56 protein-coding genes and 2 tRNA genes (1 of these 58 only partly in view) are annotated in these 55,170 nt (G+C 64.2%); 33 read left to right on the forward strand and 25 right to left on the reverse strand.

Annotated features, from left to right (window positions below):
• From ACZ2GY_RS00585 to dhaM, 8 genes are all read left to right on the forward strand, one after another.
• Positions 1–55: the final stretch of a histone-like nucleoid-structuring protein Lsr2 gene (locus ACZ2GY_RS00585; protein WP_056545775.1), read on the forward strand. Its footprint begins 269 nt before the window's first position; the window shows 55 of its 324 coding nt (coding positions 270–324); its start codon lies off the left edge, out of view; its stop codon occupies positions 53–55.
• Between the two features lie 107 nt (positions 56–162).
• The gene (locus tag ACZ2GY_RS00590; protein WP_471672665.1) at positions 163–2,670 is read left to right on the forward strand and encodes an ATP-dependent Clp protease ATP-binding subunit; all 2,508 of its coding nucleotides are present in this window, start codon (positions 163–165) and stop codon (positions 2,668–2,670) included.
• 120 nt (positions 2,671–2,790) lie between these two features.
• Positions 2,791–4,887, forward strand: coding sequence for a S9 family peptidase (locus ACZ2GY_RS00595; protein WP_471672666.1), 2,097 nt, complete (start codon positions 2,791–2,793; stop codon positions 4,885–4,887).
• 29 nt (positions 4,888–4,916) lie between these two features.
• A complete protein-coding gene (locus ACZ2GY_RS00600) occupies positions 4,917–5,426 on the forward strand; it encodes an amino-acid N-acetyltransferase (protein ID WP_471672667.1) in 510 nt (169 codons plus the stop codon).
• A 63-nt stretch (positions 5,427–5,489) separates the two neighbouring features.
• Positions 5,490–5,711: a CsbD family protein gene (locus ACZ2GY_RS00605; RefSeq protein ID WP_471672668.1), complete on the forward strand. Its 222-nt coding sequence runs from the start codon at positions 5,490–5,492 to the stop codon at positions 5,709–5,711.
• A gap of 177 nt (positions 5,712–5,888) precedes the next feature.
• Positions 5,889–6,890 (forward strand): dihydroxyacetone kinase subunit DhaK, encoded by a 1,002-nt coding sequence (gene dhaK / locus ACZ2GY_RS00610; RefSeq protein WP_471672669.1) that lies wholly within the window; start codon positions 5,889–5,891, stop codon positions 6,888–6,890.
• Positions 6,891–7,529 carry a dihydroxyacetone kinase subunit DhaL gene (dhaL, locus tag ACZ2GY_RS00615; RefSeq protein WP_471672670.1) on the forward strand — a complete coding sequence of 213 codons (639 nt, stop codon included), beginning with the start codon at positions 6,891–6,893 and terminating at the stop codon, positions 7,527–7,529.
• Positions 7,526–8,254 (forward strand): dihydroxyacetone kinase phosphoryl donor subunit DhaM, encoded by a 729-nt coding sequence (gene dhaM / locus ACZ2GY_RS00620; RefSeq protein ID WP_277359649.1) that lies wholly within the window; start codon positions 7,526–7,528, stop codon positions 8,252–8,254. Before dhaL ends, dhaM begins: the two co-directional genes overlap by 4 nt.
• Positions 8,255–8,353: 99 nt before the next feature.
• Here dhaM and ACZ2GY_RS00625 read toward each other — a convergent pair whose 3' ends face one another.
• Positions 8,354–9,277 carry an HhH-GPD family protein gene (locus ACZ2GY_RS00625; protein ID WP_471672671.1) on the reverse strand — a complete coding sequence of 308 codons (924 nt, stop codon included), beginning with the start codon at positions 9,275–9,277 and terminating at the stop codon, positions 8,354–8,356.
• Positions 9,278–9,397: 120 nt separating this feature from the next.
• Between ACZ2GY_RS00625 and ACZ2GY_RS00630 the strand changes: the two genes are divergently transcribed.
• Positions 9,398–10,078, forward strand: a complete 681-nt coding sequence (locus tag ACZ2GY_RS00630) for a hypothetical protein (protein WP_277358800.1) — start codon at positions 9,398–9,400, stop codon at positions 10,076–10,078.
• Positions 10,079–10,102: 24 nt separating this feature from the next.
• Here the strand turns inward: ACZ2GY_RS00630 and disA are convergent, their stop codons facing one another.
• From disA to ACZ2GY_RS00650, 4 genes are all read right to left on the reverse strand, one after another.
• On the reverse strand, positions 10,103–11,179 hold the full coding sequence (gene disA, locus ACZ2GY_RS00635; protein WP_277358799.1) for a DNA integrity scanning diadenylate cyclase DisA: 1,077 nt from the start codon (positions 11,177–11,179) through the stop codon (positions 10,103–10,105).
• A gap of 148 nt (positions 11,180–11,327) precedes the next feature.
• The gene (gene radA / locus ACZ2GY_RS00640) at positions 11,328–12,704 is read right to left on the reverse strand and encodes a DNA repair protein RadA (protein ID WP_277358798.1); all 1,377 of its coding nucleotides are present in this window, start codon (positions 12,702–12,704) and stop codon (positions 11,328–11,330) included.
• Positions 12,705–12,759: 55 nt separating this feature from the next.
• On the reverse strand, positions 12,760–13,887 hold the full coding sequence (locus ACZ2GY_RS00645; RefSeq protein ID WP_277358797.1) for an FUSC family protein: 1,128 nt from the start codon (positions 13,885–13,887) through the stop codon (positions 12,760–12,762).
• A gap of 10 nt (positions 13,888–13,897) precedes the next feature.
• Positions 13,898–14,659, reverse strand: coding sequence for a hypothetical protein (locus ACZ2GY_RS00650; protein WP_346027829.1), 762 nt, complete (start codon positions 14,657–14,659; stop codon positions 13,898–13,900).
• A gap of 246 nt (positions 14,660–14,905) precedes the next feature.
• On the opposite strand from ACZ2GY_RS00650, the gene pstS reads away from it, so the two are divergent.
• From pstS to pstB, 4 genes are all read left to right on the forward strand, one after another.
• Positions 14,906–16,021 (forward strand): phosphate ABC transporter substrate-binding protein PstS, encoded by a 1,116-nt coding sequence (pstS, locus tag ACZ2GY_RS00655; RefSeq protein WP_471672672.1) that lies wholly within the window; start codon positions 14,906–14,908, stop codon positions 16,019–16,021.
• 149 nt (positions 16,022–16,170) lie between these two features.
• The gene (gene pstC / locus ACZ2GY_RS00660) at positions 16,171–17,103 is read left to right on the forward strand and encodes a phosphate ABC transporter permease subunit PstC (protein WP_277358794.1); all 933 of its coding nucleotides are present in this window, start codon (positions 16,171–16,173) and stop codon (positions 17,101–17,103) included.
• A complete protein-coding gene (gene pstA / locus ACZ2GY_RS00665; protein ID WP_471672673.1) occupies positions 17,103–18,206 on the forward strand; it encodes a phosphate ABC transporter permease PstA in 1,104 nt (367 codons plus the stop codon). The genes pstC and pstA overlap by 1 nt, the downstream gene beginning before the upstream one ends.
• A 29-nt stretch (positions 18,207–18,235) precedes the next feature.
• Entirely contained in the window at positions 18,236–19,015 is a 780-nt protein-coding gene (gene pstB / locus ACZ2GY_RS00670; RefSeq protein ID WP_056545807.1) for a phosphate ABC transporter ATP-binding protein PstB, read from the forward strand.
• Between the two features lie 21 nt (positions 19,016–19,036).
• Here the strand turns inward: pstB and ACZ2GY_RS00675 are convergent, their stop codons facing one another.
• From ACZ2GY_RS00675 to ACZ2GY_RS00690, 4 genes are all read right to left on the reverse strand, one after another.
• Positions 19,037–20,047 (reverse strand): inorganic phosphate transporter, encoded by a 1,011-nt coding sequence (locus ACZ2GY_RS00675; protein ID WP_277358792.1) that lies wholly within the window; start codon positions 20,045–20,047, stop codon positions 19,037–19,039.
• Positions 20,048–20,665 carry a DUF47 domain-containing protein gene (locus tag ACZ2GY_RS00680; protein ID WP_204533535.1) on the reverse strand — a complete coding sequence of 206 codons (618 nt, stop codon included), beginning with the start codon at positions 20,663–20,665 and terminating at the stop codon, positions 20,048–20,050. It abuts the gene before it with no gap.
• 230 nt (positions 20,666–20,895) lie between these two features.
• Positions 20,896–21,360, reverse strand: a complete 465-nt coding sequence (locus ACZ2GY_RS00685; RefSeq protein ID WP_277358791.1) for a pyridoxamine 5'-phosphate oxidase family protein — start codon at positions 21,358–21,360, stop codon at positions 20,896–20,898.
• A gap of 64 nt (positions 21,361–21,424) precedes the next feature.
• Positions 21,425–22,072 carry a hypothetical protein gene (locus ACZ2GY_RS00690; RefSeq protein WP_277358790.1) on the reverse strand — a complete coding sequence of 216 codons (648 nt, stop codon included), beginning with the start codon at positions 22,070–22,072 and terminating at the stop codon, positions 21,425–21,427.
• Positions 22,073–22,226: 154 nt separating this feature from the next.
• On the opposite strand from ACZ2GY_RS00690, the gene ACZ2GY_RS00695 reads away from it, so the two are divergent.
• The 3 genes from ACZ2GY_RS00695 (at position 22,227) to ACZ2GY_RS00705 (ending at position 24,396) form a co-directional block, all read left to right on the forward strand.
• A tRNA-Lys gene (locus ACZ2GY_RS00695) sits at positions 22,227–22,299 on the forward strand.
• A gap of 135 nt (positions 22,300–22,434) precedes the next feature.
• Positions 22,435–23,091 carry a hypothetical protein gene (locus ACZ2GY_RS00700; protein WP_471672675.1) on the forward strand — a complete coding sequence of 219 codons (657 nt, stop codon included), beginning with the start codon at positions 22,435–22,437 and terminating at the stop codon, positions 23,089–23,091.
• A gap of 36 nt (positions 23,092–23,127) precedes the next feature.
• Positions 23,128–24,396: an endonuclease/exonuclease/phosphatase family protein gene (locus ACZ2GY_RS00705; RefSeq protein WP_471672676.1), complete on the forward strand. Its 1,269-nt coding sequence runs from the start codon at positions 23,128–23,130 to the stop codon at positions 24,394–24,396.
• A 45-nt stretch (positions 24,397–24,441) separates the two neighbouring features.
• Here the strand turns inward: ACZ2GY_RS00705 and ACZ2GY_RS00710 are convergent, their stop codons facing one another.
• Positions 24,442–24,924 carry a hypothetical protein gene (locus ACZ2GY_RS00710; protein WP_471672677.1) on the reverse strand — a complete coding sequence of 161 codons (483 nt, stop codon included), beginning with the start codon at positions 24,922–24,924 and terminating at the stop codon, positions 24,442–24,444.
• Positions 24,925–25,334: 410 nt separating this feature from the next.
• Between ACZ2GY_RS00710 and ACZ2GY_RS00715 the strand changes: the two genes are divergently transcribed.
• From ACZ2GY_RS00715 to ACZ2GY_RS00725, 3 genes are all read left to right on the forward strand, one after another.
• On the forward strand, positions 25,335–25,547 hold the full coding sequence (locus tag ACZ2GY_RS00715; protein WP_056545819.1) for a hypothetical protein: 213 nt from the start codon (positions 25,335–25,337) through the stop codon (positions 25,545–25,547).
• A gap of 152 nt (positions 25,548–25,699) precedes the next feature.
• Positions 25,700–26,437, forward strand: a complete 738-nt coding sequence (locus ACZ2GY_RS00720; protein WP_471672678.1) for a hypothetical protein — start codon at positions 25,700–25,702, stop codon at positions 26,435–26,437.
• Positions 26,434–27,174, forward strand: coding sequence for a hypothetical protein (locus tag ACZ2GY_RS00725; protein WP_346027832.1), 741 nt, complete (start codon positions 26,434–26,436; stop codon positions 27,172–27,174). The genes ACZ2GY_RS00720 and ACZ2GY_RS00725 overlap by 4 nt, the downstream gene beginning before the upstream one ends.
• Positions 27,175–27,383: 209 nt before the next feature.
• On the opposite strand, the gene ACZ2GY_RS00730 is transcribed toward ACZ2GY_RS00725, so the two are convergent.
• The 6 genes from ACZ2GY_RS00730 to ACZ2GY_RS00755 all read right to left on the reverse strand — a co-directional run bounded on the left by ACZ2GY_RS00730 (position 27,384) and on the right by ACZ2GY_RS00755 (position 33,712).
• Positions 27,384–27,659, reverse strand: a complete 276-nt coding sequence (locus ACZ2GY_RS00730) for an HPr family phosphocarrier protein (RefSeq protein ID WP_056545823.1) — start codon at positions 27,657–27,659, stop codon at positions 27,384–27,386.
• Positions 27,660–27,689: 30 nt separating this feature from the next.
• Positions 27,690–29,408 (reverse strand): phosphoenolpyruvate--protein phosphotransferase, encoded by a 1,719-nt coding sequence (ptsP, locus tag ACZ2GY_RS00735; RefSeq protein WP_471672679.1) that lies wholly within the window; start codon positions 29,406–29,408, stop codon positions 27,690–27,692.
• A 23-nt stretch (positions 29,409–29,431) separates the two neighbouring features.
• Complete coding sequence (locus tag ACZ2GY_RS00740; RefSeq protein ID WP_471672680.1) at positions 29,432–31,477, reverse strand: PTS fructose transporter subunit IIABC; 2,046 nt, start codon at positions 31,475–31,477, stop codon at positions 29,432–29,434.
• Between the two features lie 17 nt (positions 31,478–31,494).
• Complete coding sequence (locus tag ACZ2GY_RS00745) at positions 31,495–32,475, reverse strand: 1-phosphofructokinase family hexose kinase (protein ID WP_471672681.1); 981 nt, start codon at positions 32,473–32,475, stop codon at positions 31,495–31,497.
• The gene (locus tag ACZ2GY_RS00750) at positions 32,472–33,239 is read right to left on the reverse strand and encodes a DeoR/GlpR family DNA-binding transcription regulator (RefSeq protein WP_277358802.1); all 768 of its coding nucleotides are present in this window, start codon (positions 33,237–33,239) and stop codon (positions 32,472–32,474) included. The genes ACZ2GY_RS00745 and ACZ2GY_RS00750 overlap by 4 nt, the downstream gene beginning before the upstream one ends.
• A 215-nt stretch (positions 33,240–33,454) precedes the next feature.
• The gene (locus ACZ2GY_RS00755) at positions 33,455–33,712 is read right to left on the reverse strand and encodes a DUF6458 family protein (RefSeq protein WP_471672682.1); all 258 of its coding nucleotides are present in this window, start codon (positions 33,710–33,712) and stop codon (positions 33,455–33,457) included.
• A 297-nt stretch (positions 33,713–34,009) separates the two neighbouring features.
• Here ACZ2GY_RS00755 and ACZ2GY_RS00760 point away from each other — a divergent pair, with 297 nt between their 5' ends.
• Both ACZ2GY_RS00760 and ACZ2GY_RS00765 read left to right on the forward strand, forming a co-directional pair.
• Positions 34,010–34,276 carry a GlsB/YeaQ/YmgE family stress response membrane protein gene (locus ACZ2GY_RS00760; protein ID WP_277358781.1) on the forward strand — a complete coding sequence of 89 codons (267 nt, stop codon included), beginning with the start codon at positions 34,010–34,012 and terminating at the stop codon, positions 34,274–34,276.
• 104 nt (positions 34,277–34,380) lie between these two features.
• Positions 34,381–35,154, forward strand: a complete 774-nt coding sequence (locus ACZ2GY_RS00765) for a hypothetical protein (RefSeq protein WP_277358780.1) — start codon at positions 34,381–34,383, stop codon at positions 35,152–35,154.
• A gap of 2 nt (positions 35,155–35,156) precedes the next feature.
• On the opposite strand, the gene ACZ2GY_RS00770 is transcribed toward ACZ2GY_RS00765, so the two are convergent.
• Positions 35,157–36,362, reverse strand: coding sequence for a DUF445 domain-containing protein (locus ACZ2GY_RS00770; protein WP_471673614.1), 1,206 nt, complete (start codon positions 36,360–36,362; stop codon positions 35,157–35,159).
• Between the two features lie 132 nt (positions 36,363–36,494).
• Between ACZ2GY_RS00770 and ACZ2GY_RS00775 the strand changes: the two genes are divergently transcribed.
• Together ACZ2GY_RS00775 and ACZ2GY_RS00780 are read left to right on the forward strand one after the other, a co-directional pair.
• Complete coding sequence (locus tag ACZ2GY_RS00775) at positions 36,495–37,385, forward strand: glycerophosphodiester phosphodiesterase family protein (RefSeq protein WP_056545834.1); 891 nt, start codon at positions 36,495–36,497, stop codon at positions 37,383–37,385.
• 12 nt (positions 37,386–37,397) lie between these two features.
• Positions 37,398–39,203, forward strand: a complete 1,806-nt coding sequence (locus ACZ2GY_RS00780) for a glycoside hydrolase family 15 protein (RefSeq protein ID WP_346027835.1) — start codon at positions 37,398–37,400, stop codon at positions 39,201–39,203.
• A 66-nt stretch (positions 39,204–39,269) separates the two neighbouring features.
• On the opposite strand, the gene ACZ2GY_RS00785 is transcribed toward ACZ2GY_RS00780, so the two are convergent.
• Positions 39,270–40,445, reverse strand: a complete 1,176-nt coding sequence (locus tag ACZ2GY_RS00785) for a zinc-dependent alcohol dehydrogenase (RefSeq protein ID WP_471672683.1) — start codon at positions 40,443–40,445, stop codon at positions 39,270–39,272.
• A 102-nt stretch (positions 40,446–40,547) separates the two neighbouring features.
• On the opposite strand from ACZ2GY_RS00785, the gene ACZ2GY_RS00790 reads away from it, so the two are divergent.
• Entirely contained in the window at positions 40,548–41,267 is a 720-nt protein-coding gene (locus ACZ2GY_RS00790) for an AzlC family ABC transporter permease (protein WP_471672684.1), read from the forward strand.
• Complete coding sequence (locus ACZ2GY_RS00795) at positions 41,264–41,575, forward strand: AzlD domain-containing protein (protein WP_056545839.1); 312 nt, start codon at positions 41,264–41,266, stop codon at positions 41,573–41,575. Before ACZ2GY_RS00790 ends, ACZ2GY_RS00795 begins: the two co-directional genes overlap by 4 nt.
• A 50-nt stretch (positions 41,576–41,625) precedes the next feature.
• Here the strand turns inward: ACZ2GY_RS00795 and ACZ2GY_RS00800 are convergent, their stop codons facing one another.
• Positions 41,626–42,753 (reverse strand): acetate/propionate family kinase, encoded by a 1,128-nt coding sequence (locus tag ACZ2GY_RS00800; protein ID WP_277358774.1) that lies wholly within the window; start codon positions 42,751–42,753, stop codon positions 41,626–41,628.
• Positions 42,750–44,843 (reverse strand): phosphate acetyltransferase, encoded by a 2,094-nt coding sequence (pta, locus tag ACZ2GY_RS00805; protein ID WP_471672686.1) that lies wholly within the window; start codon positions 44,841–44,843, stop codon positions 42,750–42,752. The genes ACZ2GY_RS00800 and pta overlap by 4 nt, the downstream gene beginning before the upstream one ends.
• A 135-nt stretch (positions 44,844–44,978) precedes the next feature.
• On the opposite strand from pta, the gene ACZ2GY_RS00810 reads away from it, so the two are divergent.
• The 5 genes from ACZ2GY_RS00810 to ACZ2GY_RS00830 are packed head-to-tail and all read left to right on the forward strand — an operon-like array spanning position 44,979 to position 47,786.
• Positions 44,979–45,332: a thiamine-binding protein gene (locus ACZ2GY_RS00810; protein ID WP_471672687.1), complete on the forward strand. Its 354-nt coding sequence runs from the start codon at positions 44,979–44,981 to the stop codon at positions 45,330–45,332.
• Positions 45,329–45,973, forward strand: a complete 645-nt coding sequence (locus ACZ2GY_RS00815) for an O-methyltransferase (RefSeq protein WP_277358771.1) — start codon at positions 45,329–45,331, stop codon at positions 45,971–45,973. The genes ACZ2GY_RS00810 and ACZ2GY_RS00815 overlap by 4 nt, the downstream gene beginning before the upstream one ends.
• A 59-nt stretch (positions 45,974–46,032) precedes the next feature.
• A complete protein-coding gene (locus tag ACZ2GY_RS00820; RefSeq protein WP_471672688.1) occupies positions 46,033–46,602 on the forward strand; it encodes a GNAT family N-acetyltransferase in 570 nt (189 codons plus the stop codon).
• A gap of 1 nt (position 46,603) precedes the next feature.
• Positions 46,604–46,918: a TM2 domain-containing protein gene (locus ACZ2GY_RS00825; RefSeq protein WP_277358769.1), complete on the forward strand. Its 315-nt coding sequence runs from the start codon at positions 46,604–46,606 to the stop codon at positions 46,916–46,918.
• Positions 46,919–46,949: 31 nt separating this feature from the next.
• The gene (locus ACZ2GY_RS00830) at positions 46,950–47,786 is read left to right on the forward strand and encodes a spermidine synthase (RefSeq protein ID WP_346027840.1); all 837 of its coding nucleotides are present in this window, start codon (positions 46,950–46,952) and stop codon (positions 47,784–47,786) included.
• 11 nt (positions 47,787–47,797) lie between these two features.
• On the opposite strand, the gene ACZ2GY_RS00835 is transcribed toward ACZ2GY_RS00830, so the two are convergent.
• Complete coding sequence (locus ACZ2GY_RS00835) at positions 47,798–49,228, reverse strand: NCS2 family permease (RefSeq protein ID WP_428831025.1); 1,431 nt, start codon at positions 49,226–49,228, stop codon at positions 47,798–47,800.
• A 114-nt stretch (positions 49,229–49,342) separates the two neighbouring features.
• Here ACZ2GY_RS00835 and ACZ2GY_RS00840 point away from each other — a divergent pair, with 114 nt between their 5' ends.
• The gene (locus tag ACZ2GY_RS00840; protein ID WP_471672689.1) at positions 49,343–50,002 is read left to right on the forward strand and encodes a copper resistance CopC family protein; all 660 of its coding nucleotides are present in this window, start codon (positions 49,343–49,345) and stop codon (positions 50,000–50,002) included.
• 8 nt (positions 50,003–50,010) lie between these two features.
• Here ACZ2GY_RS00840 and ACZ2GY_RS00845 read toward each other — a convergent pair whose 3' ends face one another.
• Positions 50,011–50,703, reverse strand: coding sequence for an FAD-dependent monooxygenase (locus ACZ2GY_RS00845; protein WP_277358765.1), 693 nt, complete (start codon positions 50,701–50,703; stop codon positions 50,011–50,013).
• Between the two features lie 263 nt (positions 50,704–50,966).
• Between ACZ2GY_RS00845 and ACZ2GY_RS00850 the strand changes: the two genes are divergently transcribed.
• On the forward strand, positions 50,967–51,983 hold the full coding sequence (locus ACZ2GY_RS00850) for a universal stress protein (protein WP_471672690.1): 1,017 nt from the start codon (positions 50,967–50,969) through the stop codon (positions 51,981–51,983).
• Here ACZ2GY_RS00850 and ACZ2GY_RS00855 read toward each other — a convergent pair.
• From ACZ2GY_RS00855 to ACZ2GY_RS00865, 3 genes are all read right to left on the reverse strand, one after another.
• On the reverse strand, positions 51,980–53,452 hold the full coding sequence (locus ACZ2GY_RS00855; protein ID WP_471672691.1) for a C40 family peptidase: 1,473 nt from the start codon (positions 53,450–53,452) through the stop codon (positions 51,980–51,982). The two genes, ACZ2GY_RS00850 and ACZ2GY_RS00855, sit on opposite strands and share 4 nt — an antisense overlap.
• A gap of 141 nt (positions 53,453–53,593) precedes the next feature.
• Positions 53,594–54,511, reverse strand: coding sequence for a cation diffusion facilitator family transporter (locus ACZ2GY_RS00860; RefSeq protein ID WP_056545857.1), 918 nt, complete (start codon positions 54,509–54,511; stop codon positions 53,594–53,596).
• 37 nt (positions 54,512–54,548) lie between these two features.
• Positions 54,549–54,908, reverse strand: coding sequence for a metallopeptidase family protein (locus ACZ2GY_RS00865; protein ID WP_346028048.1), 360 nt, complete (start codon positions 54,906–54,908; stop codon positions 54,549–54,551).
• Positions 54,909–55,049: 141 nt separating this feature from the next.
• Here ACZ2GY_RS00865 and ACZ2GY_RS00870 point away from each other — a divergent pair.
• Positions 55,050–55,122 (forward strand) — tRNA-Glu (locus tag ACZ2GY_RS00870).
• Positions 55,123–55,170 lie beyond the last annotated feature (48 nt).

Raw genomic sequence — 55,170 nt, forward strand, 5'->3', positions numbered from 1 at the left:
GCGGGGGCGCGTCAATTCCGAGATCATCGAGGCATACCGGGCTGCGCAGCGCTAGCGCCTCCGAGCAGGGCCCGCTGGCCTATCTCGCCTGTGGCGAACACGCTCCACAAGCCATCCATGGGCACGTAGCATCGAACTACGCGTTAGCTAGGAGTGTGTCTCATGTTTGAGAGATTTACGGATCGTGCCCGTCGAGTTGTAGTGCTGGCCCAGGAAGAGGCCCGCATGCTCAACCACAATTACATCGGCACCGAGCACATTCTGCTTGGGCTAATTCATGAGGGTGAGGGTGTCGCCGCAAAGGCGCTTGAGTCGCTCAGCATTTCCCTCGGCGCTGTGCGCGAGCAGGTGCAGGAGATCATCGGGCAGGGCCAGCAGGCTCCTTCCGGTCACATCCCCTTCACGCCGCGTGCCAAGAAGGTGCTGGAGCTGTCTCTCCGCGAGGCACTGCAGCTCGGCCACAACTACATCGGCACTGAGCACATTCTGCTCGGTCTCATTCGTGAGGGTGAGGGCGTTGCCGCGCAGGTTCTGGTCAAGCTCGGCGCTGACCTCAACCGCGTCCGTCAGCAGGTCATTCAACTGCTTTCCGGGTACCAGGGCAAAGAACCTGTGGCATCAGGTGGCCAGCAGCAGGAGGGCACCCCTGCCGGGTCCGTCGTACTGGACCAGTTCGGACGCAATCTCACCCAGGCGGCCCGGGAGGGCAAGCTCGATCCGGTCATCGGCCGTGAGCTCGAGATGGAACGCGTCATGCAGGTCCTCTCCCGCCGCACCAAGAACAACCCCGTGCTCATCGGCGAGCCCGGCGTCGGCAAGACGGCCGTCGTCGAGGGCCTCGCTCAGGCGATTGTCCGCGGAGATGTACCCGAGACCATCCGGGACAAGCAGTTGTACACCCTGGACCTCGGTTCACTGGTTGCCGGATCCCGCTACCGCGGTGACTTCGAGGAACGCCTCAAGAAGGTCCTGAAGGAGATCCGCACACGCGGCGACATCATCCTGTTCATCGATGAGATCCACACGCTCGTTGGTGCCGGCGCGGCAGAGGGCGCTATCGACGCCGCGTCCATCCTGAAGCCCATGCTGGCGCGTGGAGAGCTTCAGACCATCGGCGCCACCACGCTGGATGAATACCGCAAGCACATCGAAAAGGACGCGGCCCTTGAGCGCCGCTTCCAGCCAATCCAGGTTCAGGAGCCTTCGGTGGCACATGCCATTGAAATCCTGAAGGGGCTCCGGGACCGCTATGAGGCACACCACCGTGTCTCCATCACTGATGCCGCACTGGCATCGGCTGCCAACCTTGCCGAGCGGTACATCTCCGATCGGTTCCTGCCGGACAAGGCCATTGACCTCATCGATGAAGCCGGAGCGCGGCTGCGAATCCGCCGCATGACCGCTCCGCCGGAGCTCAAGGAAATCGATGAGCGCATCGCGTCCGTGAAGCGGGAGAAGGAATCCGCTATCGACGCCCAGGACTTCGAGGGTGCAGCCCGCCTGCGAGATCGTGAGCAGAAGCTTCACGACGAGCGCATGGACAAGGAGCGCCGCTGGAAGTCAGGCGGTCTCGATGACATCGCCGAGGTTGACGAGGAGCTGATCGCCGAGGTTCTGGCGAACTCCACCGGTATCCCCGTCTTCAAGCTCACCGAGGAAGAGTCCTCGCGGCTGCTCAAGATGGAAGATGAACTGCACAAGCGGGTCATCGGCCAGGATGACGCCATCAAGGCAATCTCCCAGGCCATCCGCCGGACCCGTGCAGGCCTGAAGGATCCGAAACGTCCGGGCGGTTCGTTCATCTTCGCCGGTCCCACCGGCGTTGGAAAGACCGAGCTCGCCAAGGCGCTTGCTGAGTTCCTCTTCGGAGATGAAGATGCGCTGATCACACTGGACATGTCGGAGTACTCGGAGAAGCACACCGTCTCCCGGCTCTTCGGTGCGCCCCCCGGATACGTGGGCTATGAAGAGGGCGGTCAACTTACCGAAAAGGTCCGTCGCCGTCCGTTCTCCGTTGTCCTGTTCGACGAGGTGGAGAAGGCTCACGCCGATCTCTTCAACTCGCTGCTGCAGATCCTCGAGGATGGCCGCCTGACTGACAGCCAGGGCCGTGTGGTGGACTTCAAGAACACCGTCATCATCATGACCACCAACCTCGGCACCCGGGACATCTCCAAGGGCGTCATGACGGGCTTCCAGTCCGGTACTGACACCGCCACGGGTTACACCCGCATCAAGGCGAAGGTAACGGAGGAGCTGAAGCAGCACTTCCGCCCCGAGTTCCTCAACCGTGTGGATGACACCGTGGTGTTCCCGCAGCTGACCCAGGACGAGATTGTCCAGATCGTGGATCTGTTCCTCGACCGCCTGAGCAAGCGGATGGCAGATAAGGGTATGAGCATCGAACTCACACCTGCGGCCAAGGTGCTGCTCGCGACCCGCGGTTATGATCCGGCAATGGGTGCACGCCCGCTGCGCAGGACCATGCAGCGCGAGATCGAAGACCAGCTTTCCGAAAAGATTCTCTTCGGAGAGATCAAGTCCGGAGAGCTCGTCTCGGTGGACGTCGAGGGCGAGGGTGACGAAGCAAAATTCACCTTCGTCGGGCATGGTGCTCCCAAGGAGATCGAGGATTCGCCGGCGGCAATCGAGGCGGTCGTTCCCGAGTAAACCGGGGACTCTCAAGCACACCTGCCCGTATCGGTCCGCCGATACGGGCAGGTTCTTTTAAGCGCATTCGGAACTACCCTGGGTTGTGAGCTGGAGCACATCGGATGATAAAGATGTTCCATGACACTCGTACCAGATTCGCCCACCCCAGCGAACACCACTGCCTTCCATGACCTGGATCGTTTCGTCGCCCTACCGCGTTTGAGTGGGCTTTCGTTGAGCGCCGACGGCACCCGGCTGGTTACCTCGGTGGCCACCCTCAACTCCAAGGGCACTGCCTACACCTCCGCCCTGTGGGAGCTGGACCCATCCGGCCGCCAACCGGCCCGGCGCATCACCCGCAGCGCGAAGGGAGAATCGGGCGCCGCCTTCCTTAGGAGCGGCGACCTCCTTTTCACGTCCGCCCGCCCGGACCCGGACAACGCGGAGGAGGAACCGATTCCAGCGCTCTGGAAGCTTCCGGCCGCCGGCGGCGAAGCCCGGGTAGTGCACACCCGCCCGGGAGGAGTGCAATCGGTCCTCGCTGCAGCGGAGGCAGACGCCGCCGTCGTCGTTGCTGAGGTGCTGGCCGGATCAACTGATGAATCGGACGACGGAGAACGCCGCAAGGCCCGCAAGGACGCCGGTGTTGCCGCAATTCTGCACACGGGCTACCCGGTTCGTCACTGGGATGCCGATCTTGGCCCCTCCGAGCCACGCTACTTCCTGATTGAGCCCGGTGAGCCCGGTAAGCCCGGTGAAGCCGGCAAGATCACGCTCGACGACGAGCCCTCCGTCACGCTCCGCAATGTGACCGGCGGAATTGGCTCCGCACTCCGGAACGCGAGCCCGCGCCTCAGTCCGGACGGTACGTTCCTGCTCACAGCGCAGACCGTACCCGTGGGAGGCGGGGACCAGCGGTCGGTGCTGGTGCGCGTCGACACTGCCACCGGAGAGCGCTCTGTTCTCCTCGAAAACCCTGATTATGACTATGACGCGGGCCCCATCAGTCCGGACAGCTCAACCGCCGTCGTGGTAGTCCGGCACCGCACCGGCCCCGATACACCGCCGAACGTGGAGCTCGGGCTGCTTCCTGCCGCTGGAGGTTCCCTGACGCCCCTTGCCTCCGGATGGGACCGTTGGCCTGCTCCTGCCGCCTGGCTTCCGGATGGAAGCGCACTGGTGGTCACAGCGGACGACGACGGCGCGGCGCCGGTTTTCGTTATTGACGTCGCCAGCGGCGAGGTGCGGCAGGTGACGATGGATGCTGCTGCCTACACCGACGTCGTTATTTCGCCTGACGGTTTGGCCGCCTACGCGCTGCGCAGTTCCTACGAGTTCCCGCCGGAGGCTGTGCGCATTGAGCTTGCCACGGGCACTGTTGCGCCGCTGCCGGCGCCGAGTGAGCGCCCTCCGCTGCCGGGAACGCTGGAGCGGGTGGAGGCTGTCGGCGCGGACGGGCACGCCGTGAAGTCCTATCTGGTCCTGCCGGAAGGAGCCGGCGCATCTGCGCCCGCGCCGTTGCTGCTCTGGATCCACGGCGGCCCGCTCGGATCCTGGAACGCGTGGACCTGGCGCTGGTCGCCGTGGCTGCTGGCCGCCCAGGGATACGCCGTCCTCCTGCCGGACCCCGCCCTCTCCACGGGTTACGGACAGAAGATGATCGAACGCGGCTGGGGCGCATGGGGAGACGCGCCCTACACGGACCTCATGGCCGCAACGGATGCCGTGGTGGCGCGTGCGGACATCGATGAGAGCCGCACGGCGGCGATGGGCGGTTCGTTCGGCGGGTACATGGCCAACTGGGTGGCCGGGCATACGGACCGGTTCAATGCGATCGTCACGCACGCCAGCCTGTGGGCCCTGGACCAATTCGGGCCCACCACCGATGCCTCTTTCTACTGGGAGAAGGAGATGACGGCCGAGATGGCGCTCGAGAACTCCCCGCACACGCATGTCGGGAAGATCAGCACGCCGATGCTGGTGATCCACGGTGACAAGGATTACCGCGTCCCGATCGGCGAAGGTTTGCGGCTCTGGTACGAGCTCCTGTCCAAGTCGCAGCTGCCTGCCGGGCCGGACGGGGAGACTGAGCACCGCTTCCTGTACTTCCCGGATGAGAACCACTGGATCCTCAAGCCGCAGCACGCGAAGATCTGGTACTCCGTCGTCGAGCACTTCCTGGCCCGTCACCTGCTGGGCGAGAAGGTGGACCTTCCCCCGGAGTTGGGAATCTGAGGTACGTCCGGGTCCCTACACTGGGTTGAATGAGCCAGTCCTTTCATATTCGCCGGGCAACTACCGCTGACGTGCCCATCATCAAGCAGTTGGTGGCCCCGCTCGCGGAAGAGCGCATCCTGATTGCCAAGGAAACGGTCGCCTACTATGAGGGCCTTCAGGAGTTCAAAATCGCCGAAGATGACAACGGCGGTGTGCTGGGGTGCGGAGCCCTCCACGTCATGTGGGAGGATCTCGCGGAGATCCGTACGCTAGCCACCGCCGCAGCGGCGCGGGGCAGGGGCGTGGGCACCGCCGTCGTCAATGCGCTGCTTGAGGAAGCGCGCGCTATCGGTGTGCAGCGGGTTTTCTGCCTCACCTTCGAAGAGGCCTTCTTCCGCCGCCACGGGTTCCGTGTGATGGCGGACCAGTCGGCAGTGGATCCCGTTGTGTATTCGGAACTCCTGCGTTCGCATGACGAAGGCGTAGCGGAATTTCTGGACCTGGCACGCGTGAAGCCCAATACCCTCGGCAATACCAGGATGATCCGTACGCTCTGACGGTGAGCTAGCCAGCGGCGTTCTGCGCCGATAAGCTAAGGATGCTTGGTATGTGAACGCCAGGTGAGTCTCCTGACAGGGGGACGGAACGTCGACGAAAGGCGGAACGCCATGGGTGCAGACGACAAGACACAGAACAACGCCGAGAAATTGGGCGGCAAGGTTCAGGAAGGCCTGGGCAAGGCCACTGGCAACAAGGACATGGAAGCCGAGGGCCAGAAGGACCAGAGCAAGGCCGACCTCAAGAATGCCGGCGAGAACATCAAGGACGCGTTCAAGAAATAGCCGGTAAAAACGTAGGCGGCATCAGGCCGCCAGCTGTGGGAAGGACCGTCCGGGTCCTTCCCACAGTCATATCCGGGTGCTTCAGCATGAAGGGTCTGGGCAACCGTCCCTGCCGCAGAGTACTGTTCAAGGGCGAACCGGTTTTGCAGCAGTCGATCACCGTCCAAGGAGACTCGCATGAAGAAGCTGATCAATGACCCGCAGGCAGTGGTAACTGAATCCGTTGAGGGGTTCGGGGCTGCCCACGCTGATCTGGTTGAGGTGCATCCGGACCCCTTGTTCATCACCCGCAGAGACGCTCCGGTCCAGGGCAAGGTGGGGTTGGTTTCGGGCGGCGGAAGCGGTCATGAACCTTTGCACGCAGGGTTCGTGGGCCGCGGGATGCTTGATGCTGCGGTCCCTGGCGCGGTGTTTACCTCGCCCACTCCCGATCAGATCATTCCCGCCACACTTGCCGTGAACGGCGGCGCAGGAGTGCTCCACATCGTCAAAAACTACACGGGCGACGTCCTCAACTTCGAGACCGCAGCCGAAATGGCGCAGGCTGAGGGCGTGGAGGTCCGGTCGGTCCTGATCAATGACGACGTCGCTGTGGAAGATTCGCTGTACACCGCAGGCCGCCGCGGCGTCGGCGGGACGGTGCTCGTGGAACGAATCGCCGGAGCAGCAGCCGAGCGCGGTGATTCCCTCGACGGCGTCACCGGGATTGCCCAGCGCGTCAATGACAACGTGCGTTCCATGGGCGTTGCGCTCTCTGCCTGCACGGTGCCGCACGCCGGCGTGCCCAGCTTCGATCTGACCGAGGAAGAAATCGAGATCGGCATCGGGATTCACGGTGAACCTGGCCGGCACAAGATCGCCATGGAAAAGGCGGACGGAATAACCGACCGCCTCCTGGAGCCGATCCTCGCCGACCTCAAAGCGACGGACGGTGACCGCGTGCTGCTCTTCGTCAACGGCATGGGCGGCACGCCGGCCAGTGAGCTTTACATTGTGTACCGGCGCGCGCGTCAGGTGCTTGCCGAGCGCGGCATCTCGGTTGAGCGCTCCCTGGTTGGCAACTACATCACGGCGCTGGAGATGCAGGGAGCGTCGATTTCGGTGCTGAAGCTGGACGATGAAATGGTGGAACTCTGGGACACGCCGGTATGGACGCCGGCCCTGCGATGGGGAGTGTAGATGGCGCTGACTGCGCAATGGGCCGAAGCCTGGATCCGGGAGTGCTCACAGGTCCTCACTGAGCACCGTACTACGCTGATCGAGCTGGACCGGGCGATCGGGGACGCGGACCACGGCGAGAACATGCAGCGCGGGTTCGCGGCGGTGGTGGCAAAGCTCGACGCCGGTGGGCAGGAAACACCCGGCGCGGTCTTCAAGCTGACTGCCATGACTTTGATGTCCACCGTTGGCGGTGCGGCCGGTCCGCTGTACGGTACCGCGTTCCTCCGCGCGGCCACAGCTCTGGGTGACGCAGCTGAGATCGATCCCGCCGCCGTCGTTGGCTTCCTAACTGCAGCACGCGACGGCGTGGTGGCGCGCGGCAAGGCCGAGCCGGGGGACAAGACCATGATCGATGCGTGGACTCCCGCCGTCGAGGCCGCGGGCACGGCGCAGTCGGCCGGGGCGTCGGCCGTGGAGGTGCTTGAGGCTGCAGCCAATGCCGCCCAGGCCGGTGCCCTCGCCACAGAGCCGCTGATCGCCAGAAAAGGCAGGGCCAGTTACCTGGGTGAGCGCAGTGCCGGGCATCGTGACCCTGGTGCGCAGTCCTCGGCCCTGATTCTTCAGGCGGCAGCTGACACCGCAGGGCGTCAACAGTGACGGTCGGCCTGGTGATCGTCTCGCACAGCAGCAAAATCGCCGAGGGGGTCATTGAGCTGGCCGCGCAGATGGCCCCCAACGTCCGGATAGCCGCCGCCGGCGGTACGAGTGATTCCCCGTCGCGCATCGGCACCAGTCTTGAGAAGGTTCAGTCGGCGCTTGAGGAAGCCGAGCAGGGCGACGGCGTCGTGGTCCTTACCGACCTCGGTTCTGCAGTCATGACTGCAGAAATGACCCTTGAATTCCTCCCCCCTGATACCCGGTCGAGGATCCGCCTGCCTCAAGCCGCCCTGGTCGAAGGAGCGGTGGCAGCGGCCGTGCAGGCGGAGTCCGGCGGCACGGTGGACGAGGTCGCTTCCGCTGCCGAGCGTGCTGTCGTTTCCATCGACCCTGAGTCACTTGAGCCGTTCGTCTCCCATGGGGCGGCGGCTCCCGGTCCCTCAGCTCCGCTGGAAGCAGCTGCTGAGCCGGCGGTGACGGGCGCCTGGACCCTGCCGAACAAGATGGGCCTGCACGCTCGGCCCGCGGCCGTCATAGCAAGGGCGCTCACGGACCTGGACGCCGAAGTGACCATCAACGGCGTGGACGGCAAGTCGGTGATGCTGCTCATGTCGCTCGCTCTGGGCGAGGGCAAGGAACTCCGCGCTGAGGCCACGGGCCCAGAGGCGCAGAAGGCCATCGAGTACATCGGCGGTGAGGTCAAGGCAGGGTTCGGCGAGCTCTAGCGGAACTTTTGGGCACTTACGGTGACTTCCGGGCGGGCCGACGTCGCCAGAGGTGCGCAAAAGTTCGCCAGGAGGGCCCAGGAAGTTCCGACGGAGGTGTCAGGCAGGGAGCTGCAATCCCCGTGGTGTCTCCTCGGCCAAGCCGTCCGCAAGAAGGCCGTCGAGGGCTCGCTCGAGCTGCTCAAGCGGGGCATGCAACCCATACAGCTTCTCAAATGCCGCGGGGGTGCCGTGCGCCAGGTCCACGGGGCGCTCGCGGATGAGCGGCCGCGGCACGGGGCTGTCCGTATGCCGCAGCACATGCATGATCGCGCCACGTACCTGCCGGTCCGTTCCTGCCCAGGACTGGCCCTTGGGTACGTACGTCGGCGCGGGTTTCCCGGCCGCCACCCAGGCGCACCGATCGAGGACCGGACACTGCTCGCAGGAGGGCGTCCGCGCAGTGCAGACCAGCGCACCGAGCTCCATCACAGCCGCGTTCCAGCGGACCGAGGCGGGACCGTCGTCGGGCAGGAGTGTGGCAGCCCGCTTCATCTCAGCGGCCGTCAGCGCCGGCGCCGGCAGGGCGGCACCGCCCACAAGCCGCGCGTGGACGCGGCGGATGTTCGTGTCGACAACCGTCTCGCGATGACCGAAGGCGAACGCCGCGACGGCGGCAGCTGTGTAGGTGCCCACGCCCGGCAGTGCAAGGAGCTCAGCATAGGAATTGGGCACGTTGCCCCCATGATGAACGACGACGGCAGTCGCCGCCGCGTGGAGGCGCAGCGCCCGCCGTGGGTAACCCAGGCGCCCCCAGTGGCGGAGGGCCTCACCCGCGGGGGCTGCAGCGAGGTCAGCTGGTGCAGGCCAGCGGGACATCCAGTCCTCCCATACGGGCAGGACACGCGAGACGGGAGTCTGCTGAAGCATGAACTCGCTCACCAGAACGCCCCAGGGGGTTCGGGAGGGAAGCCGCCAGGGGAGGTCCCGGGCGGCGTCGTCGAACCAGTCACTCAGGCGAGCATGCAGCACTGCGGCGTCCACGGTGAACTCCAGATGTTCGACAAATCGGCAGGATCCACCCTACCCAAAGCATCGGCGGAACTGGCCGCCGCGCGGCGTGGTGAGCATGCGCGTCGGCGTCACGTCTCTTAGCCTTGAATCATGAGCTCGGCAGGAGGTACAGGCAGCAGCCGGGTGAACGGTCCCCGGCGGACACCCAGCCCCCAGGTCTACAAACGGCGTCGTCAGGTGGTGGCACTGCTCGCCCTCCTGCTTGTCGGAGGTCTTATCTGGGCAGGGATTGCACTTGCCGGGCTTTTCCGCTCGGAGCCGGGTCCGGCGCCGGCCGCCGCGGCTCCTACCAGCGCCGCCGCGAACCCGACTGCGTCCGCAACCCCCTCCTCGTCCCCCTCCCCGACGGAGTCGAGCCCAACGCCAACACCAACACCGACTGAGCCGGTGTGCAATCCGGCGTCCATCGAGGTCACCGGCAGCGTGGACGCCGAAACCTATGCGCCGGACCAGAATCCCGTCCTCTCCCTCACCGTCAGCAATACGGGTGAGGTGCCCTGCCCGGTGAATGTAGGGACATCGCAGATGGAGTTCCTGATCACCAGCGGCGAAGACCGGATCTTCTCGTCCCGGGACTGCCAGGAGGGCGCTGAGGACCTGGAAGTGATCATTGAGCCGGGAAAGTCGGAAACTGCGCGCTTCACCTGGGAACGGATCCGGAGCGCTCCCGAGTGCGCAACAGTTGATGCGGTGCCCGGCGCCGGCCAGTACGCGTTCCGGACCCGCCTGGGTGAACGCACCAGCGACGAAGTTCTTTTCACGCTTGAGTAGAGATGAACTTCAGGTTTACACGGACTACATGAAGCGGTCGAGGAGGCTGGTCTCCGCGATCCGTGAGAGGCCTTCCCGGACAGTCCGTGCCCGCTGTTCGCCAATCCCGTCCACCGCCATGAGGTCATCGATGTTGGCGGCCATGAGGTTCTGCAGTCCATCAAAGTGGTCCACGAGCCGGTTGGCGACCGTGGGAGGCACGGCCTTGATTCCCGAAAGCAGCCGGTACCCCTTGGGCTGCACCACCGCATCGAGGGAGTCTGTGGACGGGTTGAAGCCGAGCACGCTTGCGATGGTGCCCAGATCAATGAGGTCTGTGGAGCTGAAACCCTGGAGGCGCGTCAACTGGTCTTCGACCGGCATGGTGCTTGCGCCGAGCCCGGAGTAATCGCGAAGAACCATCTCGCTGCCCGGGCCGAGGCCCGTGGTCAGCTCTTCCACCTGTAGGGAGAGGAGGCGTCCGTCGATGCCGAGTTCGAGGACGTACTGCGAGATTTCCTCGGAAATGCGGCGCACCATTTCCTGGCGCTGCAGGGTAACGGCGACGTCGCGAACAGTCACCATGGCCTCAATTTCGAGTGCCGAGAGTGATCCGGTGACCTGGTCCAGGCGTGCGCGGTACCGTTCGAGGGTGGCGAGCGCCTGGTTGGCGCGGGCGAGCACGGGCTCGGACCCTTCCAACACATGGCGGAGGCCGTCAACGTAGAGCGCGATGATCTGCATGGATTGGCTGACGGAAATGACGGGAACGCCGGTCTGGATGGCTACGCGCTCGGCAGTCCGGTGGCGTGTTCCTGACTCCTGCGTTTCGATCCGGTGATCCGGCACCAGTTGCACGCCGGCGCGGAGGATCTTGCTGGCGTCCCGGTCACAGACAATAGCGCCGTCCATTTTTGCGAGCTCGCGCAGCCGGGTGGGGGAGAAGTCGATTCCGATGTCGAAGCCGCCAGAGCAGATCGAGTCCACTGTGCGGTCGAACCCCAGGACGATCAGGGCACCGGTGCGGCCGCGAAGGATCCGCTCAAGGCCGTCGCGCAACTGCGTACCCGGCGCCACCCGCGCCAGGGTTGCTTTCAGCGCGTCCTCCGGACTGCGTACCATCTCACTCCCTCTTCGAAGCCGGGCAGGCGAATGCACGGACCGACAGTTCCTAATCCTATGGGAGCACGGCATCGGCTGACGGCCCAGTTTCCACTCAAATGCGTAACGTTCCAGCGTTCAGCGGGCACTGGGACCGCATCGGGAAGCCTTAGAAGAGCAATTCGAGGGCTTCCGTGAGCGTGCTGACCTGCTTGACGGTGAAGCCGGCTGGGATGCGCCCGGGGCCGTTGGGCGATTCCGGTACGACGGCGTGGGTGAACCCGAGGCGCTCGGCCTCTTGGATGCGACGCGAAATTCCCGGCACCGGACGCACCTCGCCGGCTAACCCCACCTCTCCGAAGGCGATCATGCGGGAGGGAAGCGCCTGGTTGGTCTTGGCGGAAGCAATGGCAAGGGCAACCGAGAGGTCCGTTGCCGGTTCGCTCAGCTTTACGCCGCCGACTGTGGCCACATAGCTGTCATCCTTGTGCAGCTGCAGCGAAGCCCGGCGCTGCAGGACGGCAAGGAGCATGGAGACCCGGGAGCCGTCGAGACCGCTCGTGGCGCGCCGCGGCTGCGAAGTTGCCGATTCGGCGAGCAGCGCCTGAACCTCGGCCAGCAGTGGACGCCGGCCCTCGAGCGTGACGGTGATGCAGGTTCCCGCCACCGGCTCCTTGGTACGGGAGACAAACAGCCCGCTTGGATCCGCGAGTCCCACGATCCCGGTATCCGTCAGGTCGAAGCAACCCACCTCATCGGTGGGGCCATAACGGTTTTTGACCGCGCGCATCAGGCGGAGGCGTGAGTGCCGTTCACCCTCAAATTGGCACACCACATCCACAAGGTGCTCAAGCAGCCGCGGGCCTGCGATAGAGCCGTCCTTGGTGACGTGGCCGACCAGCAACGTGGTCATACCGCGGGTCTTGGCAGCGTTGATGAGCGACGCCGCCACCTCCCGCACCTGGGTGACACCTCCCGCACTGCCGTCCACGTCCGGACTGCTGAGCGTCTGTACCGAATCCACGATGAGCAAAGCGGGATCCACCTTCTCAACCTGGCCCAATGCCTGACTGAGGTCCGATTCCGCCGTAAGGTACAGCGTGTCCGCCAACGCGCCGATCCGTTCTGCCCGCAGTTTCACCTGTGCGGTTGATTCCTCACCGGTGACGTAGAGAACCGTGCGTCCCAGCCGGGCGACCCTCGCCGCGACGTCCAGCAGGAGCGTGGACTTGCCGACCCCGGGCTCACCGGCGACGAGGATGACCGCACCCGGAACCAATCCGCCGCCGAGCACCCTGTCGAGTTCGCCGATCTCGGTTGGGTGGTAGGACGCCGTGGTGGAATCCACCTCAGCGATCCGGAGGGCGGGGCGCGCAACGGTAGTGGCCGCCGTAGTACGCGCTACGCCTGCCGCGGCTGCCTCCTCGACCGTGCCCCACGCCTGGCACTCGCCGCACCGGCCCACCCACTTGGCGGTGGTCCAGCCGCACTCACCGCAGCGGTAGGCGGGGGATTGCGTGCGCGATCGCGCGGTCTTTGTAGCCATGGTTCAAACGTACCGGGTGCAACTGACAGTCCTGTCGAGGCTCAGCTGTTGCTACTCACAGTTTGGGCAGGTACCCGGCGGCGTCCTCATGGGAGAGGCCGGTGGCTTCGAGGAGGTCGACGATGAGCGGCCGGTACAGAACCACCAGCCCCTCACCCTCGAGCCGCTTCACATTGAGGCGGGCGGGGTGCAGGACGGTGGCCACCGCGGCAAGATCCTCCCGCGCCCTGCGTAGGTGTTGATCGCGCTCCGCTGTGGAGGAGGAGTGCAGGGCAAGCGCGAGGACATCCACGGCATCGGCAGTTTCCTCGATCACCTGCGCCAGCGACTGCACGGCTTCGTCCGAGAGCGCCGCGTGATTGATCACCGAGGTCAGCCGCCGGGAGAACACCCGGCTATTTCGGATCGCGAGATCGATATAGCTGATCGAGCCGTGCAGCTCGCCCAGCTCGCCCCGGTGCCTCCGGTACGCCGGTGAAAGGCGCGCAACCTCCGTCGCCGCGCGCATGGAAGTCGAGAGCCCGTCCATCAGGGGCTGGCAGTTCCGTGCCCGGATCAGCGCGTGCCACGCCTGCGTGGGATCGCTGGCGGACAGCGCACGGGCGTTCTCACGCAGCACCGCGGAGAGCTCCCCGAGCAGCTTGCGGACATCGCCTTTGGGCTCGCGGCGCGGATCACGCGGCATCGCCATGGTGATCAGCAGTGCGAAAGCACCGCCGACGACGGCGTCCACACTTCGCGTGAACGGTCCTCCTTCCGGGGCCGGCAGGAGCACAACCAGGAGGGACTGCAGTGCCAGTTGGGTGGTGAAAATGGTCCCGCTGTCCAGGAAACGCGCCAGCAGGACGGACACAAAAAGAACGACGGCGGCCTGCCAGAGTCCTGTGCCCAGCAACGCCAGGAGCACATCGCCCACAGCGATACCGAGTGTGCATCCGAAACCGACTTCCAGCACCCGACGCAGCCGCGGATCCCGCGAAAACCCTAGTGCGATGAGCGAAGAGGTGGCAGCAAAAAGGGGCCCATCGTGGCCGAGTACCTGCTCTGCAAACGCATACGCCCCAACAGCGCCGACGGTGATCTGGATGGCCGGAAGCAAGGATGAGCGGCTGCGGCGCAGGCCTACGCGGGATCGGTTGCGCAGAAAGGAACGTGCGCGGTCCAGTCGCGAGCGCCGGGTCATACGCCTGACCCTACCGCCGGGAGCGGTCCATCAGGGTAAAGGTGGTGGACCTGCCCATAGTCCGCGTCCGGACGGCCGCGAGCGGCGCTGCAAGCAAGAGCGCCCCCGCCACCAGTTCCAGGAATTCCTCGAGGTGGTAGACCACCGCCAGCACTGCGGTCGGAGCACCGAGGCGAATGACTTCCCCCGCCACTAACTCGAGCCCGACGGCTGCAAACAACAGGGTCACTATTCCCAGCACGATCAGCCGGGTTGATGCTTCCGGCAGGTGCCGGGCGCTGACGGTCGCCAGTACGAGCACGACAACGGCGATGGGTATGCCGAACACCAGCCAGACGAACGTGAAGTCCGCGACGTCCACAAACTGCCCGGCAAGGGTGTCGAGGCGTTCATGCAGCCAGGTTCCCTCGTCGAGGCACAGGAGGAACACCATGCCGGCCAGAATCCACCAGGCGGTGGCCCCCTTGATTCTCTGATGTCTGGCGAGGACGGCGGCGAACAGGAGGGTTGTTGTTGCTGCGGCCAGCTGCACCACGGACCACCAGGTAGGAAAGTTGCCCTCATAGTTGACGTCGAAGTACACGCTGAAGAGAGTTTCACCTCTTGCCTGACCTGTCAGCAGCGGAGAGATCAGGCTGAATCCGACAACCAGGGCGTGCACCAGGCCGAGCCCTATGAGCAGGCGGCGCCACCGCAACGGGTGACCCGGACGCACAGCCGTGGCATCCTCGTGCTTCGCGTATCCGCCGTCAACGCTGCTGTCCGTGGTCATACCTCTAACGCTAACGGCTGGGCACTAGGACGAAGGTGACAGCTCAATAACTCATTCCGTCCAAAGCACAAGGGTTTGCAACCGGATCACGGCTAATGTCCCACCGGCGTTCATCTTCCGTTCATTTTGACCCGTCAATCTCGTTACCTGCGGTGCCTAGCGTGTGGTGAGTACCGAATCTCGTACAGACAACGCGGGTGTCATCTGAGCACCGACTGTTCAAACCCTGGAAGGGGCAATATTCACGTGAAGGCTCTTCGCTTTGGCCGCGCAGCGGCAGTTATTTCTGTGGCCGCCCTGGCCCTCACGGCGTGCGGTTCCGACGCCGCCGTCAACGCCGGTACTGAGGGTGATGCAAGCGCGGCTCCCGAAAGCACGGTTTCCGGAACCCTGACCGGTGCGGGTGCATCCTCCCAGAACGCGGCGATGACCGCCTGGAAGACCGGCTTCGAGGAGCTGAACCCCGAAGCAACCATTCAGTACTCCCCGGACGGCTCCGGTGCAGGCCGCGAGGCATTCCTTGCCGAAGGCGTGCAGTTCGCCGGCTCGGATGCGTACCTGGATGACGAGGAATACGAGGCGTCCAAGGAAATCTGCGGCCCCGATGGCGCCATCAACATCCCCGCCTACGTCTCTCCCATCGCCGTGGCGTTCAATCTCCCCGGAATCCAGGAACTGAACCTTGACGCGAACACGATCGCGTCAATCTTCGCCGGTGAGATCACCAACTGGAATGACGAGGTGATCGCTTCACAGAACGAGGGCGTTGAACTGCCGGACCTGCCGATCACCGTTGTTCACCGCGCAGATGATTCAGGTACCACCGAGAACTTCGTCGAGTACCTGGCTGCCGCGGCACCGGACGTATGGACTTACGAGGTTTCCGGCGACTGGCCTGCCGAAATCGTCGCTGAGAACGCCCAGGGCACCAACGGTGTCGTCTCCACCACCTCCTCCACGGAAGGCGCCATCACCTACACCGATGCCTCCGCCGTCGGAGACCTGGGACAGGCCCTCGTCAAGGTTGGCGAGGAATACGTGCCGCTCAGCGCCGAAGCAGCCTCCCGCGCAGTGGAAGTTGCAGAACCGGTCGAAGGACGCAGCGAGGTTGACATGTCGCTGGAACTGAAGCGCGACACCACCGAGTCCGGTGCCTACCCGATCGTGCTTGTCTCGTACCACATCTACTGCAGCGCGTACCAGGATCAGGAGACGGTGGACCTGGTCAAGGCTTTCGCGAGCTACGCAGTGAGCGAAGAGGGCCAGGCCACAGCTGAATCCTCTGCGGGCAACGCGCCCATCTCCGAGGCCCTGCGCGAGCAGGCAATGGAAGCGATTGATTCCATTCAGGTTGCCTCCTAACAGGTCAATGACGCCCTGCCAGGCCCAGAAGGCCCTGGCGGGGCTGTTGGCTGTCTGCGTCCCGGCAGGGTTGCAGGTACCTTGTAAGAGCGGGACAGTTGCGTGAGCACTGTTCCAGACGTCCCCGCGCAGCGCCGAAAGGTCCCCCCGTGTCCACGAATGCACTGAAACGAGCAGGCGGTGCAGGTCAATCCGGAGACAAGATTTTCTCCGGCGCGAGCCTGGCCGCAGGCTGCCTGATCCTGGCAGCGCTCTTTAGCGTCGCAGTCTTCCTGATCATTGAGGCTCTGCCGGTTTTCGGCGCCGAGCCATCGGAAATTACCGGCGGGGACGGCTTTTTCACCTACATCTTCCCGATCGTCATCGGAACCGTGATTGCCGCGGCCATCGCGCTGCTGATTGCCACACCGCTCGGCATCGGCGTTGCGCTGTTCATCTCGCACTACGCGCCCCGCCGGTTCGCGCAGGGGCTCGGCTATGTGATCGACCTGCTCGCGGCCATACCTTCGGTGGTCTACGGCGCATGGGGATACGCCGTCCTCGCTCCGCAATTGGCCATCGCCTATGACTGGCTGGCGCGCAACCTCGGTTGGATTCCGATTTTCGAAGGCCCCGCCAGCCAGACGGGACGCACCATGCTGACCGCCGGTATTGTGCTCGCTGTCATGGTCCTTCCGATCATCACCTCGCTCAGCCGGGAAATCTTCCTCCAGACGCCGAAGCTTCACGAAGAAGCGGCGCTCGCCATGGGAGCCACCCGCTGGGAGATGATCACCATGGCGGTCCTGCCCTTTGCCCGCCCGGGCATCATCAGCGCGGCGATGCTCGGCCTCGGCCGCGCGTTGGGTGAGACCATGGCCGTGGCGCTGGTGCTCTCCGGCGGTGCCTTGACAGCCAGCCTCATTCAGTCCGGCAACCAGACCATCGCGGCCGAGATCGCACTGAACTTCCCCGAAGCCTACGGGCTCCGGTTGGCCGAACTCATCGCCGCCGGCCTGGTCCTCTTCGTCATTACGCTTGCCGTCAACATCGTGGCGCGGTGGATCATCAGCCGTCACAAAGAATTTTCAGGGGCTAACTAATGGCCAACGCCACCTTGACTCCGCGACGCTCCCAGCTGACCAAGGGCAGGATGCCCCCCTACACGCTATGGGTGGTCCTGGCAGCGTCGATCGTCGTTGGGGCAGCACTGGCCGCGCTGGTCGGTTTCAGCCTGGTTCCCTTCGCCCTCTTCAGTGCGCTCATCTTTATCGGTGCGGGGACAGCTGTCACGGGCGTCGTCGAAGGCTCACGCAAGGCCCGCAACCGGTTCGCCATGTTCCTGATCTACGGGTCATTCCTCGTCGCACTCCTTCCGCTGCTCTCGGTTATCTGGACCGTTCTGGAGCGCGGCCTCCCGGGGCTGACCTACAACTTCCTGTTCACGTCCATGAACGGCGTCACCGGAGCCATTGACAACCAGGTTGTCGCAGAGGGAACACCGGTACTGGGAGGTGCGTACCACGCCATTGTCGGCACCCTGCAGATCACCCTGTGGGCAACGCTCATCTCCGTGCCGATCGGGCTCCTCTCCGCCGTCTACCTCGTGGAATACTCCACGGGCGGAAAGCTTGCCCGAGCCATCACGTTCTTCGTTGACGTAATGACGGGTATCCCGTCCATCGTGGCCGGTCTCTTCGCCGCTGCACTGTTCGGCCAGCTATTCGGGCCGGGCACGCGCACCGGCTTTGTTGCCGCCGTCGCGCTGTCTGTGCTGATGATCCCGGTTGTTGTGCGCTCCACGGAGGAAATGCTCAAAATTGTCCCGAATGAACTCCGTGAAGCGGCCTACGCGCTGGGCGTTCGCAAGTGGCGCACCATCACGCGTGTGGTTATTCCGACGGCGATCTCAGGTATCGCCTCCGGTGTCACCCTGGCCATCGCCCGGGTGATTGGCGAAACCGCTCCGATTCTGGTCACGGCAGGCTTTGCAAGCTCCATCAACTGGAACGTCTTCGGTGACTGGATGAGCACCCTGCCCACTTTTATCTACTACCAGATCCTCACGCCCACCTCACCGACGGCCACAGACCCCAGCACGCAGCGTGCCTGGGCGGCCGCGCTGGTGCTGATCATCATGGTCATGCTCCTGAACCTCGCGGCGCGCCTCATCGCCCGCCTCTTCGCTCCCAAGACCAGCCGCTGACCCGCCGGCACAACCCAGAAGGATCTCCATTGTCCAAGCGAATCGACGTCAAGGACCTCAACGTCTACTACAGCAAGTTCCTCGCTGTGGAAGACGTGAACATCAGCATCGACGCACGTTCCGTCACGGCCTTCATCGGCCCGTCGGGCTGCGGGAAGTCCACCTTCCTGCGCACCCTGAACCGCATGCACGAGGTCATTCCCGGTGCGCGGGTTGAGGGGGAAGTGCTGCTGGACGGTGACAACCTGTATGACTCCGCGGTGGACCCCGTGACGGTCCGCAGCCAGATCGGAATGGTCTTCCAGCGGCCCAACCCGTTCCCCACGATGTCCATCCGCGACAACGTGCTGGCCGGCGTCAAGCTGAACAACAAGCGGATCTCGAAGTCAGACGCGGACGCACTGGTGGAGAAGTCGCTGCGCGGCGCCAACCTCTGGAATGAGGTGAAGGACCGCCTCGGCCGTCCCGGATCCGGCCTGTCCGGCGGCCAGCAGCAGCGCCTGTGCATTGCGCGGGCCATCGCGGTTTCCCCCGAGGTCATCCTCATGGATGAGCCCTGCTCGGCGCTGGACCCCATCTCAACCCTCGCTATCGAGGACCTCATCAACGAGCTCAAGAGCGAGTACACCGTGGTCATCGTTACCCACAACATGCAGCAGGCAGCCCGCGTTTCGGACAAAACGGCGTTCTTCAACATCGCGGGCACCGGCAAGCCGGGAAAGCTGATCGAATACGGCGAGACCACCAACATCTTCAACATGCCCTCGGAGAAGGCAACCGAGGACTACGTCTCCGGCCGCTTCGGATAAGGACCTGCCTCAGCCTGCAATCTAGAGCAGCGGGCTCATCGCCAGGAAAAGGATGGCGGCGAGCAGCGCGGTGGCGGGCGCCGTCGTAATCCAGACCAGCAATACCGAGCGCACCACGCGTCCCCGAACCGTGGCGTAGCGCTGGTTGGCGCCGGCGCCCACAATTGCCGAGGTCATGGTATGCGTGCTGGAGAGCGGCATGTTCAGCGACAGTGCGCCGACAAAAAGCATGACGGCGCTGACCCCCTGGGCCGCCATCCCGCGGAGCGGGTCAATGCGTACCAGCCGGTTGGAAAGGGTGTGTGTAATGCGCCAGCCTCCAAGCAGTGATCCGCCCGCCAGCAGCACGGCGGCAAAGACTTGGACCCAGAGCGGAATATCGCTCCCGGAGTAGAGGCCGGCTCCCACCAGCGCCAGGACGATCACGGCCATGGTGCGCTGACCGTCCTGCAGCCCGTGGCCCAAGGCGAATGCGGCGGTCAGGACGGCCTGGGCCATCCGGTTCCCGTTGTTGACCTTGCGCGGGGAATTGTGACGCAGCAGCCACGTGGCAGGGAAGACAACCACGTAGGCGAGCAGGTAGGCAATCAGCGGCGACAGCAGCAGCGGCAGTCCGATCTCCAGGAGGAATACGCGGCCGGACGCGGCAATGGACTCCCCGCCGAGCACTGCCGCCGCCCCGCCGGCCCCTATCAGTCCGCCGATTAATGCATGCGTGGACGACGACGGCTTGCCTCGGTACCAGGTGAAGATACCCCAGGCGCACGCTGCCAGCAGGGCGGCGAGCAGAATGCCCAGACCGCTCTGCCCGGTGGGAAGGCTGATGCTGTTCCCGGTGAAGAGAGTCGCCACGCTGGCGCTCATGAGGGCACCGACGAGGTTGAACAGCGCAGCGAGCAGGACTGCCACAGTTGGAGTCAGTGCGCGGGTACGGACCGACGTGGCAATGGAGTTGGAGACGTCGTGGAACCCGTTGATGAAGGCGAATCCGCCAGCGAGGAGCACTACGGTGCCGAGGAGGAAGACCTCCACCTACGATTCCTTGACGAGGATCGCTCCGACGTGGGTTGCCACCTTGCGGATGTCCTTTGTGACGTCGACGAGCTGGTTGGCGACGTCACGGTGCCGCGCGTAGACCAGCGGCTTGTGGTCAGCGAGCAGCTCCGAGCACCAGATCCGGTGCGTGCGTTCGGCACGCTTGGCCAGTCGCAGGATCTCGATCCAGTAGTCCTCGAGGTCATCGAGGGAATTGAGCTGCCGCATCGCCTCGGCGGTCAGTTCCGCCTGCCGGGTGATCACCTCGAGCTGCTCGGTTGCGCGGCGGCTGAGTTTGGTCAGCTTGTAGAGGGCGATGAGCTCCGCAGCGCCGTCGAGCTTCTCCATGGCTTCGCTCAACAGACGCGACATGGAGTAGAGGTCTTCACGGGGGAGCGGGTTGATGAAGCTCGTGCGCATCGAGGTCAGCAGGGCAAAGTGCAGGTCCGTCGAGGTGCCTTCATACTGGTGCAGCTCTTCGGCCAGCTGATCATAGTCCTGGGGTGCGGCACCAAGGATGCCGGACATGCTGCGGACTCCGAGGACCAGTTGCTGGGCCATGCTGGAGAGCAGTTCAAGTCCTGCGTTTTCCTGGGGAAAGAGGCGGAGCTTCACAAGGATCACCTACGGTCGCACGGACGGTTGCCACCTAAGACTACCTGCGCCTCACTCAGGTGGCCGGCGCTGTGCGGCCGGCCCCCTGAGGGCACAAAAGTGGCGCCGAACCGGGAGCGCCTCTCGGCGGAAGGCCGCTCGAAGCGGCTAAATGTTGAAGCCCGGGGGTTCCACGGTCCGACACCAGTTTCAGTCTGCTACTGACCCGCGTGCATGTCAACGAGCACTGTCTACTCCGGCGCCGAATGGGTTGCGCTGGACTCCGGAGTCCACCAGGTCTTCGGCTCAACTACGGGGAATCGCCGTCCTGAAACTGTCTCCGGAATGATCCGGACAAACTGGTCTTTCCTGCCTCCCTGCCACGGAAAGAGGGGAAGCGAGAATGTCTCAAGGACGTCGTCGGGGAGTTTCACCAGTTCCGCCCCACCCCGGATGACGACGCTCCAGGCGACACCCGCTTCGGAGTCCACCCCGTCCGCTTCCAGCGCAACGCGGGCATCAGCCTGCACCGCTGCAAGCTTGGTTCCGGTTCCTGTCCGGAATACGAGCGTTCCGTGATCGGTGGTGTAGTTGACCGGAAAAATGTCAGGGCCGTCTTCGAGAGCGACGGCGAGCCGCCCCACTGAAACTGCCCTCAGGCAGTTCCAGCATTCACTGTCGGTCAAAACTTCGACTCCCGCAGCATTCGCTTCCATACGGCGATCCTAGACCGGGTTCGCGCGCCAGGACAGGGCCAGTGGCCGGGAGTGCACGGTGCTGCTAGTCCAGCTCGCCGCGGCGCCAGGAAGCGGCAGCGTGCTCCAGGTCCTCCGCAGTCTTGACCAGCTGGTGTGAACTGCGCGTGAGTTTGGTGGCGTGGGCGCCGTTGGAGGTATCGACGTCGTCCGCGTGGTTGGTTTGGCCGAGCGCCACTACCCGGCAGAAAGCGGCAAAGCGCTCAAGCGCTACGTCGAATTCGCCGTCGAACGCGCCGGAAAGAATGGTGTCCGCCATGTGCTGGACCTCGTCCGCGCCGGGGGGCTCGGCGACTCCCGCGACAACCTTCGAAACCTGGGCCACCTCCTTGCCGGCTTTGAAGAAGGCGGCGATTTTTTCCGGGTTCTGCTGGGTAGCGGCACGGAGCGCGTAGAGGCGCCAGAGTGCGCCGGGCAGGGAACGAGCAGGACTTTCCGCCCACAACTCGGCAATGGCTTCCAGCCCCTGCTGGTCAGCCAGTTGCACCAGGCGCTGCGTCACCACGGGGTCATCGGTCTCGCGGCCGTGGTGAACCAGTGCGTGCGCGGCAAGGTGGGCGGCTTCGGAAACCCGCGAGGGGTCTGCACCGCCGGCGAAAACCTCAAAATCTGCGGGCGCAAACGGCTTGGGTTTGTGGTGCCGAGGGCTGTTGTCTACATATTCGCCGTCCATGGGTCGAGAATACTCCTGCGCCTATTGGGGGGCTAGGCGCCAACCAAACCCGCGGGTTCGCTCCCACGGCACAGGGCATATCGGCCCAGGTTGCCTTATCGCCCGATCGGGTGCGATAAAGTAGACACGTTGTTCGGGCGTGCCCGGGTGACGTGGGCCTTTAGCTCAGTTGGTAGAGCATCGGACTTTTAATCCGTGGGTCGTGGGTTCGAGTCCCACAGGGCCCACCCGCGAGTACGAGGAGCGCGCCCCCGCCGAGGTATCGGTGAGGGCGCGCTTTTTCGTGGAAGGCCGATCCGCTTTCCAAGGTTGCTTTCAGGCAACAAGCATTGACTCCCGGGCACAGGAAGCCTGTACTGGAAGTGCAGATCCTTTCCATCGAGCGGCACGGGAAAGTGCCGGGAGGAACTCCGATGCCCGGCCTATTGGCGTTACCCGTTCAGACGGCGCTAGCCGTCGCCGTCATCGGAGCGCTCATTGCGCTGACCGCTTTCGCCGTCTCGCGCGGGCTGCTGACGGACAAGGACCGCGATGGCGTCTTCTGGTACGGCTTCACCGGCGGGTTCGCGTGCCTCAGCGCCATTCTGGGAGCCATGGTGCTCATCCCCGAGACAGCTGCCGTGACCGGGCTGGCAGGCATGCTCGGGATGGGGTTGGCGGGCGGCTGGGTCTGGCGCGGGGAGCAGGAGCGGGCTGTGCGCCGTCGTCGTCAATCCGTGGAAGAGGCGCGGTCAGCGTTGCGGGCACGCCATGAATCCGTGTTGCAGCGGTGGGTGAGCTATGAACTGGATCCCGCCGTCGCCATCGACTATCCGGACATGACGGACGTCAAGCGTCCCGAGACTGCCGGGTTGGTCCGCGCGATGCGGACCGCGGCGGTGCTGCGCGAGCAGGAAGATACTGACGACGACGGAGCTGCACCTGCTTATGAATCCGCGGTCAGCGAGCTGGAGACTGCCTTCGAGAAGGCCGAGCGTGCCGCAGGAGCCCGTTCGACCCCTCCCAGCCGGGACAGTTAGGCTGGACCGGTCACTGGGGGACCGGAGGGGAAGTCCATGGATTCAGCACGAGCACCGCGCCGCAGAACGGCCGCTATTCTCGTCGCGCTCGCGGTCGCCGCTGCCGGCTTGGCGGTGCCGTCAACGGCAACAGCTGCTCACAAACCGAACGGTGCTGCGCAGGGCCAGGGCAAGCAGGAAGTGCGCTTCGCCACCTACAACGCAAGCCTGAACCGGTCCGCCGAGGGTGAGCTCGTCGAGGACCTGTCGACCGGCCATGATGAGCAGGCGCGGCGCATCGCCGAAGTGATTCAGATCAACAACCCTGATGTGGTGCTGCTCAACGAATTCGATTACGACGCAGACCACGCGGCGGCCGAACTCTTCCGGACCAACTACCTCGAGGTGAGCCAGAACGGTAAACCCCCCGTCAGCTACCCCTACGTCTACACCGCCCCATCCAACACCGGTGTTCCCAGCGGGATGGACCTGAACAATGACGGGACCGTGGGTGGCCCGGACGATGCGTTCGGGTTCGGCCAGTTCGAGGGCCAGTACGGAATGGTTCTCTACTCCAGGTACCCCATCGACACCAGGAATGTCCGCACCTTCCAGAATTTCCTCTGGGCGGACATGCCGGGTGCGCTCCTGCCCGATGACCCGGCTACCGCCGGCGCGGCGGACTGGTTCACCGAGGAGGAACTGGCGGCTCTCCGCCTGTCCAGCAAATCGCACTGGGACGTTCCGGTGACCATCGGTGATTCGACAGTCCATGTTCTCGCCAGTCACCCCACGCCCCCGGTCTTCGACTCTGAGGAAGACCGCAACGGCAGACGGAACAGCGACGAGATCCGCTTTTGGGTGGACTATATCCGCGGCGGCGGCAACGCGCGCTACATCTACGACGACGACGGCGAACGCGGCGGACTGGACCGACGTGACGACTTCGTTGTGCTGGGAGACCTCAACAGCGACCCGGCTGATGGCGATTCCCGCCCTGGCTCGATCAGTTCGTTGCTCGAGCTGAAGGAACTCCAGGATCCGGAGCCGGCAGCGGAAGGCGCGGCTGAAGCGTCAGTCCTGCAGGGGCGGGTGAATCCTGAGCACCGCGGTAATCCGGCTTTGGACACGGCGGACTTCGAGGACGCTGAGGCGGGAAACCTCCGGGTGGATTATGTGCTGCCGTCGAAGTCTCTCAAGGTGCGCGGCGCCGGCATCTTCTGGCCGCGCGCAGGGGCTCCCGGCGCGGAGCTCACGGGGGTTTTCCCTTTCCCCACGAGCGACCACCGGTTGGTGTACGTCGATGTTGACGTCAAGAAGCGCTGACCAGACCGACTCAACAGGAACCGCCGCGAACCGCGGTCAGGCCGGTCACCCCTGTTGATTGGAGGTGAGGCGGCGCCGCCGGTCCCAGAAGACCGCGCTGAGTGCCCCTGCCGCCGTGAGCAGAATGCTGGCGCTGACAATGATGCCGCCCGCCGACTGGCTGATGATGAAGATCCATTGCGGGAACGGGCCGCTGACTGCGGTCTGATCAACCTGTAGAGGTGCAAACACCGCCCACAAGCCCAGGGCAAGCATGGCCGCCCCGAGCAGCCAGAGCACCAAAACAAACGGATTGAACCGCGGGTGCGCCGGTCCGGGGTCCGGCAAGACCGCTCCTGCCGGCATCACTTCAACAACGTTGGCGGGCTGCTCGGGTGAGGTTGCGGTGTGCGCCTCGGATGCTGCCCGGCGCTGCTGCGGTGGTTCCTTCGGTGCGGGCCAGCGATCACCCTGGGTGGTCGATGATCCGCCGCCCCGCTGGTAGATGGAACTGTACCGATTGTCGATGTTCGGCGTATTTTCGCCCATTGTTCCTCCCTGACCCTTTGTTGGAAATCTACTCGTTCTGCTCCGTCGGGGTAAGTAGCCGCTGTCTGCGCGCCAAAATCCGGGACACCTCTGGCCAAGGCTCCGGGGGCTCGTGTAGGTTGAAGTGCATGGGAACAATAATTTTCGAGTAATTGTGCCGGTCGCGTGCCTGGCGCACTCGTCCAAACATCAACGAAACCATTCGAAAAGACCGTGTTGAGGCCTTCGTCTCCATGTTTGTTTCCACTCCTCCCGTGCATGAGTCCGGATCAGGGTCGCCCTGAACCGGCCAATCAGCGCAACAGGACCCCTACGGAACCGGCGGAGCGCCGGCGGACAGCAAGAGCCGCCGTCGTCGTCATTGCCGGTAGGTGAGTGGCCCAGCCGGTCAGAGCCACTGAAGGAGAGCCATGACCCAGCAAGACAATCAACAGCCGCTCAACGTCCATCTGACCGAAGATGCTGCAAAGAAACTGGTGGATGATCCGCGTGCGCGGGAAGCGTTGGCCCGGAAGAACCCCGCCTTCGGGGACCTGGACAGCGCGCACAGCACTGGGCGCAGGAACAAGTCAGTACACGCCAGTAACCGTCAGGGAAAGCGGGAGAAGAAGGTGCGCTGGTAGGGCGACAGCCCGCCTCGAGGCGCCACTGGAGAGATTAAAGTGAAACTGGCTCCGCGTTCTGCGTATGGGGGAATCGCAGAATGGGGAGCCAGCTCTCCAACTATACTTCACAGTAGGGGTCAGAAGTCCAGTCGAAATGTTCCTGAAGGGTGATGATGGCAGTCACAGCCAAAGCTTTCCAGCTGTGGCGTACCCAGATAGCACCTGAGGCAACGGTTTCCGACCTCTGCCGGAAGGCGGACATCAAGCGGTCCACACTGGCGCAGCAGCTGGTCCGTGGAAAAGTCTCAATAGAAACCGTCATCAACATCGCCCGCGCCTACGGGATTCCGCCGGTTCAGGCGCTGAGTGTGTTTGACGGCTACCGGGACCTCGCGGAGGGAATCCTGCCGCCCACCGGCGAGGAATATCTCAGCCAGGTTTCCCCGATGGATCTGCTGCGGCTGATCCTTGGCCGCAGTGAGGAAACGGACTGGGTGGGCAGTCCGCTGAGTTTCCGGCTCGCGCCCCTGCCTCATCGCTACTCAGTGCGCTCGTGGTTCGATGCGGTCGACGGCGGTGAACTCCGCCAGGCGCTGACCACGCGCACCGGCATTGCTCCGCAAAACCTCTCGGCGCAACTCAGCGCCGGCCGGCTGAGTACCCAGTTGTGCGTTGAGGTGGCCAGGGTTTCCGGGGTTTCGCTCGCAAACGGCCTGGTTGTCACCGGGCTGCTCACACCGCAGGAAGGCAGCTGGGCAGATGACGGCCGTGAGCAGGTGCTGAGTTCCCTGCCTGATTCGAAACTCATCCTGATAGCACGGGACCGGCTTGACGGATTGGGTAAGCGGCTCCGTAAACAGGAGCAGGACAACACTCGTGACCAGACCTTATGGGAGAACCTCGGATGAGCGCAGGATCATTTATCCAGTGGCTTGCGCTCGCGTTGTGCGTCATTTTCGCGGCTACACGCCTCCCGGATGCCCTGCGGGGTAAAGGCCGGAGCATCTTCGCTGTGCTGGTTCTGCTGTGTGTGGCGGTGGGCCTCAGCCTGGCGCCGATTTATCTTTTTGTTGACGGCTTGCTCGGCGGGGCCAATATTGCGAACCTGCTCATCCGGTTCAGCCTGTATGCCATCATGCTGCTCCTGGGGCTTCGAGGCGCGGCAGCGTTCAGCTCCGAGAGCGCGTTAAGGCTGATCAGTGGACCATTAGGTGCTGCTGTACTGGGACTCACGGTTTTGGCCACGGTGATTCTGTTCGGACTCAGTGACCTTCCGGAGTCCTCGACGGGGCTGCGGGAATACGCAGACCAACCAACCGTGCACTGGTACTCCCACCTGGGCCGAATCTACCCGGCGTATGTCGGCGCATGCCTGCTGGGCCCGGCGATCGCAAGTGCGCGGGACACCTCCGCGCGGGGCCTTCACCGAGTCGCTGCGGCCTTCATGGCGGGCGGATTCGCTATGGTGCTTGCCCACACTGCACTCAAGTTCACCGGAGTCAGGACCGGGGCGGCGGACCTCATTCTGCCGTTCGGCGCGATTGTCCTCGTCACCAGCGGCCTCACCATGATCTGGCTGTCCCGCCGGCGTTCGGTACGCAACCGCTCCGCCAATTTCCTGGCCAATGAACACCGGCGCGACTGATCCACGGTTAGTCTTTTCGCCGGATTATTTCGACCAATATCGCGAACTCTGTTCACGTTTTCATCCTGGTGTGTCAAAATTATGATTATGTAACTCCCGGTGTCCGTGGGGGGTCAACGGGTTACACAGCAATAGGTGCGTCCATTAGAACGGGTGGACGCACCTATTTCGTTTCCAGGCCGGGCTGCCGCCGCCGGAAAAGCCTGCTGTCAGGCGTCGTGATCGGTTTCGAGGATACGGACCAGCGAGTCCAGGGCGTCCCCGGCGCCGTCGTCCTCGGAGCGGAGCACAACAACGTCACCGTGCTCGGCGCCCAGGCTCATCAGCGACAGGATGCTTGATGCGTCCATGGCCTCGTCAGCCGGGCTTCCCTCCAGGGCGATAGTGATGTCAGCCGATTGTTCCCCCGCCGCTTCGGCGAAGATGGCGGCAGGACGGGCGTGGAGCCCAACCCGGCTGGCTACGGTTGCTTTGCGTTCGATCATGATCTTCCTTCCGTTTGCTGTTGTGCGAGCCTACAGGCCCAGGGTTGTGAGGATCGGCAAACCGGCACGTACCGCTGTGCGTGCCTCGATCGCAGTGGGTGCAGCCAGGGCCTGTTGTGCCAGTCCCTGTGCGTCGGTGAGGGACACTGAACCAATCACGGCAGCCACGGCGGCAAGTGCGCGCGAACTCATGGACAGCGACGTGACGCCCAGACCCACCAGCACGACGGCGAGGGCCGGATCTGCGGCCGCCTCACCGCACACTCCGACCGACTTCCCGTTGTCACCGTTGGGTTCCCCGCTGGAACGTTTACCGCCACGCGCCGTCTCGGCACCGGCCACCGTCTGCCGGATCAGCTGGAGGACAGCCGGCTGCCAGGGGTCGTTCAGGGCGGCCAGCGGCCCGAGTTGGCGGTCCGCTGCCATGACGTACTGCGTCAGGTCATTGGTTCCGATCGACGCGAAGTTCACGCGCTGCAGGATTGCTCCTGCGGTCAGCGCTGCAGACGGAACCTCAACCATGACGCCGGGCACCTTCAATCCCGCTGCCGCACAGGATTCAGCGAAGTGCTGGGCCTCCTCCGCTGTGGAAATCATGGGTGCCATGACCCAGACGTCCGTTGTTGCGCCGTCGGCTGCTTCGCTGATTGCCTTCAGCTGGCGGTCCAGCACACCGGGCGTCGAAAGCTCGGTGCGGTAGCCGCGAACACCGAGCGCGGGGTTGGGTTCGGAGGCATCGGTAAGGAAGGGCAGGGGCTTGTCTGCGCCGGCATCAAGAGTGCGGATCACTACCTTGCAGGCAGGGAACGCGTCGAACACCTCACGGTATGCCGCGGATTGCTCCTCGACCGTCGGCTCGGTATCGCGGTTGAGGAAGCAGAACTCGGTGCGCAGTAGTCCTACGCCTTCAGCTCCAGCATCGGCCGCCTTGCGGGCGTCAGCACCCGATCCCACATTGGCGAGCAGCGGGATCCGGTGCCCGTCCTTCGTCGTGCAGGTTCCGCTGTAGCTACCGAGCGAACGTGCCTGCTCCGCCCAGATGGCCGCTGCCGTCCGTTCTGCATCGCCCGGGCCGGAGAGCACGGTTCCGGCGGCGCCGTCGACAAACACCTCAGTGCCGTCGTCGATAGTCTCAACGCCGCGGGCGGCGACGACGGCGGGCAGCCCCAGCGCGCGGGCCAGGATGGCCGTGTGTGACTGCGGACCCCCGGAGCTGGTGATCAGGGCGATCACAAGCTCCGGGTTGAGCGTGGCGGTATCCGCAGGGGCGAGGTCCTCCGCCGCAAGGACGAACGGATGGTCGGCTGTCGGGATACCGGGCGCCTGCAGCCCGCGCAACTCGGCGACAATCCGGGAGCGGACGTCCAGGACGTCCTGGGTGCGCTCGGCCATATAACCGCCGAGGCCCCTCAGCATGTCCGCCACCTGGGAGCCGGCTTCCCACACCGAGCGCTCGGCAGAGGTTCCGGCAACAATGAGGGCGTTCGCGGACTTCAGAAGCATGGGGTCCGCGGCCATCATGGCAGTTGCCTCAAGGACCGCCCTCGAGTCACCGGTTGCGGCGTCGGCGCGTTGCTGAAGTTCGGCCTGCACGTTTTTCGCGGCAGCCTTCAGCCTGGCCGTTTCCTCATCAACCGTGGTGTTGGACCATTTCTCCCGGGCGGACGGTTCAGCTACCGGGCGCGGCATCTGCCGCACCGGTCCAACGATCCTGCCGGGGCTTACCCCTACGCCGGTGAAGGTGCTCAATGGTCCAACTCCTCAGTCAGGGACTATGCGGCAACCGACTCGGAGGCGGCGGCCGGGGCCGGCTTGCGCACGGCGAACCGCTTCAGGGCCACCACGGCAAGGGCCGAGATGACCATGCCCACGAGAATCGATAGAACAAACATAACGACATTACCGATTGCGAAGAATACAAAGATTCCGCCGTGCGGTGCCTGGGAGGTGACTCCGGTACCCATGATCATCGCGCCGGTGACCGCGGATCCCAGCAGGCCTGCGGGGATGACGCGCAGCGGATCAGCTGCAGCGAACGGGATAGCGCCTTCGGAGATGAACGCTGAACCGAGGAGCCATGCAGCCTTGCCGTTCTCGCGCTCTGCGAGGGAGAAGCGGCGGCGGTCGATCACGGTGGCCAAGGCCATTGCCAGCGGCGGGACCATACCGGCGGCCATGACGGCCGCCATGATCTGCCACGGAGCCTGGTTGTCGATGGCTCCAGCGCCGAGGCCGGCGACTGCGAAGGCGTAGGCAACCTTGTTGATGGGACCGCCGAGGTCAATTGCCATCATGAGCCCGAGGATGATGCCAAGCAGAACCGCACCGGTGCCGGTCAAACCCGACAACCAATCGTTGAGCGCGACGGTCAGGGCGGCAATCGGACCACCCAGGATAAGGATCATGAGGCCGGAGGCCACAATCGACGCCACCAGCGGGATGATCACTACCGGCATCAGGCCGCGCAGCCAGCGGGGAACTGCCAGCTTACCGATCTTCATGGCGACGTAGCCGGCCAGGAGACCGCCGACAATCGCACCCAGGAAACCCGCGCCCATGAAGCCGGCAACAGCACCGGCAACGAAGCCCGGGGCAATGCCGGGACGGTCAGCGAGTGCGTAGGCAATGTAGCCCGCCAGGGCTGGGACCAGGAAGCCCATCGACAGGGAACCGATCTTGAAGAACACCGCCCCGAGGTATGCGCCGAGAGCGCCCTGGGCTGTCTCGGGGAACTCGGAAGGGAGGTTCCAGAGGCTGTTGTTGACCACCATGTCGTCGGCGAACCCGGTGATGTCATACCCGCCGAGGAGGAAGCCCAGGGCAATGAGGAGGCCACCGCCGGCGACGAACGGAATCATGTAGCTGACCCCGGTGAGCAGCGCACGTTTGAGCTGTCCTCCCACACTCTCGCTGGCGGACTCGTCGTCGTGCATTCCCGGCGTGGAGGAGTCGGCAACGCGGCGGGCATTCGGGTTGTCGGCTGCCGCGAGCGCCTCCTCGACCATCACGCCGGGCTCGTCGATGCCCCGCTTGACCGGTGCGTTGATGACCGGCTTGCCGGCGAAGCGGTGCTTGTCGCGGACGTCGACGTCGACGGCGAAGATCACGGCATCCGCCGCAGCAATTATTGACGGGTCAAGAGGAGTGGACGCGGACGAACCCTGCGTCTCGACCTGCAGGTCAATGCCACGCTCCTTGGCCGCGGCGACGAGTGAGTCGGCTGCCATGTAGGTGTGGGCAATACCTGTGGGGCATGCGGTCACGGCGACCAGTCGCTTGGTCCGGGCTGCGTCCGGCGGCGTTGTGGTTCCCGGGTCCGCGGACTCAGGCTTCACGGCAGTAGCGCCGCCTTCCTTCCTGGCAGGAGCGGCTTCGAGGGCTTCCTCCACCAGAGCCACGACCTCCTGCTCGGTGGATGCGGAGCGCAACGCGGCGGTGAAGTCCTTCTTGATCAGGGAGCGGGCGAGCTTCGACAGCAGCTTGAGGTGTTGCTGGTCGGCGCCTTCCGGAGCCGCTATGAAGAACACCAGGTCTGCCGGGCCGTCTTTGGCGCCGAAGTCCACCTTCGGCTCAAGGCGTGCCATCGCCAGGGTCGGTTCAAGAACGGCAGTGGACCGGCAGTGCGGAATGGCGATGCCGCCGGGGATGCCGGTGGCTGTCTTTTCCTCGCGGGCCAGAGCATCGGCGAAAAGCCCTTCCACCTGGTCGGCGCGGCCCTGCGCCACCACCAGTTCGGCGAGCCGGCGAATGACGCCGGCGCGGTCAGTGCCCAGCGACGTGTCGAGAACGACAAGTTCGGGCGTAATCATTGCGGACATGGGAGTTCCTTTGGAGGTTATGGGTGGTTGGGGGAAGCATGGGTTGAAGCGAGCACCCGGACCGTAACCGCGTCCGGTGTGGTTTGGTGCAGGGCCGGCACTGTTGAACCCGGTAGGGATGCAGCGGCCGAGCCGTGAGCCACCGCCTGGCGCAGGCAGTCGGGGGCACTGGCGCCGCGGGTTTGCGCCAGGAGGTAGCCGGCAAGCGCGGAGTCTCCGGCGCCGACGGTGGAGATTGCTGTGATGGGTGGATGCTGTGCGTGCCACGCGCCGTCGGCGGTAACCAAAAGAGCGCCCTTGGAACCGAGGGTTGCAAGGACCGAACGGACGCCGCGGGCGAGCAGCCGGGTAGCTGCTTCGACCGCGAGGTCCTGCTGGTCCTCGAGGGTGTCTCCAACTCCAAGGCCGGTGAGCTGGGAGAGTTCCTCGGCGTTCGGCTTGAGGAGGTCCGGAGCGGCGTAGTTCTCGATCGCCGCTATGAGCGCTGCTTCGGACGCATCCAGAGCGATCAGTGGAGCGCGGTCGCCGTGGCGGTTCCTTACCGCGCGAACGACTTCAGCGTAATAATCCGGGGCAAGGCCCGGCGGAAGGGACCCTGCAAGGACCAGCCAGCGGGCGTCGTCGGACAGTTCCACCACCAGGTCAATAAGGGCGTCAGCTTCCCGCTGGTTCAGTGCCGGACCGGGCTCGTTGATTTTGGTGGTGGTGCCATCCGGCTCCGTCAGCGTGACATTGCTGCGAAGTGCTGCCGCGATGGGCAGATTGCGGTAGGGGACACCGGCGGAGTGGAGACCGGTGAGTACCGGATCATCCTCGTGGCCGGGAAGGATTGCCAGCGCCTCGGCGCCGCCGGCGGACAGGGCCCGGCAGACGTTGACTCCCTTGCCGCCCGACTCCTGGCGGTTGGCCGTTGCACGCTGCACCGCACCGCGGGCCAGGGGGGCGGCGAGTTCAATAGTGCGGTCCAGGCTGGGATTGGCTGTGAGCGTGATGATCATGCGATGACCAGCTCGACGTCCGCCTCGGCGAGGGCGCGGGTGAAACCGGTGTCCGGCTGGGCGTCGGTGACCAGGGCGTCTATGTCGCCAAGTTCGGCGAAGCTGACGAGCGTCTCTGTGTTCAATTTCGACGCGTCCGCCAGTACGACGACGCGGCGAGCGGATCTAACGATTGCTGCCTTCACAGAGGCCTCCTCCGGGTCAGGAGTGCTGAGCCCGAATTCCGGGTGCACTCCGTTGGTTCCGATGAAAACGACGTCCGGGCGGAAGCCGCTGTAGCGCGCAACAGTGCCGCTGCCGACGCAGGCACTGGTCAGGCCGCGGACCCGGCCACCGATGAATTCCAGTTGGAGTGATGAGCCGATCAGGGTGGAGGCGACCGGTACGGAGTGGGTGATGACGAGGAGCTGGTTCCCAGCTTCCTGCGCAAGGAGTGCAGCGAGGCTGCTTGTGGTGGTTCCGCCGTCCAACACAATCGAACCTTCGGTGGGAACCATTGTCAGCGCGGCTTTGGCGATGCGTGCTTTCTCTGCCTGGTTGCGGCCTTCACGGCTTGTGAGGCTGAGCTCAGTGGTGCTTGCGCTGGCGGCCGGAACGGCACCGCCGTGTACCCGACGCAGGAGCCCGTCCTTCTCCAGCAGTGCGAGATCGCGCCGGACAGTCTCCTTGGTGATGTTGAACCGTGATGCCAGCTGGGCCACAGTTACCCGGCCCTCGGACATAACCAGCGCTGCGATCCTGTTATAGCGTTCCTCGGCGAACACCGTTCCTCCTCGCTGCGTGACTGCCGTCACAACCATTTCCGTTTCAGTGACTCTATCTGTGTTTCTGTTTGGGTGTCAATGGAAAACGGAAGGAAAGGCAGATCTGCTTATGGCAGTTCCTCGGAGAGGGCGCGAAAAGGAAGAAGCCACCAGCGCCGACGGCGCTGATGGCTTCTCTTGTACGGACTGCTCGGCAGCCCCGCTGACAGGTTCGGTCAGATCCCGCCGTCGCGGGTCTCGTTTCGGGTGATCCGCTCGCCGGTGTTGGGGTCCTGGACGGTACGCGACTCGCTGACCCGCTTCTGGTTGCGGGGAGCATTCATAAGGAGCGAAATGATTAGCCCCAGAACGCCGACCCCCATCAGGATGTAACCCACCAGGGTGAGGTCGATGAAGTTCACCAGATTATCTGAGACTGCGAAGGCCAATATTGCACCAAGTGCAATGAGGACAATGGAGGAACCGATTCTCATGCCAACCACTCCTTGATTTGACCCGCTTCAGGAATTCTTCTGTTAGTCCCAGTAGCCACGGCGGGTTGCCGGAATATAAGCGCCACGTGATCAGCATACTGTCGATCCCGTTTCTGGTGAAGTTTCGATTACAAGGGGTTGCAAAGTCGCCGAGCAGGAGTTTAATAGTTCCACCGGTGAGGCGTATGCTATTACTAAGCTCACTTATCAAGTAAGGTAGTGTGCAGTTGCACTCCGGTGCATCGTCGAAATCGACATATATGTTGCGCAGTTAGAAGTTCGATAAAGGAGCACTTCATGAATTTCCTGGCATTTCTTCTTCTCGGCCTTATTGCGGGAGCCATCGCCAAGCTGATTCTGCCCGGCAAGCAGGCCGGCGGCTGGATCATGACCCTGATCCTGGGCGTGATTGGGGCCCTCCTCGGAGGCTTCCTGGGTAACCTCCTCTTCAATGTCGGCGTGAACGAGTTCTTCTCGATCTCCTCGTGGCTGCTGGCCATCGGCGGCGCGATCATCGTTCTCCTCGTTTACGGAGCGATCACCAAGAATCGCTCGCACGCATAAACCGGGTACATCGACCGAACGCCCCGCCGGCCCCCATCCGACGGGGCGTTTTGCGTTGAGCAAGCGCTCGCCCAAACTTGAACATCTCGACGGAAGGATCAGTTATGGCACGCTTCAACCCCGCGGGGAAATTTGCCAGCGGAGCGGTATTCGACCGCAACGGCCAACCAAAGCCGGGCATCCAGCGCGCGGTGGAACGGGCTATCGATATTCAACGACCGTTGGTTCTCGCCAACCTGCGGCGATTGCGCAGAAAAAACCCAACGGCCACCGGTGCCGAGTTGAACGCAAAACTGGAGCGCGACTATCTCGTTGCGATCACAACCGCAGGAGCAGCTGTCGGTGGCACCGCCGTCGTCCCGGCTATTGGAACAGTGGTTTCGCTGGGACTTTCCGCCGCCGCCACCGTCGGTTTTCTGGAGGCAACGGCGCTCTATGCACAATCAGTCGCGGAGCTGCACGGAATCTCCACAGAGGATCCGGAACGTGCCCGCACTCTCGTCATGGCCATCCTCATGGGTGAGGAAGGCTCGGCTCTCATCCAGGCGACCATCGGTTCATCAGCGGGCGGGGTCACGCGTCACTGGGGCAACGTGGTCGGGGGGTCGATGTCCTCCTCCGCAGTACGCGGCATCGGCGCCAGCATCCGCAAGCGTTTCCTCAAGCGCATGCTCGCACGCCAGGGCGGCGCCCTGTTGGGCCGGGCGCTCCCGTTCGGGGTAGGCGCAGCTGTGGGCGGGGTGGCCAACCACAAGATGGGCCGTACGGTCATCGAGGCAACCCGGGAAGCCTTCGGCCCACCGCCCACCGTCATCCCCGGTGAGCTGCTCACGGAGCTCGAGAAGCTCCCGGAGACCGGTAACGGCCCGCAGCCCTGACGCTAGCCGAACAGCGCGTGGGCCAATGAGAAGATGCTCAGTCCGGCAAGAGCGCCGACCACGGTGCCGTTGATCCGGATGAACTGAAGATCCTTACCGACCTGGAGTTCGATCTTCCGTGAGGTTTCTTCAGCGTCCCAGCGCTCCACAGTTTCGGAGATGATGCCCGCGATGTCGCTTCGGTAGGTCCGCACGAGGTAACCGGCGCCGTCGGAAATCCACCTGTTGATCTTGCCCGCAAGATCCTCGTCCGTGGTGAGACGCCGCCCGAAGTCGCGGACCGCAGCCTTGAAGTTTCGGGTCAGTTCACTATCAGGGTCATTGACTGCTTCCAGGAGGGCTGTCTTGATGGTGGACCAGGCCCGTGCGGCAACATCATGCAGACGCGGGTCATCAAGGATGCCGGCCTTGATCTCCTCGGCCTTCGCAATAATGACCGGATCATGCTGCAGATCCTGGGCGAGGTCCTTGAGATACTTGTCGATGGAGAGCCGGACATCGTGCTGGGGATCCGCCTGGACCGCCCGAACGAACTTGAGGAACTCCACATAAACCTTGTCGCCGACGAGCCCGTCCACGAAGTGCGGCACCCACGTGGGTGAGCGTTGGGACACAACGCGGGAAACGACGTCGTAATTGCCGTCCACCCACTCGGCTGCCCGGTCCACCAGCAGGTCAATGAGCCGGTGGTGGTGTCCCTCCTCGAAGACGCGCTCTGCCATGCGACCGACCGGCGGCCCCCACGGTGGGTCCACCACGTGCTTGCGCACCATTGATTCGATGACCTTCTGGACGGCGTCGTCATCCAGCACGGTGAAAGCACCGCGGATCAGGGCGGCACCTTCCACGGCTACGCGGTCTGCCCCCTCCGGCCGGGAGAGCCATGCGCCGGCGCGCTGGGCGAGGCCGAGTGAGGAAAGCTTCTGCTGCACCACGGACTCCGACAGGAAGTTCTCCTCCACAAACTGCCCCAGTGATGTGCCGATCTGGTCCTTCTTGCGCGGAATGATCGCCGTGTGGGGAATCTTGAGCCCCATCGGGTACTTGAACAGGGCCGTTACGGCGAACCAGTCGGCCAGGGCTCCCACCATGCCGCCCTCCGCAGCAGCGCGGACGTACTGCAACCACGGGTACTGCTCCTGAAGGGCGAAGGCGATCAGGAAAATCACCGCCATGATGGCGAGCAGGCCCGTCGCAACGGTCTTCATCCGCCTCAGACCCGCGGCGCGCTCCGTATCGGTCAACGCAATGCTCACTTAGTCCTCCGCATCGATGCTGAATTCCCATCTAACCAGCCGTCCGGAGGACAGTCACGCCGCCGATTCGCTAGCGTAAGGCCTGTGGCAGAACAACGAGCAGTGAAGCACCTGGTTTTCGCGCACCGCGGGGCGAGCGAACAGTACGCGGAACACACCCGCGCTGCTTTTCTGCAGGCGCTCGCGGAAGGTGCTGACGGGGTGGAATGCGACGTCCACCTCACTGAGGACCTGGAACTTGTCTGCATTCACGACACCACGCTGGACCGCACCTCCAGCGGAACGGGCGACGTGGGAGATCATACGCTGCGACAGTTGCGTGAACTGGACTTCGCGTCATGGAAGGGGGCGAATATCCCGCCAGGGTATGGCGGTGTGGCCGATCAGCTGCTCACGCTCGAAGACCTGCTGGATCTCCTGCGTACGGACGGACGCCAGCTCGAGCTGGCCATCGAGCTGAAGCACCCGAGCCCCTTTGGGCTCAAGCTGGAGGAACGGCTGATCGCCTTCCTGATGAGGGAGGGCTATGACCCGGAGACTTCCCGGCTCGCCAACCTGCACATCACTTTCATGAGCTTCAATCCCGACTCGGTCCGCCACCTGTTGGAGCGCGTGCCCGCCGACGTCGTCTGCCAGCTGGTGGCCGACGTGCAGCCTGATGACGTGCGCGAAACTTTGGGCCCACTCACCGCTGCGGCCGTGATGAACCTCCTCCGGCGCGCGCTGCACGAGGGCGAGCGCATCATCGCGAGTGGAGCGGTGGGAATCGCCGGGCCAAGCATCGCGTACGTGCGTGCGCATCCGGACCGGGTTGCGCGGTGGCTCGAGTCCGGGCTTCGCCTGCGGGTGTGGACGGTTGACGCTGACGACGACATAGACCTCCTCCGCGACCTCGGCGCCCAGGAGATCACTACCAACCGTCCGGCGTATGTTCTTGGCAGGCTCAAAGGGGAGTCCTCGACCGGCCGGGTGTGATTGAGTTATCGCATGGCTATGCCGATTGAGGACTACGCGCTGATTTCCGATCTTCATACCGGTGCGCTCGTTTCCCGGGGTGGGAGCGTGGACTGGCTTTGTTACCCTCGGTTCGACTCGGCGTCGGTTTTTTCCGCGCTGCTGGGCAATGACAATCACGGACGTTGGCTCGTGGCGCCGGCGCACGCCGCCGGTGTTGCGGAGCTGGTGGAGTGGAAGTACATCGACTCCACGTTCGTACTGCAGTCCAGATGGCGTACCGAAGCCGGTGAAGTCCTGGTGACCGACTACATGCCCATCCATGACCGGCGCGCATCCCTTGCACGGCGCATCGAGGGAATCAGCGGATCAGTGCCGATGCGCCAGGAGCTTGTAGTGCGCTTCGGCTACGGCGAGGTGCTGCCATGGGTGCGGCGTACCCATGAGGAGGGCGGTCCCGGAATTCTCGCGATGGCCGGGCCGGATGCACTGCTCCTGCGTGGCACCCATCTTCCGCGCGCCGCCGATCACCGCCACGTGGGAGAGTTCACCGTCGAAGCCGGTGAAAAGGTGGACCTCGAGCTGGTGTGGTACCCATCCCACCGTCCGCAGCCGACGCCCCTGGACTTCGACGTCACACTGCAGGCAACCATCGACTACTGGCAGGGCTGGGCGGAAAGCTGCGAGAAGCAGGGCGAGTATGACGGCATCGTCAAGCGCTCACTCCTGGTGCTGCGTGCCCTGACGCATGAAGACACCGGCGGCATCGTCGCGGCCCCCACCACGTCGCTGCCCGAGGCCTTCGGCGGCGAGCGGAACTGGGATTACCGGTTCTGCTGGCTACGTGACGCCGCATTGACGCTCGAAGCGATGATGACGCACGGCTACGAGGATGAGGCCTCGGAATGGCGGAACTGGTTGCTCCGTGCGGTTGCCGGCGACCCCGAGGATCTCCAGATCATGTACAGCGTTTCGGGTGAGCGGAACCTTCCCGAGAAAGTCCTGGGGCACCTGCCGGGTTACGCGGACTCCGCTCCAGTTCGGATCGGCAACGGGGCCGTGACCCAATACCAGGCCGACGTCGTCGGTGAAGTGATGGTTGCCCTGGAAAAGCTGCGCAAGCGCGGAGTGAAGGAAGACGAATTCTCCTGGCCGCTGCAGCATGCACTGTTGGGGTTCCTGGAGAAACACCTGAGCGCCAAGGATCACGGTATCTGGGAGATGCGCGGTGAGCCGGCCTACTTCACGCACTCCCGCGTCATGATGTGGGCCGCGTTCGACCGCGGAGCCCGCGCGGTCCGCGAACACGGTCTCAAGGGTGAGGCAGACCGATGGGAGCAACTCCGGGATGAGCTCCGCATCGAGATCCTTGAGCAGGGTTTCAGCAGGGAGGTGGACTCTTTCACCCAGTATTACGGCACCACCTTGGTGGATGCATCACTGCTGCAGCTGCCGCAGGTCGGATTCGTTGATTACGACGACCCGATGATGATCGGCACGGTTGCGAGGCTGGAAGAAGAGCTGCTCGATGAGCATGGGCTGCTACTCCGCTACCGCACCGAATCATCAATCGATGGCTTGGCGCCCGGCGAGCACCCGTTCCTTGCCTGTTCCTTCTGGCTCGTTGAGCAGTATGCGCATACCGGCAGGCTTCAGGACGCCAAGAAACTGATGGACCAGCTGGTGGGCTACGCCAACCAGCTTGGCCTGCTGTCCGAGGAGTACGACGCCGGAAACGCCAGGATGGCCGGGAACTTCCCTCAGGCATTTTCCCACCTGGGGCTGGTGCGGGCCGCCGATGCTATCCACGCGGCCCAGCAGGTCTCCCTCGCGCACTGATTTCACAGGACACGCCCCTTATGAAGGGTCATAAGGGGCGTGTCCTGTCAGATGAACGGTGGACGGTTAAGGCTTGAGCACCACCTTGATGCAGCCGTCCTCCTTCTTCTGGAAGGTTTCGTAGGCAGCCGGTCCCTCATCCAGAGGAACTTCGTGGGTCTTGAGATCCATGACGCCCAGCGGATCCGAGGGGTCTTCCACGATGGGAAGCAGTTCATCGGTCCACCGGCGGACATTGCACTGACCCATGCGTGTCTGAATCTGCTTGTCGAACATGGTCAGCAGAGGCATGGGGCTTGCCGTGCCGCCATACACGCCGCTGATGGATATAGTTCCGCCCCGGCGCACCGCATCAATCGCCGCGTGCAGGACGCTCAGCCGGTCCACTCCGGCTGTTTCCATGGCTTTCTTGGCTACAGCGTCAGGGAGGAGCCCGACGGCCTGCTGTGCGAAGGCGCCGAGGGGTGAGTGATGTGCCTCCATGCCGACGGCGTCAACGACGGCGTCCGGGCCGCGCCCGTCGGTCATTTCCCGAAGCTCATCGCCGACATTCTTCGAGAAGTCGACAACCTCGATGCCGTGCCGCTCTGCCATTGCGCGGCGCTCCGCCACGGGCTCAACCGCGATTACCCGCTGACCGAGGTACTTGCCGACCCTGCTGGCGAACTGGCCAACGGGACCAAGACCGAAGACGGCCAGGGTCCCGCCGTCGGGCACGTCCGCGTACTTCACGCCCTGCCAGGCGGTGGGGAGGATATCGGAAAGGTACAGGTAGCGCTCGTCGGGCAGCTCGCTGCCCACCTTGACGGCCCCGTAGTTTGCGTGCGGAACGCGCAGGTATTCGGCCTGGCCGCCCGGCACGGAGCCATACAGTTCCGAATACCCGAGCATCTGCGCGCCAGTGCCTTTGTCCCTGCTTTGGGTGGTCTCGCACTGGGACTGCAGGCCCTGATTGCACATCCAGCAGTGGCCGCACGCTACGTTGAACGGGATGACCACGCGGTCTCCGGGCGTGAGGTTGGTTACGCTGCTTCCCACCTCTTCCACGATGCCCATTGGTTCATGGCCAAGGATGTCCCCTTTGTTCATGAACGGACCGAGCACCTCGTAGAGGTGAAGGTCGGATCCGCAGATCGCGGTTGAAGTGATGCGAACGATTGCATCCGTGGGCTCCTGAATTCGCGGATCAGGAACGTTGTCGATGCTGAGCGATCGCTTGCCCTGCCAGGTAAGTGCCTTCATGTTGGTCTCTCCAAGGGGTTGGTAAGCATGCTGACTATACTCAGTATTGCCGGGATTCCGTCGGAAGTGAACCCCATAGGCGGAACGGCATACGCTTGGCCGGTGGAGTTATCGAGATCCCCGGCTGTCCGGGTTGGACTGTCAATTGCCGTGGCTACCGGCCTCTATGGGGTGTCTTTCGGTGCCCTGTCAGTCGCCTCCGGGTTGGACCTCCTGCAGACCATGGCACTGAGTCTCCTGTTATTCAGCGGCGGTTCCCAGTTCGCGTTCATCGGCGTGGTGGGAGGCGGCGGAACCGGGGCGGCCGCGATGTCCGCGGCTTCCCTGCTCGGTATCCGCAACGCCGTCTACGGCATGCAGATGAACGCGATGCTCCGGGCGCGCGGCCTGCGCCGTTTCGCGGCCGCCCAGGTAACCATTGATGAATCGACGGCGACGGCCACGGGACAAAGCGATCCCCAGGAGCAGGCGCGCGGGTTCTGGGTTGCAGGGATCGGTATATACGTTCTATGGAATGTCTTTACCCTTGCGGGCGCGCTACTGGGGAACGCACTCGGTGATCCTGCGCAATGGGGCCTGGACGGCGCTGCGGTCGCCGCATTCCTCGGATTGCTGTGGCCCCGGTTGAAGGCGCGGGAGCCGGCGGCCATCGCCGTGGTCTGTGCGCTGGTTACCCTGCTCACCGTCCCCTTTGTGCCTGCGGGCATCCCGATCCTGGTGGCCGCCGCGGTAGCTGCGCTGGCCGGCTGGTTCAGTTCCGGTCCCCCGCGCGAGGGCCTGGAGCCCGATGTCGAGCCCTATCCCACGGAAGGACACCGGTGAACCTCTGGATCTGGATCCTCATTGCCTGCGGAATCAGCTATCTCACGAAGCTCGCCGGCTATCTGGTGCCCGCGCGCCTCATGGAGAACCCGCACATGACCCGCGTCGCCGGCACGCTGACTATCGGGCTGCTCGCGTCACTGACCGCCGTGAACACCTTTTCGAGCGGGCAATCCCTGGTGATTGATGCGCGCCTCGCGGCCCTCGTCGCAGCAGGGGTGGCGCTGTGGCTGCGGGCACCGTTCCTCGTCGTCGTCCTCGTGGGGGCGGGCGCCGCGGCACTGGCGCGTCTGCTTGGCGCCCCCTAGCCCCGTGAATACGGCCGCTCGCGTGTGCCGAGTGGCTCACTAGCAGGGATCTAGACAGAGCCGACGACGGCGGCAGTCGCCTCAGCGATAGCCGCCTCTTCGTCTGTGGGCACCACGAGGACCGGGAAAGCCGATTCCTCTGTGCTGATCTCCCGCGGCGAGCCGCCCGGTTTCTGGTTTTCGGCGTCGTCAATGTAGACACCCAGGGCGCCCAGACGCTTGACCACCCGCTCCCGGAAACGCCAGGAGTTCTCCCCGATGCCCGCCGTGAACACGAGCGCCTGCGCGCCTCCAACAGCAACGTGGTACCCGCCGATGTACTTCGCGAGGCGATAGGAGGCGATCTCCAGCGCCATGGTGCCGGCAGCGTCCCCGGACTCCTCGATGGAACGCATGTCATTGTGGCCTGTGAGGCCCTTCAAGCCGGACCCGCGGTTGAGTAATTGATCGAGATCCTTCTCCATGTAGCCCTCCCGGCTGAGGAACAGCAGGATCGACGGGTCGATGTCGCCGGACCTGGTTCCCATGACAAGTCCCTCCAGCGGAGTGAACCCCATCGAGGTATCAATGCTTTGGCCATCCTGCACAGCAGTAATGGACGCGCCGTTGCCCAGGTGCGCGATGATGCCCGTGAATTCGGTTGGCGGCATCCCGAGCAGCTCGGCGGCGTGCCGAGTCACGTACTCGAAGGAGGTGCCGTGAAACCCGTACCGGCGGATGCCGAACTTCTTGTACAGCTCATCCGGCACGGCGTACCGCCACGCATGCTCGGGCAGCGTGCGGTGGAAGGCCGTGTCAAACACTGCCACCTGCGGCATGTCCGGCCACCGCTCGGCAATGGCGCGCAGACCCTGCACGTTGGCAGGATTATGCAACGGGGCCAGTGGGTTGAGCCGGTCGATCGCGCGGATGATCTCATTCGTGATGAGCACTGGTTCGCTGAACCGTTCGCCGCCGTGAACCACGCGGTGACCGACGGCGTCGATGGACTTGCCCTGCAGCTTGGCGTCCAGCTCCTCGGTGACCCGGTCCAGCGCTTCGGTGTGATCCTTCGGGCCGCCGTTCGCGGTGTCGCCGATGCGCTCGATCAGCCCGTTGGCCAGGCGCTCCCCGCTCACGGAATCCCGGACCTGGTACTTGAGCGATGACGAGCCCGAGTTGATGACGAGGATGATCATGGCGCCTCCTGCGCTGGTGTGCCCTGCGCCTGCACGGCGGTGATGGCGACGGTGTTCACAATATCTTCGACGGTGCAGCCCCGTGACAGGTCATTGACCGGCTTGCGCAGGCCCTGAAGCACCGGCCCCACGGCGACCGCACCGGCTGATTGCTGAACCGCCTTGTACGTGTTGTTGCCTGTATTCAGATCGGGGAATATGAAGACGGTTGCCTGCCCCGCGACCGACGACCCGGGCAATTTGGACTCTGCCACGGAGGCGTCTACGGCGGCGTCGTACTGGATGGGCCCCTCCACCGGCAGGTCGGGGCGGATCGAGCGGACCAGCTCCGTGGCCCGCCGCACCTCGTCCACTGCGCCTCCGTAACCCGACTCTCCGGTGGAGTAGGAGAGCATGGCCACGCGCGGTTCAACCCCGAACTGGGCAGCCGTTTCAGCCGACGCCACAGCGATATCCGCCAGTTGCTCCTCGGTGGGATCCGGATTGACGGCGCAGTCTCCATACACCAGCACGCGGTCACGAAGCAGCATCAGGAACACGGAGGAGACAATTTTCACGCCCTCCTTCGTCTTCACGAACTCAAGCGCGGGCCGGATGGTGTTCGCGGTGGTGTGCGCGGCGCCGGAGACCATGCCGTCAACGTAACCCAGCTGAACCATCATTGTCCCGAAGTAGGAGCCATCGAGCATGCGGTCCCGGGCGTCGTCGAGCGAGACGTTCTTGTGCGCACGCAGCCGCGCGTACTCCGCAGCGAACTCCTCGCGCAGGTCCGAGGTTGCCGGGTCCAGCAGGGTGAGCCCGGTCAGGTCCACACCGAGGCCGGCGGCTCGCTCGCGCAGCTGCCCCTCCGGTCCGAGGATTGTCAGGTCGCAGACATCCCGGCGGCGCAGGATCTCAGCGGCGCGGAGGATCCGCTCGTCCAGGCCTTCGGGTAGAACCACATGCTTACGGTCCGCGCGGGCCTTCTCGATCAGCTCGTGCAGGAACCGCAGCGGAGTCATCTTCACCGGCCGGGGCAGCTCAAGGCGCTCCAGCAGCTCCGTCGCATCCACCTGCCGTGCCCACACACCAAGTGCGGCGGCAGCCTTGCGCCGCAAGCCGGTCGCAATCTCGCCGCGCACCTCACTGACGCGCTTCGCGGCCGTGTAGGTGTCGTCGTCGACCGCGAAAACAGGGAAGGTGGCATGGGCAAGCAGGGCAAGGATATTGGGGTCCGGCGTCAGACCACCGGTGAGAATCATGCCGGAGGGCACGGGAAACTCAGGCGAGAACGACGACGCCACAGTTGCCACCAGCACGTCCGCCCGGTCTCCGGGAACAATCACGAGGGCGCCGTCGGTCAGCAGTTCCAGGAAGTGGCCAACGTTCATGGCAGCGACGCGGATGGAGGAGACATCACGTTCCAGGCTGGCGCCGCCGGCGATGTGACGCGCGTCCAGGGCGCCGGCAACCTCCGCCATTGTCGGCTGGGAGATCTCGCTCATTTCGGGAATGACGTAGACCGGGCGGCCGGACTTCCCCGGGCGCACCTGATCGCGGATGGCCTCTACGGCGCTCTCTGCCGCACGGTTCACCATCATGGCCAGCAGCGACACCTCCGCTGCGCCCAGTTCCCTGCGCGCGACGTCGACGGCGTCAGCTGCCTCAGCGGAGGTCATGTCCTTTGCGCTTACCACGGCAAGTACCATGGCGCCCAGATTGTTGGCCAGCCGTGCGTTCAGATCAAACTCGACGGCGGCGTCCTGCCCGCTCAGGTCCGTCCCCTCCACGATGATTACGTCGCAGGACTGCGCCATCTCGCTGTACACGGAGACGGAACGCGCATCGATTTCCTCGCGCTCGCCGGACACGAGCAGGGCCCGGGCTTCCGCCCGCGTCATGGCGCTCCTGGCGGTCTTCTCATCCAGCCCGAACGCGCGCCGCATGAGGAGAACCATCGGATCATCGTTGCCGTCTTCCGCTTCCGAGATTGGGCGAAGGAAGCCGATCCTGTCCGCGTGCCCCTGCAGCATGCTGGCCAACCCCAGGGAGATGAGCGATTTGCCTGACCCGGGGGCCATGGCGCTGACATAAATTCCGCGGGTGATCATTCCTTCATCCTGCACGATCGACGGTGCATAGTCACTGCCCGGCGCCTGCTGCCTGCGTCACCCTCCGGACTGCCGGTTCACCGTCGACGTACGGAACGGGTGACCGGTGGGGCCAAACCTGACAGACTGTTTCCCATGCTCGTAGCCTTCTCAGTTGCACCTTCCGGCCGGCCCAGCGGCGCACGTCAGGACACCAGCGAAAACGGGGACGGTTCGGTTCACGCCGCGGTAGCCGAAGCCGTGAAGATCGTGCGTGACTCCGGCCTGCCGAACTCCACCAGTTCCATGTTCACCGAGATCGAGGGTGAGTGGGATGAGGTCATGGACGTGGTCAGACGCGCTACGGAGGCAGTGGCCAAGTACAGCAGCCGCGTCTCCCTGGTGCTCAAGGCGGACATCCGCCCCGGCCACACGGGCGAGCTCACCGGAAAAGTGGAGCGCCTCGAGCGCGCGATTGATGAGATGGACGAGTACCAGGGCCACTCATGAGTAACTGGACAGAGGTTGACAGCTACCTGAACCGCACGGTGGTCCAACCGGACGCCGCTCTCCTTGCGGCCGTTGACAATACCCGCAACGCAGGTATGCCTGCCATTGAAGTGACTGCCGGGCAGGGCAAGTTCCTCATGCTCCTTGCCCGTATCCATCAGGCGAAGCGGGTCCTGGAGATCGGTACGCTGGGCGGCTTCAGCACCACCTGGCTGGCACGCGGTCTTCCCGAGAGCGGAACCATTGATACCTGCGAGTATGAGCCCGCCCATGCAGAGGTGGCCAGGCGCAATCTGGAGGTGGCCGGCGTCGGGCACAAGGTAACCGTGCACGTGGGAGCGGCACTGGAGACGCTTCCCACGCTGGAAGGGCCCTATGACCTCTTCTTCATCGACGCGGACAAGGCGAACAACCCCAACTATCTGGAGTGGGCGGTGAAGCTGTCCCGGCCGGGATCCGTCATTGTGCTCGATAACGTGGTGCGCGGGGGCAGCGTGCTGGACGAGAACGGCGACGAAGACATCCAGGGCACCCGCAGGGCGCTGGAACTGCTCGGTAGCCACCCGCGCCTTGATGCGACTGCCCTGCAGACAGTTGGGTCCAAGGACTGGGATGGGTTTGCGGTCGCCATCGTCAACTAGGACGCAACTACAACCGCTGCAGGCGAGTGACCGTCGTCGTTCCCGATAGCATGAACGGCATGGCCACCATCCGTCCGCTCCGCATCGACGAGACCGAAGCTGCGCTGCGCATGAAGAACCAGGGCTGGCGCCAGGCCTACCGGGGGAAGGTGCGCGAAGAAGTCCTCGATGGCCTGGATGACGGCATCGAAGCCATCGCCGAAGCGTGGAGACAGGGATTCGATGAGAGCGGCAGCGTACCGCTGGTAGCGGTCAACGACGACGGCGCGATCGTCGGTATTGCAGCAGGCGGTGAGGCGCGGGGTGATAACCCTCCTGCCGCCGTCGAACTCTTTATGCTGTACGTGCTGGAGGAGTATTACGGCACCGGTCTGGGCCGGGCGCTCGCCGATGCCGCTATCGCCGATGCCGCTATCGGCGATGCCGCCGCGTGCGTCTGGGTCCTGGAGGGCAACGAACGCGCCATCGCTTTCTACCGCAAGCTCGGCTTCGCTCCGGACGGAGAGCGGGAACAACTCTCCGAACGGTGGAACGGCCTTCATGAGATTCGGATGGTGCGCGCTGCCTGCGCCGTCGAGCCGCCGCGCATCAGCGCTTCGGCATCAGGTTCACAACTGACAGGGGAATGACGTGTCCAACTACTACGGCAACCAGCCTTCTCAACACGTGGTGGTCTACGCCGCGAAGGAAAGCTGGCTCGCCTACCTGCTCTGGTTCCTGCTCGGAAACTTCGGCGCCCACAAGTTCTACCTGCGCCAGAACGGGATGGGCTTCCTCTATTTGGGCCTGGGTCTCATTGGCTACGCCACGGCGTGGTTTGTTCTCGGGTTCCTGTTCCTGATCCCGCTGTGGATCATGATGGTCATTGACCTGTTCACCATTCCGGGCAGGGTGCGGCAGGTCAACGCACACCTGCACCACCAGGGTGCCGTCCGTCCTTACTAGCCGAACGGCACCAGGCAAAGCGTAAGGATCAATGGGACGCCAGCGCGAGCGCAGGGAAACAGCGGGCACAGACGGCGGTCCGGTTCCCGGCATTCACACCATCGACACCGGCACTTGTGAGCTCGTCCACGACCGCTTCAATCCCAACGGCTGGGTGCTTCACATCAATGGTGTGCCGAGTTCCCACATCGACCTCACCGATCCTGCCCGGCTCGACTTCGAGTACATGCGCTGGATCAGTTCGCTGGTAACGTCCCAGTGGCCGTCCACGTTCCGGCTCCGCGCCCTGCATCTTGGTGGCGGGGCCTGCTCGCTGGCGCGGAGTTTTGCCGTGACCTTTCCCGATGCGCGGCAGGTGGTCGTGGAACTCGACGGCGCGCTCGCGGGCCTGGTGCGTGAGTGGTTCGACCTGCCGCGTGCACCGCTGCTACGGATCCGTGTTGGCGAAGCGCGCAAAGTCACTGAGGCACTCTCCGCGAGTAGCCGGGACCTCATCATCCGGGACGTCTTCGCGGGCAGCCGCACTCCAGCCCCGCTGACCACCGTCGAGTTTGTTGAGCACGCCAAGCGTGTCCTGGATGCGGCCGGGGTCTATGTCGTCAATTGCGGGGATTCCCCGGACCTGGGGATGGCGCGGCGCGAGGCGGCGACCATCTCCGCTGCCTTCACCCATACCGTGATCATTGCGGACCCCGCAATGCTCAAGGGCCGGCGCTACGGAAATGTGATTCTTGCCGGAAGCGATGCTCCACTTGGGGAGGATCCCGGCCTGGCTCGTGAGCTGCTTGGCGGCGGAGTGCCGGCGCACCTGTGGCGGGATGCGCAGGTGACCCGTTTCATCAGTGGCGCGGCAGTCCTCACCGACTAGCAACGGGTGGGTCAGCCGACGCCGAGCAGCTGCTCGATCGGGCCGATCCCGAAGAACACCACGAATGCACCTGCCACGGCCCACATCAGCGGGTGGATTTCCCTGGCCCTGCCCTGGAACGTGCGGACCAGGACGTACGCGATGAACCCGGCGCCCAGTCCATTGGCGATCGAGTAGGTGAACGGCATGAGCGTGAACGTCAGGAACGCGGGAATGGCGATTCCCCAGTCCTGCCAGTCAATCCGGCCCACCTGGGACACCATCATGAAACCAACGACGACGAGGGCAGGCGCCACTGCCTCGAACGGCACCAGCGAGATCAGCGGCGTAAAGAACATGGCCACGAGGAACAGCAGGCCGGTCACGATGTTGGCGATGCCGGTGCGCGCGCCTTCGCCGATACCGGCGCCCGATTCGACGTAGATCTGGTTGGAAGAGACTGATCCCGCCCCGCCGGCCACCGCTCCGAGAGCGTCAACAATGAGAACGCGGTCGACGCCGGGGATGTTGCCCCGCTTGTCCACCAGCTTTGCTTCATTTGCCAGGCCCACCATGGTGCCCATGGCGTCGAAGAAGATGCTGAGCAGGATGGTGAAGGTGAGCAGCAGGGCGGCGGTGGCGCCGAGGCTGCCGAACGCCCCGAAGACGCTGACACTGCCGACCAGGCTCAGGTCGGGGAGGCCGATCCAGGCCCCGGAAGGAAGCTCCGGAACAACGAGCGACCAGCCCTGTGGGTTGGAGCCGTCCGGTCCCACACTCGGCCCGACGTTCGCCACGGCTTCGATGATGACGGCCAGAATGGTGGCGGCGATGACACCGATCAGGATGCCGCCGCGAACCTTGCGGACCACCAGTGCGATGGTCAGGATCAGGCCGAATACGAACACCAGGGTGGGCCAGCCGAGGAGTACGCCCCCGAATCCCAACCCGACCGGCACGGTGGTCTCCGCAACATCTGGGATACGCCGGACAAAACCGGCGTTCACCAGTCCGATCAGTGCGATGAAGAGCCCGATACCGACGACGATCGCTGTTTTCAGGCTCTCCGGCACGGCATTGAAGACGGCGGTACGGAAGCCCGTCAGGACCAGCACCAGCATGGTCAGGCCGGCAAGAACCACAAGGCCCATCATGTCCGGCCAGGTGAGCTCCGGATTGGTGGCAACCGTGATGGCCACAAAGGCGTTGACGCCCAGCCCGGTGGCAAGAGCAAAGGGATACTTGGCCCAGGCGCCCATGAGGATGGTCAGCAGTCCCGCGACGAGCGCGGTCACTGCCGCCACACGTTCAAACCCGAGGCTGCCTCCGCTTGCGTCCGCTCCAGCGAGGATCAGCGGGTTGAGCACCACTATGTAGCTCATCGCGAAGAACGTGGCGATGCCGCCCCTGATTTCACGTGAGTAGGTTGATCCGCGAGCGGTGAGCTGGAAGTAGCGGTCCATCGCGGTGCGCAGTTCAGGCACGGGTATTCCTCTGTTGGTGGGGGAGTTTCGCTCAAGGAGTCTATCCAATGGCGGATTCAGGATCCTGCCAGTTCGCTCCCGTAGGCTTAAGGCATGAAGCCTTCCGCAGTAGTTGCAGCGCGCGCGGCGCGTATTCCGAGTGCGCGTTCCGTTCAGCGCACCGCCGTGCTCCTGGCCGGCGTACTTCTGGTTGCGTTCGCGTTAGTCCTGGGATCAGCCTCGATTGCGTCAGCGCATGATGAGCTGAGCTCCTCGACTCCGGAGCCGGGTGCAACGCTCAAGACAATGCCTCAGGCGATTGAACTCACGTTCACCAATGTTCCTGCGACCATCGGCTCGCAGGTTCAGGTGCTTGATGCTGCGGGCGAAGACTGGGCTGAGGGCGAGGTCTCCATCACTGACACCGTGGCCACACAGGCGATCCGCGCCGGGGCGCCGGCCGGAACCTACACGGTGAACTGGCGTGTGGTGTCCTCTGATTCGCACCCGATTGAAGGTACCTTCGACTTCACGGCTACGGCAGGCGCTGCTGCCGAGGCGTCTGAGGCTGCGGGGACGCCTGAGGCGTCCGCGGGTACAGCAGGCCCGATCGAAACAGCTGACCCCGGCGCGCTTGACCAGGAGCCGGCGGCAGACTCCGGTCTTTCCTGGGGAGTCATCCTGATGATTGCGGTGCTGATTGCGCTCGCTGTGGTGCTGGCACTTGGAGCCAGGCGGCGCCTCACCCAGGGCAACAACGACGACGCCGCGTAGGCACCTTCTCAGGCGCTGATTGCGGGCGGACGCCTGGTTGATCCGGCAACAGCGGCGGCCATCACGGAAGCCTTCACTGGCTGGATCACCTGAGCCGCGAGAGCTCCCTGCGAGACAATTGAGTCGCTGATGACCTTGGCCTGCCGGACAATTTCCCGAGTTGTCGGCGTCAGCATCTCGCCCACCCCGATGAGGTAGAGACCGATAGCCCGAAGCGCCGCTTTGATGTCGATTCCCACTGCGAGGCCGAGGGACTGCACGAAACGGCGCAGCTGGTTCTGTGGATACTTGGTCAAGACCACGTGGTCTGCGAGCAGGACGCCGTTCCGCGTCTGCACCGCCCATTTCTTGGACCCGAGTACCGGAGCCGGAAGAAGCTGGGAGTAGCCCACCATGCACAGTCCCTCAGCAACCGTCTCCTGGCGGATGTCCAGTGAATGGCTTGACGCGTAGCAGCGCAGCAGCCGCAGGAGTTCCGTGCGTTCGGACAGCGACACCGAGTCCGTCATTACGGTTCGGTTTGGCCCGGAGTTCAGGCATTCGATGCTCTCGACCACGATGGACTGCACGCCGCGCCGGCTCAGCTCGCTGGCAACGGCCAGCCCGGACAACCCGGAGCCAATCACCACTGTGGTGGTCATCTCTGCGGCTGAGGGCACGGAAGGATCAGCGGCGACGTGGTCGATCGGCTTCGGCAGCATCGATGAAAACCTCCTGGACGAAGGAGAATTCCGCACAGCCCGGCGCCTCTTCCGGGCTGTGCGGACACTTGGCTGCGAACGGGTCAACCAAGCGCACTGAAAGCGGGCGGGAACCTTTGTGGAGACCATCCGCCCGATAACGATTCTCGAAGCCTATATAACTTTTTGGGTGCTGAATAGTCCTCCTACTGGAGAGTAGGCTAGAAATATCTGGACGGCTGAGCGAAGGTGTCAATTGAGGTTCAACCGCGAGGAGGCGGACCATGAGTGAGGCTCATAAGCCGGAGGCGCCGTGGCATTCCCAGGGGCGCGGACTGGTTGTGGGGGTTGATGGCTCCGACCAGAGCATGTGTGCTCTCGTCTGGGCGGCACAGGAGGCCGAGCGCCGCCACTGCCCACTCCATGTAGTAACTGCCTATACCGTCCCGGTCTTCGCGGCGTCGAGCATGGATGCCGGTTACGCAACCGTGGATGATTCGGTGATCCGGGAGGGGGCGCAGGCGGTCCTCGATCAGTCCATCAGCAAGATAGCCGGTCACCACAACATCGAAATTGTGCCGCGGGTGGAGAGCGGCGATGCCGCAGGTGTGCTCCTTGAGCTCTCCGAGGAGGCCGAACTCATGGTTGTGGGTTCGCGTGGCAGGGGAGGCTTCGTTGGACGCCTCCTTGGCTCCGTGAGCGCCGCACTGCCGGCGCACTCAAAGTGCCCCACTGTGGTTGTACCGCTGTACTGTGCCCCGAGGCTCGATGAGGCCGGCGTATCCGCACCGAAACCGAAGGGCGAGCCGTGCCCGCGCGCGGAAGAGATCGAAAAGGTGGTTGTGATCGGAGTTGACGGCTCCGAGCAGGCGCGCATGGCTTCGCTGATTGCAGCCGAGCAGGCGCAGTCTCGTGGTCTGCCCGTACGGGTGGTGTGTTCACTGCCGCCCTTCACCGGTTCACTTGCATGGATGCCCACCCCGGTTGACCGGGACGCACTCCACGCGGAGATCATGGTTCAACTCAACGCGGGGAAGGCATGGCTGCAGAGCCATTTCCCTCAACTGGACATATCAGTGGAACTCCTCGACGGGCCTCCCGTTGAGGTGCTGATCGAGGCATCACGGACGGCCGAGCTGGTTGTGCTTGGCACCCGCGGCCGCGGCGGATTCGCCGGAATGCTGCTCGGCTCCACCAGCCAGGGCGTGCTGCACCACGCGAAAGGCCCGGTTCTTGTGGTGCCGGACAGGGAGGATCCTCGCCTGACGGACCGCGCAAACTTCGGACCGATGGTCGCCTAGAACCGCGCAGCGAGCGGGTTGAGTGCGCCCATCCCGCTCATATTCGCGAGATTCACTTCGAGAATGCCCTGTGAGGGGTTCAGGGCGTTGACCACGGTGTTGTTACCTACGTAGATGGCAACGTGCCAGATGCCGGCGCCCTCGCCCCAAAAGACAAGGTCGCCGAACTGCGCCTGCGACAGCGGGACATGGGTTCGTGCCGCGTAGAACTGCGCGGACGCTGTACGCGGGAGTGAGATGCCCCCTGAGGCAAAGGCCTGCTGCACCAGCCCGGAGCAGTCATAACCCCGCGGACCGTTGCCTCCCCACTGATAGAAATAGGGCGCTCCGACGCGCGCACGGGCGTAACTGACGGCTGCCGCCACTCCGCCGGGATTCACTGCAGGCGGAGCGGGTGCCGGTGCCGGTGCCGGCGGAGGAGGTGCCGGCGTGGGAGCAGGTGCAGGTGCAGGTGCAGGTTGGGGTGCCGGTCGCGGCGGAACCGGAGCGGGCGCGGGAGCAGGAGCCGGCGTCGTCGGACGCGGAGCAGGTGCCGGAGCAGGAATGGTGGGTCGCTGGAGCGCCGGTGCCGGCGCGGGTGTTTGCGGAGAATCCTGCGCCGGCGGCACCAGTGTGGGGGCTGGAGCAAGCGGTGCTTCGGAGCGAGGCGAGGCGGTCGCTGCGGCAGCCGTCTCGGCTGATGCGGCAAGAATGCGAGCGAGCTCATCCTCGCGTCGTTCCTGTTCAAGGCCGGCGATGCGCTTCTCCTCGAGAGCCGCGGTGGTGTCCCGCAGCTGCGCCAACTGCGCAACCAGGGTTCCGCGTTCGGCCTGCTTCTCCTCCACCAGGCTCGCGGCGCTCGCCATCGCGAATTCTGTGGCGGCTCCGGCCTTTTCCGCGGCCTCGGCTGCGTCGGCGGCTGCCTGCTCCGCGTTGCGTGCGTCGGCCTGCAGGGACTCGAGCGACTTCGCCGCAGTTTCAGCCTGGTTGACGGTGCGTGACCGGGAGGCGGCCATGCCTTCGACAGTGGAGGCCTGATACATGATGCTGCCTGGGTCCTGGGCGAACGAAAGGAGGCTGCTGTCCGGCATGATGCCGCCCGCACGGTAAATGTCAGCGGCAAGTTGACCGAGTTCCGTAGAGGCAGTGCGGTAGGTCTGCTCGGCCTGCCCGGCCAGTGCCGAAAGCCGCTGGGCGGTCGACCGCCGCTCATCAAGTTCCGCGAGTGCATCAATGTAGGCGCCCTGCGACTTCATCGCCTCAACCTGCGCGCCCTGCAGTTCTGCGGAAGCATTGTCGAGGATGCTTTCGATCTCTGTCACGAGTTCCGCCGCCGCAGCTGTGTTGTCCTCCGCAGCGGCAATGTCGGCGGGGCTGGGCAGATCCGATGCTGCAAAGGCTGGCGACGGCGTCAATCCCACGGTGAGCAGCGATCCCACGAGCATGGCAGTGAGCGCGGAAAATCCGCGCTGCGAAAAGGTTTGCGGCATAACTCGATCCTCGGACGGCAACCAGACTTGTCCGAGGATAGAGCTCCAAATGTCACTTTAGCAACATTTGTCACACCAGTATCTTAAACAACAGCTGTGTCATTCCCAACGCAAGGCCGCTCACGGCGTGTCGCGCCCGAGTCAGGCGTGCTGCCGGCTCTCATGCACGGCATGCTCCAGCGGTTCAAGTTGAAAGGTGCAGTGCTCGGTATCGAAGTGGTTGCTGAGGCAGTGCGTAAGGCGGTCGAGCATGCGGTCAACACCCTCGGCGTTCAGGCTTTCGGTGTCCACCACTACGTGGGCCGAAAAGACGGGAACGCCGGAGGTGATGGTCCACGCGTGAATGTCGTGTGCGTCAACAACCCCCTGCACTTTCAGGATGTGCTCCCGGATCATCGCCGGATCCACACCCTTGGGGGCGGACTCGAGCAGCACATTGATCACGTCTCTCAGCAGGCTCCATGCGCGCGGCAGAATCATGGCTGCAATGAGGATGGAGGCTATGGCGTCAGCCTGCAGGAATCCGGTCACTGCGATGACGACGGCGGCAATCACCACGGCAATTGACCCAAGCAGGTCTCCCAGCACCTCCAGATAGGCGCCTCGAAGATTGAGGCTTTCCTTATGCCCGCCGTGGAGGATCAGCAGACAGGCGAGGTTCGCCGCGCCGCCGAGCAGCGCAGCTATCAGCATGATGTCCGTGCGCACCTCTGTTGGCTCACCCAGCCTGCGGAACGCCTCGATCGCAATGACCACCGCGATCACCACCAGGATGACGGCATTGGCCAGTGCCGCCAGCACTTCTGCCCGCTGGTAGCCGTAGGTGCTCCGCACAGTGGCAGGCCGGGTTGCTATCCAGGAGGCAAGCAGCGCTATGAAAACGCCGGCGGCGTCGGAAAGCATGTGGCCCGCGTCAGCGAGCAGGGCCAGGGACCCGGACAGCGCAGCGCCGATCACCTGAACAACAACGACGGCGAGTGTGATCGCCACGACCAGCACCAGCGACTTGCGGTGCTTCCCCGTCGCGGTGACGGGATGCCCATGAGAGTGTGCGCCCATATAACCAGTATGAAGCCCCGGCGGTAGCCAGGTTGGGTTACCCCCAGCCCAGCTCGTGGAGGCGTTCGTCATCAATCCCGAAGTGATGCGCAACCTCGTGGATCACGGTGATGAGGATTTCATCCACGAGTTCCTCGCGGCTCCCGCACATCCTCAGCAGCGGCTGCCGGAAGATGCTGATGCGGTCGGGCAGGGAGCCGGCATCCCACCAGGAGTCCCTTTCCGTCAGCGGAGTACCCTCATAGAGGCCGAGCAGGTCGGGATCCGCTTCCTCGCCGGGGCCGGGCTCAAATTCCTCCTTGACGAAGATGGCGACGTTGTTCATAGCCCTCGCCAGCCTGTCCGGGATCTGGTCAATTGCGTCGTCGACTGCTGATTCGAAGTCCTCGAGGCTCATATCGATGGGCACGGAGGAAACTCTACTGCCGTCGCTTCCGCAGGACGTCCGACCGGCGATTCAGAGGTTTTGTGTAATCGAGATCGAAGCCCTATAGTTTTAGAGGTCCACAACGAGGAGTAAAGTACTTGTGTGGTCCTGGCCCCCATCGTCTAGCGGCCTAGGACACCGCCCTTTCACGGCGGCGGCACGGGTTCGAATCCCGTTGGGGGTACGCAAGGGAGTGGTTCAAAGCACCGTTTGGGTGCTGATAGGATCAAAC

This window comes from Arthrobacter sp. KKT183 (genome assembly GCF_055657625.1).

What these genes read in the sequence shown, in the direction of transcription:
- ACZ2GY_RS00590 (WP_471672665.1), top strand. Translation starts at nt 163, where the DNA reads ATGTTTGAGAGATTTACGGATCGTGCCCGTCGAGTTGTAGTGCTGGCC.
- ACZ2GY_RS00595 (WP_471672666.1), top strand. Translation starts at nt 2,791, where the DNA reads ATGACACTCGTACCAGATTCGCCCACCCCAGCGAACACCACTGCCTTC.
- ACZ2GY_RS00600 (WP_471672667.1), top strand. Translation starts at nt 4,917, where the DNA reads ATGAGCCAGTCCTTTCATATTCGCCGGGCAACTACCGCTGACGTGCCC.
- dhaK (WP_471672669.1), top strand. Translation starts at nt 5,889, where the DNA reads ATGAAGAAGCTGATCAATGACCCGCAGGCAGTGGTAACTGAATCCGTT.
- dhaL (WP_471672670.1), top strand. Translation starts at nt 6,891, where the DNA reads ATGGCGCTGACTGCGCAATGGGCCGAAGCCTGGATCCGGGAGTGCTCA.
- ACZ2GY_RS00630 (WP_277358800.1), top strand. Translation starts at nt 9,398, where the DNA reads ATGAGCTCGGCAGGAGGTACAGGCAGCAGCCGGGTGAACGGTCCCCGG.
- disA (WP_277358799.1), bottom strand. Translation starts at nt 11,179, where the DNA reads ATGGTACGCAGTCCGGAGGACGCGCTGAAAGCAACCCTGGCGCGGGTG.
- radA (WP_277358798.1), bottom strand. Translation starts at nt 12,704, where the DNA reads ATGGCTACAAAGACCGCGCGATCGCGCACGCAATCCCCCGCCTACCGC.
- ACZ2GY_RS00645 (WP_277358797.1), bottom strand. Translation starts at nt 13,887, where the DNA reads ATGACCCGGCGCTCGCGACTGGACCGCGCACGTTCCTTTCTGCGCAAC.
- ACZ2GY_RS00650 (WP_346027829.1), bottom strand. Translation starts at nt 14,659, where the DNA reads ATGACCACGGACAGCAGCGTTGACGGCGGATACGCGAAGCACGAGGAT.
- pstA (WP_471672673.1), top strand. Translation starts at nt 17,103, where the DNA reads ATGGCCAACGCCACCTTGACTCCGCGACGCTCCCAGCTGACCAAGGGC.
- ACZ2GY_RS00685 (WP_277358791.1), bottom strand. Translation starts at nt 21,360, where the DNA reads ATGGAAGCGAATGCTGCGGGAGTCGAAGTTTTGACCGACAGTGAATGC.
- ACZ2GY_RS00690 (WP_277358790.1), bottom strand. Translation starts at nt 22,072, where the DNA reads ATGGACGGCGAATATGTAGACAACAGCCCTCGGCACCACAAACCCAAG.
- ACZ2GY_RS00705 (WP_471672676.1), top strand. Translation starts at nt 23,128, where the DNA reads ATGGATTCAGCACGAGCACCGCGCCGCAGAACGGCCGCTATTCTCGTC.
- ACZ2GY_RS00710 (WP_471672677.1), bottom strand. Translation starts at nt 24,924, where the DNA reads ATGGGCGAAAATACGCCGAACATCGACAATCGGTACAGTTCCATCTAC.
- ACZ2GY_RS00715 (WP_056545819.1), top strand. Translation starts at nt 25,335, where the DNA reads ATGACCCAGCAAGACAATCAACAGCCGCTCAACGTCCATCTGACCGAA.
- ACZ2GY_RS00720 (WP_471672678.1), top strand. Translation starts at nt 25,700, where the DNA reads ATGATGGCAGTCACAGCCAAAGCTTTCCAGCTGTGGCGTACCCAGATA.
- ACZ2GY_RS00725 (WP_346027832.1), top strand. Translation starts at nt 26,434, where the DNA reads ATGAGCGCAGGATCATTTATCCAGTGGCTTGCGCTCGCGTTGTGCGTC.
- ACZ2GY_RS00730 (WP_056545823.1), bottom strand. Translation starts at nt 27,659, where the DNA reads ATGATCGAACGCAAAGCAACCGTAGCCAGCCGGGTTGGGCTCCACGCC.
- ACZ2GY_RS00740 (WP_471672680.1), bottom strand. Translation starts at nt 31,477, where the DNA reads ATGTCCGCAATGATTACGCCCGAACTTGTCGTTCTCGACACGTCGCTG.
- ACZ2GY_RS00745 (WP_471672681.1), bottom strand. Translation starts at nt 32,475, where the DNA reads ATGATCATCACGCTCACAGCCAATCCCAGCCTGGACCGCACTATTGAA.
- ACZ2GY_RS00755 (WP_471672682.1), bottom strand. Translation starts at nt 33,712, where the DNA reads ATGAGAATCGGTTCCTCCATTGTCCTCATTGCACTTGGTGCAATATTG.
- ACZ2GY_RS00760 (WP_277358781.1), top strand. Translation starts at nt 34,010, where the DNA reads ATGAATTTCCTGGCATTTCTTCTTCTCGGCCTTATTGCGGGAGCCATC.
- ACZ2GY_RS00765 (WP_277358780.1), top strand. Translation starts at nt 34,381, where the DNA reads ATGGCACGCTTCAACCCCGCGGGGAAATTTGCCAGCGGAGCGGTATTC.
- ACZ2GY_RS00770 (WP_471673614.1), bottom strand. Translation starts at nt 36,362, where the DNA reads ATGAAGACCGTTGCGACGGGCCTGCTCGCCATCATGGCGGTGATTTTC.
- ACZ2GY_RS00780 (WP_346027835.1), top strand. Translation starts at nt 37,398, where the DNA reads ATGGCTATGCCGATTGAGGACTACGCGCTGATTTCCGATCTTCATACC.
- ACZ2GY_RS00785 (WP_471672683.1), bottom strand. Translation starts at nt 40,445, where the DNA reads ATGAAGGCACTTACCTGGCAGGGCAAGCGATCGCTCAGCATCGACAAC.
- ACZ2GY_RS00800 (WP_277358774.1), bottom strand. Translation starts at nt 42,753, where the DNA reads ATGATCATCCTCGTCATCAACTCGGGCTCGTCATCGCTCAAGTACCAG.
- pta (WP_471672686.1), bottom strand. Translation starts at nt 44,843, where the DNA reads ATGATCACCCGCGGAATTTATGTCAGCGCCATGGCCCCCGGGTCAGGC.
- ACZ2GY_RS00810 (WP_471672687.1), top strand. Translation starts at nt 44,979, where the DNA reads ATGCTCGTAGCCTTCTCAGTTGCACCTTCCGGCCGGCCCAGCGGCGCA.
- ACZ2GY_RS00815 (WP_277358771.1), top strand. Translation starts at nt 45,329, where the DNA reads ATGAGTAACTGGACAGAGGTTGACAGCTACCTGAACCGCACGGTGGTC.
- ACZ2GY_RS00820 (WP_471672688.1), top strand. Translation starts at nt 46,033, where the DNA reads ATGGCCACCATCCGTCCGCTCCGCATCGACGAGACCGAAGCTGCGCTG.
- ACZ2GY_RS00830 (WP_346027840.1), top strand. Translation starts at nt 46,950, where the DNA reads ATGGGACGCCAGCGCGAGCGCAGGGAAACAGCGGGCACAGACGGCGGT.
- ACZ2GY_RS00835 (WP_428831025.1), bottom strand. Translation starts at nt 49,228, where the DNA reads ATGGACCGCTACTTCCAGCTCACCGCTCGCGGATCAACCTACTCACGT.
- ACZ2GY_RS00840 (WP_471672689.1), top strand. Translation starts at nt 49,343, where the DNA reads ATGAAGCCTTCCGCAGTAGTTGCAGCGCGCGCGGCGCGTATTCCGAGT.
- ACZ2GY_RS00845 (WP_277358765.1), bottom strand. Translation starts at nt 50,703, where the DNA reads ATGCTGCCGAAGCCGATCGACCACGTCGCCGCTGATCCTTCCGTGCCC.
- ACZ2GY_RS00850 (WP_471672690.1), top strand. Translation starts at nt 50,967, where the DNA reads ATGAGTGAGGCTCATAAGCCGGAGGCGCCGTGGCATTCCCAGGGGCGC.
- ACZ2GY_RS00855 (WP_471672691.1), bottom strand. Translation starts at nt 53,452, where the DNA reads ATGCCGCAAACCTTTTCGCAGCGCGGATTTTCCGCGCTCACTGCCATG.
- ACZ2GY_RS00860 (WP_056545857.1), bottom strand. Translation starts at nt 54,511, where the DNA reads ATGGGCGCACACTCTCATGGGCATCCCGTCACCGCGACGGGGAAGCAC.
- ACZ2GY_RS00865 (WP_346028048.1), bottom strand. Translation starts at nt 54,908, where the DNA reads ATGAGCCTCGAGGACTTCGAATCAGCAGTCGACGACGCAATTGACCAG.